Raw genomic sequence first — 57671 nt, 5'->3', positions numbered from 1 at the left:
GGCTACAACAACCCGTCCAGCTGACCGCCGCGTGCCGCGGCCCGGGGGCACCCGCGCCGCGGCACGATCGCGACCCCACACACCTGGACGGACGAGGGAGAACGAGCCATGACCCAGCAGCACACCCACCCGCACCTCCACGCGCCGCTGCCCGCCCCCTCACGCGAGGGCAGCGTGGTCCTGGAGATCGGCGGCACCCTCGGTGCCCTGATCATCCACACCGGCCCAGCCGAAGACGGCCTGGAGATCGAGGTCAGCCCCAGCGGCGACGACACCACCCGCACCCACGCGGCCGTCCGCCCACGCCACCTCACCGGGTACACCACCCACTGCGCCGTCATCTCACCACTGCCCGAAGGCGACTACACGATCTGGCGTATCACCGACACCCCGGACACCACCATCACCATCCATGGCGGCGCCGTCACCGAGCACCACTGGTCGTAACGGCGATGGCTCTCGGGCCGTCGGCGCAGCGCAGTGCATCCCACTGGACGCCTGAGCGAAGGCTCCGTTCAGTGCTCTGCTCGAACAGGATGTCACTGCGGGCGTCGAGACCGGTGACCGCAGACGGGCTTCCGGCCCGGGGCCGAGACGGTGCCACTTCGCCAGGTGGCTACCGGCAACCTGCGCCGTGTGCGCATCCGACAGTCGAGGAGGCTGGGCTGGACGGTCCGGATCGTGCGACGATGACGGTACGTATGAACCGACTCGCGAACGCGACGTCGCCCTCCCTGCTCCAGCACGCTTCCAATCCGGGGGAGTGGTGGCCGTCGGCGCCGGGCCGTCGGGGTGGTCAGCCGCAGATGAGGCCGATGTCGCCGGACGTCTTCCATGGTCGCGTCGGACCTGGGGGCGCTGCGGTCGTGCCCCGAACCACGAATTGGACGGCGCTGACACCGCTCATGTCTGGACGGTCTCGACGGCACCTGCGCAACCCGGACCGGGACCATCCCCACCACGGCCCCCGGGACCGGCAACTTGGGGCCCCTTCGGGCGCGCTGCCCGAGGAGTGGCGGATCGCTGACGCGCGGGCTCCTCACTGGTTCTCTGTACGACCACCCCGCAGGGTTGCTTCTTCCTCGGTGTCAGGGTTGCCGGCCTCGGTGCCCCGGACAACGGCTGGCTCCGTCCGGTTGCCGCCCCGTGGATGCGGACGCCAGAGCGCGCGTCGTCCTTTGGAGGGAACGTTTTTCCTCGTCGGCCCCTGTCTACTGTGAACCCCGAGCGCGGTGAAGCGCGGAAGCTATCCGACCGCGCGATCATCTTGGGCTGTCGGTGACCAGAAGCAAAGGGGTACTGAGATGGCGGAAGTTCCGGGTCGGGCGGACATCCCGCGCAGGACGGCGATCACGGCGCTGGCCGGCGCGGGCGCGGCCGTGGCCGGCACGGGAATGCTGGCGGCGCCCGCGGTTGCGGACACGGCGCCGCGCACCGGGCGGACGCCACGCGCCGACCAGACCATGACCGTGATCGCCCAGCGAGCCTCGAACACCCTGCCCGCCGTGCCGTCGCTGGGTGCCCCGTTCAGCATCGACCTCCGGCTGCAGGACACCAGCGGAAACCTCCTTGGCGACGGATCGGTCATCTCGATGATCGTCCGACTCGTCGCGGGCCCGCCGGCCACGATCGTCACCCACGACAAGACGATCCTGCGCCTGGCCGGCGGGGAAGTGCACGTGAGCACCATGCACGAGCGCACTGTCCCCAACCCCGGAAAGCAGTTCCCGGTGGCGATCGTCGGCGGCACCGGCGCCTACCGGACCATCAGCGGCGACGGCACCCTGGAGTACACCACTGCCGACGACACCACCATCGTCCTGAACTACAGCGTTCAGTAGGGCGACGGGAGTTGAACCGCGAGTCGAGATTGTCGCCCGACCTCGCAGGTCACCGGGCCTGCTGAGCTGCTGACGGGCCGTCGCCCCTGCCGGTCGCCATCGCGCGCAGGGCGTCGACGGCGAGGCGGGCGGTGGTGCCGATGGCGGCGTCGGCGGCGGGGAGGGTGATGGTGGTGGCGGCGGCGCGGGTGAAGATGGCGAGGGCGTAGCGGCCGCCGTCGGGGTATTCGACGACGCCGACCTCGTGGCGCAGCGTCGGGAGGGTGCCGGTCTTTCCGTGGACGCGGACGTCGTCGTAGGGGAAGCCGGAGGCGAGGCGGTGCGGCCAGACCTGGAGGCCGAGCAGGCGGCGGAGGGCGGCGCCGTGTTCGCCGGGGCAGGCGTCGCCGTGCCAGAGGGCGGCGAGCAGGGTGGTCATGTCGCGGGCGGTGCTGCGGTTGGTGAAGGTGGGGTCGAGGACTCTGAGGCGGGCGACGACGGCGGGGTCGACGGGGGAGTCGCGGCCGGTGTCCTCGGCGAGGGCGGCGATGAGGTCGCGGAGCTTGTGGACGGCGACGGTGCGGGTCAGGCCGAGGTCGGCCATGGTGCGGTTGACGGTGTCGAGGCCGATCTCGTCCCAGAGGACGTCCGCGGCGGCGTTGTCGCTGACGGCGACGGTCAGGTAGGCGAGGTCGCGCAGGGAGAGCCGGGCGGCGTCGAGCATGGCGGCCAGGCCGGTGCCGCCGGAGGTGCGGCCGGTGGCGGGGATCTCCATCTGTCGGGTGAGGTCGATCCGGCCGGCGGCGGCCTCGCGGAAGAGCGTGACCAGGAGGCAGAGCTTGTGAACGCTGGAGGTGCTGACCGGGGTGTCGGCGTCGAGGGCGATCTCGGTGCCGGTGTCGAGGTCGCGGACGTGCAGCCGGCCGCTGACGCCGGCGTCGGCGAAGGCGGCGGCGATGCGGGCGCGTGCGGTGCGGACGCCGGCGGGACGGACGTCGGCGGGGCGGTCGCCGGATGCGCGGTTGCCGTGGGCGCGGTCGCTGGTCACAGCGGGAACTCCATTGCGGGCCGGGGGAAGAGCGGGGGGTTGGGCGGCTGGGGCAGCAGGCCGCCGTGTTCGGTCAGCGCCTGGTGGGCGGCCTCGGCGAACAGCCGGACGGCGGGGCCGCCGCTCCCGGTCGGCCAGGCCGTGGAGGTGCGCCAGGCCAGCGGGGTGCCGGTCAGCGGACGCCAGACTGTACCCGGTGGCGGCGTGGTGCGTGGCACCAGGGCGACGGCGCTGCCGGTGAGCACGAGTGCGCCCGCGACGTCCGGGCCGGGCGGGTCGACGACGGCCTCGGGCGTGCAGCCGTGCCGGGTCAGGGTGGTGAGCATCTCGTCGTAGAGCGCGGGGGCGGTGGCGCGGGGGAAGAACACCAGGCGCCGGCCGGTCAGTTCGGCCACGGCCAGCTCCGGGCGGTCGGCGTCCGGGCTCCCGGCGGCGAGCAGGACGCCGAGCGGCTGGTGCAGGACCGGCCCGAACGCCAGCCCGGCGGCGGGGCACGGGTGGCGGACGACGGCGACGTCCACGGTGTGCTGGGCGAGTTCGCGGGCCATGACCGCGACCGGCAGTTCCCGCAGTTCGAGCCGGGTGCCGGGGGAGGCGCTCTCGAAGCCGGTGAGCAGCGCGGCCAGGACGGCCGGCCCCAGTTCGGGCGGCACGGCCGCGCGCAGGGTGCCCGCCCGGCCGGTGCGCAGGTCGGCGGCGGTGGCGAGGAGGCGGGCGGTGCTCTCCAGCACCTCCTTCGCCTCCGCGAGCAGCAGCAGGCCCGCCGGGGTGAGCTCGACTCCGCGCGGTCCGCGGTCGAACAGGGTCACGCCGAGCTCGCGCTCCAGACGTTTGATCCGCTGGGAGAGCGAGGGCTGGGCGATCCGCAGGCGCTCGGCGGCGCGGCCGAAGTGCCGGTCCTCGGCGACGGCGCGGAAGTGGCGTAGGTGCCCCAACAGGTCCATGGCCAGCAATCATAGGCATTCTCTTATCGATCTCTTCACCATAGTGGTCTTGGACTGATGGCCCGACGGCCTGTTTAGCTGAGGGTGACCAACCGAACCACCTGGGAGACCACCGATGACGCCTGCCCTTCGCCGCCCCCGTACCGCGCTGCCCGCCGTGGCCCTGCTCGCGGCCGCCCTGCTGAGCGGGTGCGGCTCCGCGGGACCCAGTAGCCATGCGGCTGCCGGCGCGCCTGCCCCGGTATCCAGCGCGATGCCTGCGGCGGATACGACGAGCGCTTCCTTCAAGGGACTCGAGCAGCAGTTCGGCGCCCGCCTCGGCGTGTACGCGGTGGACACCGGCAGCGGCCGGGAGATCTCCTACCGGGCCGACGAGCGGTTCGCGTACGCGTCCACGATCAAGTCGCTCGCCGCCGGCGCCCTGCTGCGCAAGGCCTCCGACGAGGAACTGGACAAGGTGGTCACGTACCGCCAGGAGGACGTCCTGTCATGGGCGCCGATCACCTCGAAGCACGTCGCCACCGGTATGAAGGTGCGTGATCTGGCCGCCGCCGCGATCCAGTACAGCGACAACACCGCCGCCAACCTCGTCATGGCCGAGCTCGGCGGCCCGGCGGCCGTCCAGCAGTCGCTGCGCGACCTCGGGGACCCGACCACCAGCGTCGACCGCACCGAGCCGACCCTCAACGAGGCGACCCCGGGGGACACCCGCGACACCAGCACCCCCAGCGCCTTCGCCGCCGACCTGCGCCGCTACGCCCTGGGCGACGTCCTCGCGGAGGACCGGCGCCGGCTGCTGACCGACTGGCTCGTCGGCAACACCACGGGTGCCCCCTACATCCGCGCGGGCGTGCCCGCCGACTGGAAGGTCGGCGACAAGACCGGCAACGGCGGCTACGGCACCCGCAACGACGTCGCCGTCGCGTGGCCCTCCGGCGGCCGGAGCCCGGTCGTGATCGTCGTCCTGTCCGACCGCGGCAAGGCCGATGCCACCTCCGACGACGCGCTGATCGCCCAGGCGACGAAGACCGTCGTCGGCGCCCTCGGCTGAACACCTCCGACCACCAAGAGCCCCGACCAGCAAGAGCCCCGACGACCAGGAGCCCCGACCGCCGTGATCCACCCCACCCGCCGGACCGCCACGGACGCCGACTTCACCAGACGGCGCTTCGCCCAGCTCGCCGTCCTGGGTATCGCCGCCGGAGCCGCGCCGATCGCCGCCTCGACCCCGGCCTCCGCCTCCGCCTCGGCCCCGGCCTCCGCCTCGACCCCGGCTCCGGCCTCGGCCTCCGTGAGTACGCCGTCGGCCTCCGCCTCCGCGGGTCCGCCGTCCGCCTCCCGCCCGCACTACGACCGCGCCCGCCGCCTCGCCGGTGACGACCCCGTGCTGCGCGCCCTGGTGACGGCGCTGACCCCCGGCTCCGACCTTCCCGACCTGCCCGCGCCGGCGCCCGTCAAGCTGTTCGACAACCTCGTGCTCCTGAGCGCGGGCTGGGTCTCCGCGATGGCGGTGCTGACGGACGACGGCATCGTGCTGATCGACGCACTCACCTCCCCGGCCGACGCCGACAACATCATCGTTCCCGGGCTGCGCGCGGTCGGAGCCGATCCGGCGGCGATCAAGCACGTCGTCCTCACCCACGGCCACTCGGACCACTTCGGCGGCGCGCAGACCCTCGCCGACCGCTACGGCGCCCGCGTGCACATGTCCCCGGCCGACTGGGACCTCCTCGCCCGCACCCGCCCGGCCGACGCCCCCGCCCGGGACCTCGACATCGCGGACGGCGAGCAGCTGACGCTCGGCGGCACGACGATCGAACTGCACCACACCCCGGGCCACACCCCCGGCACCGTCTCCCCGGTCATCCCCGTCCGGGCCGGCCGCCGGCACCACAGCGCGATGCTGTGGGGCGGCCTCAACCCGCCCTCGACGGTGGAGGAGCTGCGCACCTTCCTCGCTTCCGTCCAGGCCTTCCGGGCCGTCATGCGCCGGTCGAACGTGGAGGTCGAGCTCTCCAACCACCCGAACGATTACGGCCTCGAACGCGTCGAACAGCTGCGCCGGCAGCCGCCCGGTGCGGCGAACCCCTTCCTCCTCGGCGGCCCCCGGACGCAGCGGTACATGGCGGTGATGGACGCGATGCTGCGCGGCCGGATCGCCGACGCCGAGGCGCCGACGGCCCGGGCCGTCGCGGCGCCGCACACCTGCTGCTGACCGTCCGGATCATGCCCGCCCGGGGGCGGAGGGGCTGGGGGAGTGCGGCGCCTTCGGGTCCTGTTCCCCGAGGTGGGTGTCCAAGGCGGTGTTCAGGTCGGCCATGAGCGCTTCGAACTGCTCCAGGAGCCGGGGCGGGTAGTTCGACATCGCGGCGTCGAGGCGGTGGGCGACCGGGTCGAAGAACTCCTCCGCCCGTTCCCGGATGTGCCCTCCGCCGCGCAGGGTGACGATGCGCCGGTCGGTGTGTTCACGGGCGCGGGTGATGTGTCCCGCGGCTTCGAGGCGGTTGAGGAGTGCGGTGGTCGCTCCCGTGGACAGGGAGATCCGTTCGCTGAGCCGTGCCGGTGACAGGGGGGTTCCGCGCTCCTCGGCGGCGGTGATCTGGAGCAGCGCGACGGCGTCGGTGGAGTGCAGGCCGAGCCAGGCGGCGAAGCGTCGGCCGAGCTCCGTGTAGTGGGTGCCGTAGATCCTCAGCGCCTCGGTCAGCCGCTCGCGCTGTTCCGCGACCATGTTGCGTTGTTCCGCGGCCTCGTCGCGCTTGGCCTCTTCCACGGGACCCTCCACCCTTGTCGTCCGCCGCGCGGTCACACCGGCATTCCAGGTTGACAACCTACCTCCACCATTTTACCTTCACTGTGAAATTACTTCACCATGGAGGTATCTGCTCGTGTCCGCCCCCGCCCCCACCCTCGGCACCGCCACCGAGCCCTACCGATGGCGGTGGCTGATCCTGGCGGTCATGATCACGGCCGAGATCATGGACCTCCTGGACGCCTCGATCGTCAACGTCGCCGGCCCAGACCTGGAGGAATCCCTCGGCTCCGGCCCCGTCGGACTGCAATGGGTCATCGGCGGCTACGCCCTCACCCTGGGCGCCGGCCTGGTCCTCGGCGGCCGCCTCGGCGACCGGTACGGCCGGCGCCGGATGTTCCTGGTCGGCCTGGCCGCCTTCACCGCGAGCTCGCTGCTGTGCGCGCTCGCGCCGAACATCGAGTCGTTGATCGCCTTCCGTCTGCTGCAGGGCACCGCCGGGGCGCTGCTGCTGCCCCAGGGCCTGGGCCTGCTGCGGGAGAACTTCTCCGGCCCCGAGCTCACCAAGGTCTTCGCGGTCTTCGGGCCCGTCCTCGGCCTGGGCGGCATCATCGGCCCGGTCCTGGGCGGCTTCCTCATCGAGGGCGACTACTTCGGCCTCGGCTGGCGATCCGTGTTCCTGATCAACCTGCCCATCGGACTCGCGGCCCTGATCGTCGCCGCGAGGTTCGTCCCCGACAAGGCGGGCAGCCGCACGGTACGGGTCGACATCACCGGCGCGGCCCTGATCGTGGCCTCGTGCGCCCTGCTCGTGCTGCCGCTGAACCAGGGCCAGGAGGACGGCTGGCCACTGTGGACCTGGCTGAGCATGGCCGCCTCCGCGATCGGCTTCGCCCTGTTCGCCCTTCAGCAGCGCCGAACGGCCGCCGCGGGCCGCGAACCGCTGGTGACCCCCGCCCTGCTCCGCAAGCCCGCCTTCACCGTCGGGCTCGGCGGCATCGCCCTGTTCTTCGGCGGGATGATCGGCACCCAGCTCGTCCTGACCCTCTACCTCCAGATCGGCAGGCACTTCACCGCGGGTGAGGCGGGACTGGGCAACCTGCCCCTCGCGGTGGGCACCGCGATCGGCGGCGCCGTCAGCGGCGCCTTCCTCGTGAACAGGATCGGCCGCGGCGTGCTCCAGATCGGACCGCTGGTCCAGCTCGCCGGTGCGGCCGTGCTGTGGTTCGAACTCGACGGCCTCGACGCCGCCACCTTCTCCATCTGGGACATCGTTCCCGGCACCGTCGTGGCGGGCGTCGGCGCCGGCATGGTGATCGCCGCCCTGTTCAGCTTCATCCTCGCCGCCGTCGACGACCACGAGATCGGCTCCGCGTCCGGAGTCCTGACCGCGGTCCAGGCGGTCGGCGGCTCCATCGGCGTCGCCGTCTTCGGTTCGGTCTTCTTCGACCAGGTCAAGGCCGGCGACTTCACCACCGGCTTCCACCACGCGCTGATCGTCCAGGCGTGCCTGCTGGTGGCGTTCCTCGCCATCACCTTCCTCCTGCCCAAGGAGGCCCGCCCCGACGAGGAGCAGCACGGCGCCACCCCCGAGGCCGCCACCGGGGCGACCCCTGAGGCTGCCACCGACCCCGGCGCCAGGCACCTCACCGTCTGACGCCGGGGCGGGAGACGGTGAGGTGCCTGGCGGACCCGGTCGGCGCCCTGCCGTCGTCCGGCTCGCCCGGACGGCGCTGATCGCGGCCGCTCCCGCAGGAGGCCGTCATGCCCGTGAATCGAGGCGGTAGACGGTGACGCCGCCGGCGCTCGCGACGGGACGGTAGCCGGCGGCGGGGAGGGCGCGAAGGGCGTCGGCCTCCTGGCCGGCGGGGAAGAGGCCGTCCTTCGGGTGGTCGGGGGCCGCGACCCAGTCGGGCTTCGCGCCCGGGCCTCCGGGGTAGTACGGGAAGAGGAAAACCCGGGTGCGGTCGGTGAGTTGGGGTGCGAGATTGTTGGCGGCAGCCACCTCGGCGCCGTCCGGGATCACCCGCAGCACCCCGCGCACGGCGTCGGCCGTCGCGTCGCGCTGCCAGGTGGCGGGCCGGGCCAGCTCGGCGAGGGGGCGGAAGGGCAGGGCGGCAACCGTCACCGCGAGTCCGACGGCCACGAGGCCGCAGGCCGTCCACCGCCGCAGGCCGTGCCGCGCGCGGAGCCGGGCCAGGGCGTCGGCGAAGGCGATAAAGATGATCGGCATCAGGACGGCGCCGTAGTGGAAGCCCGTCCCCCAGTAGGCGGGGTTGGTGGACCAGAACCGCCAGGCCAGGGTGGGGAGCGCGAGCAGGATCAGCGGAGAACGCAGCGCCAGGAACGCGGTGGGAGCCAGCAGCACGGCGACCGTCCCCCACTTCTGCGCGGGCAGGAGCAGCCTGCTCACGGGGTCCCCGGACGGGCCGTCCACGTTGGACAGGTAGGTGTAGACGCCGTCGGGATTGAGGGCCGGGATGACGACCAGCACCACCAGCGCCACGGTGGCGGTGGCGAGCGCGACGACGCCCACGCCGAGCCGGCGGCGGCCGTGCCAGAACAGGTAGCAGCCGACGGCCACGACCGTCGCCGCCAGGTCCTCCTTCACGAGCAGCAACGGCAGCGCGCACCACGCGGCCGCGCGCCACCTCCGCAGCGTCAGCCGCTCCAGGGCGAAGGCCAACAGCGGTACGGCGAAGGCGACTTCGTGAAAGTCGAAGGCCACCGTCTGCTGCAGGCCGACCGACAGCCCGTACCCGACGCCGATGCCCGCGCCCGCCCACGGACCGGCCGCCCGCGCCGCCACCCTGGTCACCGGGACGGCGGACACGGCGAGCAGCGCTGCCTGGGCGACCAGCAGGGTCAGCGGGGAGGGGAACGCCCGGTAGAGCGGTGCGAGGGTGGCCAGGATCGGGTGGAAGTGGTCCCCGAGCAGGTGGAACCCCGGCCCCTTCAGCTCGGAGACCGGCGCGCGGCCCTCGGCGTAACCGCGCACGGCCTGCTCGAAGATCCCCAGGTCGAAACCGGACGTCCGCAGGTGCAGATGGCGGGAGACGGACAGCGCGCTGTAGGCGGCGAACAGCACGGCGGCGAGCGCCCAGGGCAGCAGGGCCGCCCGGCCCGGCCGCGGCAGCCCGGGCAGCGGCCCGGATCCGGGCCTGGTCCGCAGGGACTGGGGCGCGACCGTGGCACGGGGTGCGCGGGTCAGGGTCAGGGTCACGGGGGCTCACCTCGCGGTAGGGCGGACGTGGGGCGACCCCCGAAGCGTCCGCCCCGCCCTCTGAAGATCCGCTGAAGGAGCCTGAAAGCACCTTCAGGAACCGCGACACCCCCCGTGACATGCTGAGACGCATGCGCGTACTGGTGGTGGAGGACGAGACCCGGATGGCCGACGCCCTCCGGGACGGGCTCGAAGCGGAGGGCTACACCGTGGACGTCGTCCACGACGGCCGCTCCGGCCTCTGGTACGCGCGCACCGGCGACTACCGGGCGATCCTGCTCGACGTCATGCTCCCCGGCCTCAACGGCTACCGGGTCTGCGCCCAGCTGCGCCAGGAAGGCGTCACCACCCCGATCCTGATGCTCACCGCCAAGGACGGCGAGTACGACGAGATCGAGTCCCTGGACACCGGCGCCGACGACTACCTCGCCAAGCCCTTCTCCTACCCGGTCCTGGTCGCCCGGCTGCGCGCCCTGGTCCGCCGCGGCGGCGCCGAACGCCCGCCCGCGCTGACCGTCGGCGACCTGGTCCTCGACCCCGCCGACCGCTCCTGCCACCGCGCCGGCACCCCGGTCGCCCTCACACCCCGCGAGTACGCCGTCCTGGAGTGCCTGGCCGAACGCCCCGGCGAGGTCGTCGCCAAGACCACCATCCTCGACCAGGTCTGGGAGAGCGGCTACGAGGGCGACCCGAACATCGTCGAGGTGTACGTCAGCGCGCTGCGCCGCAAGATCGACGTCCCGTTCGGCCGGAACTCCATCGTCACCGTGCGCGGTACCGGCTACCGGCTGGACTCCCGTGGCTAGGCCGCTGCGGCTGCCCCGGCTGCTGCGCTCACTGCGCTCGCTGCGGGCCCGTTCCGCGGCGGCGGCCGGCCTGGCCGCTGCTGCCGCCTTCACCGCGGGCGCGTTCTGGCTCAGCCACAGCCTCTACGACTCCCAGTTGGACGACGCGAAGACCGCCGCGCAGGCCCGCCTCGACGTGGCGGTCGCGGACATGCGCACCGGTCGCATCCCGGCGAGCGGACTGCTCGGCGGCGACCGCACCTACGCCCTCGTCCTGGACTCCGGCCGGCTCCTGGAGGTCAGCCCCGACCTCGAACCCTTCCGCGCCCAGGTCGCCGCCCAGCTCACACCGCTGCCCCAAGGCGAGCAGGTCTCCCGCACCCTCACGCTCGGCGCCCCGGCCACCGGCACCGCCAGCCGCCTGGCCCACCACGCCCTCCCCCTGTACGGGCAGAGCGCCGGCGGCATCAGCGGCTACTCCATCCAGTCCGGCTTCGGCGAACCCGACCGGGGCGAGCGCACCGTCACCGCCTACCTGGTCGTACCGCCCTGGGACGCCGAACGCGTCCAGGAGTCCGTCCAACGGCTGCTGCTGGTCGCCGGGCCCTTCGCCGTCCTGCTGGTGGCCGCCATCGCCTGGGCGGTCACCGCCCAGGCGATGCGCCGGGTCGAGGCGATCCGCGCCCAGATGGCCTCCATCACCGCCCAGCACCTCGACCGGCGCGTCCCCGTTCCACCCACCGCCGACGAGATCGCCAACCTCGCCACCACCACCAACCAGACCCTCGAAAAGCTCGACCACGCCGTCACCGCCCAGCGCCGCTTCGTCGCCGACGCCTCGCACGAACTGCGCAGTCCCCTCGCCGGACTGCGCACCTCCCTGGAGGTCGCCCTCACCCACCCCGACCGCACCGACTGGCCCACCGTCGTCCGCGCCGCCCGCGCCGACACCGTCCGCCTCCAGCACCTCGCCGACGACCTGCTCCTGCTCGCCCGCCCGCCTGTCGCCGCACCGGCCCACCACACCCGGGTCGAACTCACCGACCTCGCCCGCGACGTCGCCGCCGAACTCCCGCACGGCACCAGCCGGATCACCGTCCACGCCGACCGCCCGCTGGAAGTCCCCGGCAACGCCGCCCAACTCCACCGCCTGCTCCGCAACCTGCTGGAGAACGCGCTGCGCCACGCCGCCGACCGCGTCACCGTCACCCTCACCGAGGACCACGGCCCCGACGGCCACTGGGCCGTCCTCGAAGTCCTGGACGACGGCCCCGGCATCCCCGCCCCCGACCGCGAGCGCGTCTTCGCCCCCTTCACCCGCCTCGACGAGGCCCGCACCCGCGACACCGGCGGCGCGGGGCTCGGCCTCGCCATCGCCCGTGACCTGGCAACCCGCCACCACGGCACCCTCACCCTCGCCGACTCTCCCACCGGCGCCCGCTTCCTCCTGCGCCTCCCCCTGCCGGCCCACCCAGCCCGCACTCCGTGAGCCCCGCCCGGCCCAGCGCTTGACCGGGCCGTCAACCGACTGCTGCGGCTGAGTGACAAAAGGAGGGCTCCCCAGGGAGGCTCACGATGTGACGAGTCGACTCCTCTTAACTTCTCCTGAGACTCGGACGCGTCGCCCAGCGGGCGGTCCAGCGTGTTCGACACCCATGGAGGTCGTTGGATGAATCGCCGTCCCCGGGTCGCAGCGTCGCTGGCGGGCGCGGCCATCGCCCTCGCGTCTCCGTCGGCAGACGTCGCCGCGCAGGCGTCCGCACGTCATGCCTTCGGCTCCCCGTGGATCCAGGACGGGGACGGCGTGGGGGAGGGGCGACACGATGACCACAATCCCCCGCGTGACTGCCACAGCGCCCGCCGTGTCGTCCTCATCGACCAAAGCTTCAGAGTCATCCTGAAGAACGGCCGGCACGGGCCGGAGGCTCTCGTCCTCCAGGGGTCCACGTCAGCCTCGCCCTCGTCGCCGGCAGCACCATGGGACAACTTCGCTCCTTCAACGTATTTGGACGTGAACTACCCCACCCAGACCAGCAACCAGTACGAGTGGCAGATCCGCGACTTCTTCAGGGAGCACCCGCTCTTCGTGGTGAAGGCGTTCGACCGCCACGAACGGGTCTTCTCCTTCCCGGCCACCCACTGCATCGACAGGCACGACGGTGACCACGGTGACCGCGACCGCGGTGACGGCGCCCTCCTGTACCGGGGCGGAGCCGCTGACGGGAGCGACCCGTCCGGCTCCCCGTCGCCCCAGGCAACGGACAGTCCTCAAGACGGCCAGTCCGAGTCGGCGACCCCCAGCTCCGGGGCCACCGTCCCCCCTCCTCCGCGCTCCGCTGCGGCCGAAGGCAGGCACAACCGCCTGCTGAGCGCGAAGCACATCGGGATCGCGATCGGCGGTTTGCTCATGGTCCTGGGAGTACTGGCCACGACGCGGCTCCGACGTCGTTCCGGCACCTGACAGTCGGCCGGAGCTAGCGCCGCCGGTCGGTCGCCGCGGGCGGAGTGAAACCCAGTGCGGCCAGGATCGGCAGGTTCGAGGTCAGCTGGTGCGCCGGCAGCTCCGCGTAGATCTCGTGCGCGGCGTCCGAAGCCTGACGGGAGCGCTCCTCGCACCCCAGTGCCCGGTGGGCGGCGGCCAGTCCCGCGAAGGCGTGGGCCCGCTGGGCGGGATAGCCCGTCAGACGGCTGCTCACGGCGAGGGACCGTTCGTAGTGCCCGACCGCCTCCTCCGGCCGCCCGAGGGCGTGCTGCGCCGCCGCCAGGGTGTTGAGCAGAGAGCAGTCCATCGGCCCGTTCCGCTGGGCCCTGGGCCGGGCGAGCACGCGGCTCGCGTGGTCCGATGCTTCCTGGTAGCGGCCCAGGAGCAGGTAGGTCGGGGCCAGGCTGGTACGGCAGAGGTCGGCCGTCCAGTCGTCGGTCTCCGGGCCGTCGGCCGTCAGCAGGTCGAGGGCCTGCTCGTAGTACTCCCCGGCGTCGGCGTAGCGGCCCGTGAAGTAGTGGTAGGCGCCGAGGTAGGCCAGCGCCCGGCCCTCGGTGCACCGGTCGCCGGCGTCGTGGGCGAGGACCCTGGCCCGCTGGAACGTCCGCCGGGACAGGGTGAGCTCGCCCAGGTTGCCCCAGACGTGGCCCAGGTCGTTGAGGCCGTGCGCTTGGGCGCTCGGGTCGCCCAGGCGGCGGGCGGCGGCCACGGCCGTCCGGCCCAGGGCCACCCCCTCGGTCTGCGGCGAAGTGCGGTGGAGGTAGCTCCACAGCAGCGCGGGCAGTTTCCAGGCCGTTTCGTCGTCCCCGCGTTCGTAGGCGTGGTGGACGGTGGCGAGCAGGTTCGCCTGCTGGTCGTCGCACCAGCGGGTGGCCTGCTCGGGGCCGGTGAAGTCGGCCACCCGCAGGCCCTCGGGCGGCGGGCCGAGGGGGACCTGTCGCCGACCGGGGGTCAGCACCCGGGCAGCGGCGTGCGCGTGGTGCAGGCACCACGCGTACCAGCGCTCGTGCAGCTCCCGCTGTTCCTCCGGGCTCTCCTCGCGGGTGCCCAGCTCGGCCGCGAAGAGCTTCAGCAGGTCGTGGAAGCGGTAGCGGCCCCGTGACGGCTCGGCGAGCAGGTGGGCGGTGGTCAGGCGGCCGAGGAGCCGTTCGCACTCGTCGACGGCGCACGTGGACAGGGTGGCGGCCACGGGGGCGCTGATGTCCACCCCCGGGAACAGGCCGAGGCGGCGGAACAGGCGCCGGGCGGCGGGGTCGAGCGCCCGGTAGGACAGGCCGAAGGCCGACCGCAGGGAGGAGCGGTCGTCACCGTCGGCCTCCAGGGCGCCCAGGCGGTCGGTGGAGGAGGCCAGTTCGTCGGCGAAGGCGACGAGATCACGCTGCGGCCGGTCGCGCAGCTGGGCCGCGGCGATGCCGAGCGCCAGCGGGAGGTGCCCGCAGGCGTCGAGCAGCCGGGCACCGGCCTGCGGCTGCGCCTGGGCGGTGCCGGCGCCCAGGACGCGGGCGAGCAGGGCCTGTCCCTCGGTGGGGGTGAAGGTGTCGATTCCGATCCGGTGGGCGCCCTCGCGGGCGACGAGTCCGGTGAGTCGGTCCCGGCTGGTGATCACGACGGCGCAGCCACTGCCGCCCGGTAGCAGTGGTCTGACGTGCTCCGGGTCGGCGGCGTCGTCGAGGACGACGAGCATCCGCCGTTCCGCCAGCAGTGACCGGTAGAGCGCGGACGCTTCGTCCAGCTGGGTCGGTATGGACTCGGTCGGCACGCCGAGCGCGCGCAGGAATGCCGTCAGTACCCCGTGCGGGGAGCGGGGGCCGGCGGCGGACCAGCCCCGCAGGTCCGCGAACAGCCGTCCGTCGGGGAACCGCTCCCGGGTGAGGTGGGCCCAGTGCAGCGCCAGCACGGACTTCCCGACTCCGGCGGCACCCGTGATCACGGCGCACGGTGCCGCCGTCGGGCGGACGCCGGGCTCTCCGGTGGTCAGCACCCGGTCCAGTACGAGCAGTTCGGGGGCGCGGCCGACGAACACGGAGAGGCCGGAGGGGAGTTGCTCGGGTCGTGGGTCCGCCGGGGGCGCGGCGGGGGCGACACCGGCGGTCGAGGCGGTCCGGTCCGGACGGGCGGTCGCTTCCGGACGGGTGGTCGTCTCCGGACGGGTGGTCGGTGCCGGACAGGGGAGGAGGAGGGCCCGTTGGAGGGCCTGGGCCTCAGGTGTCGGGTCCAGCCCCAGCTCCTCGGAGAGCCGGGAGGCATGGCGCCGGTAGGCCTCCAGCCCGTCGCTGTGTCGGCCGGAGCGGTGCAGGGCGGTCAGCAGCTGCCGCACCAGGCGGTCACGGAGCGGGAAATCGGTGACCAGGCCGGTCAGTTCAGCGGCGACCTCGCGGTGCCGCCCCGCCTCCAGCTCCAGTTCGTAGAGCCGTTCCAGCGCGGCCATCCGCTGCTCCTCCAGGCCGGCCGCGAGGGCGGCGAAGGCCAGGCCTGGCAACCCGTCCAGCGCGGGGCCGCGCCACAGCTCCAGGGCTTCGCGCAACCGTGGGACGGCCTGCGCCGCGTCCAGCTCCTCTGCCGTCGCGACCCGGGAGGCGAACAGGCGGTGGTCCACCCGGGCGTCGTCCGCCACCAGCCGGTAGCCCGCGCCGTCGGTCACGATGGGCGAGGCCGGCTCCGTGCCGAGCGCGCGGCGCAGCAGGCCGACCATGTTGCGGATCTGGCGGTCCGCCGTGGCCGGAGGATCCTGGTCCCAGACCGCGTCGACCAGTCGGGGGACCGGGACGGTCCGGTTCGAGTGCGCCACGAGCATCGCCAGCAGACTCCGCTGACGGCGTCCGCCCAACCGTACGGGAGCGGCCCCGGCCCGTACCTCCAGGGACCCCAGGATCCTGAACTCCATGTCCCCCCGTCGGCGATACCGAGCCAATTACCCGCATATGTGCGGATGTTGACGAAGCGTCACTTCGTGTCCCGAGCGTTTCACCTGAACTGTCACGTGTCGGCACGCGGCAGCGCGCGTCACGATAGAGCAGTGATCAGATCATGCCAGAACCGTGCAGCCGATTGAGAGTGTTGCCGTGCACCGGCCGAAAGGCGCCGGTCCTCGACCCAGGAGTTGATCAACCATGGCACGCTCGCTCAAGCGCATCGGAGCCGTCCTCGCGGCGTCGGCGGTCGCACTGTCCCTGTCCGGCGCGGCCACGGCCGTCGCTCGACCCGCGACGGCCGGAGACGCGAACCGGCACTGCGTGGTGAACGCGCAGGGCGGCCAGGCGCAGTGCTTCGGCACCTACCGGGAGGCCATCAACTACGCCACCGGCGGGCGGGTCGCCGACGCTCCGCCGACCGCCGCCGAGGCCGCCCGCGACAGCGCGTTCGCCGAGGAGTTGAACAGCCCGGCGGCCCTCTCCGACCTGGTGGTCCTGGGGACGATCTACCAGGACTTCTTCTTCGGCGGACAATCGGTGACCTTCACCGGCCCGCACGCCTGCTACAACGGGAACGCCGCCGACTACTCCTTCGACATCCCCGCCCCGCTCCAGGACCACGTCTACTCGGTGCGCCCGTACGCCAACTGCTGGTTCAACCTGTTCACCGGATTCCAGGCCACCGGCTACGAGAGCCCCAGCTACAAGGGCGAGACCGTCTCGGTGGACGAGGCCTGGCGGACCCACGCCAAGTCGTTGACGCTCGGCTGAGCCACGCTCCCGGCACCCCCACGCCGCCCCACTCTGCGGGCCCCTCCCCGGCAACTTCGGTAGCCGCGGGGGCGCGGCCGGGGCAGGGGCGGATGACCCGCCATCGGTACCTGTCCCGCCTCGCCACCGGCGATGGCGGGACAGTGCCGTTGGTGCAGACGCCGGGCACGAGGGTCTGGTGGATCGACGGGTCCCGGTAGGGGACGTGTTCGTGAATGGTCACCAGGTGATCAGGCCGTAGCCGTCGCCCCTTCGGCATCCGGAGGCGTCCCGGGCGTCGGCGCCGGCGGCGCAGGAACTGTCGTCGGGGCCGGGCGGGTTCCGGCCGCCGTCGCCGGCGAGGTGGGGCCGTTGCCCGGGGTCGGAGTCCGGCGAAGGAGAGCGCCGGAACATCCGGGCAGGCCGGAACGGGCCTGGCCGGTTCCGGCCTGCCCAAGGGCCTTTCGAGGCTCCTGACCTGTGGTGAGACTGGTGACCGCCGCCAGGGAGCACCTGCCCGGGGCAGCACACCGGACCAGGTGTCACCGACCGCCGCTCCTGGAGGGCAGCCGTCACGGCCCGGTGTGTGCCGAGCACCACGCACGGCCGATCCCACCCCTCTCTCCCCGCTGGAGCACCGTCATGCCTTCGAAGACGTCCAAGCTGCTGCGCGTCACGCTCGCCGCCGCCATCGCCGCCTCCGGTGCCGTGGTCGTCACGGCCGTCACCGCCGGGAGCTCGTACGCGGCGACGACCTCCTCGGTCGGCGGCCAGATCACCCGCTCGGAGATCCTCGCCCGCGCCCAGTTCTGGTACGGCAAGAACATCAACTACGACCAGGGCGGCTCGTACCCGGACTCCTCCGGCCGCTCCTACCGTACGGACTGCTCGGGCTACGTCTCGATGGCCTGGCACCTCGGCACCAGCGCCAACACACAGGGCCTCGCGGACAGTTTCACCTACCAGATCAGCCGCAACGACCTGATGCCGGGCGACATCCTGAACTCGTACTACGACCACGTCATCCTCTTCGAGAAGTGGGACGACGCCGCCCACACCACCTTCTCGTACTACTCCTTCGGCAGCACACCGGTGAAGCACCGGACCGGTATCTCGATCAACGCCGCGACGCTCGACTCGCACCCGAACGGCGACTACAAGGCGCTGCGCTACAAGAACGTCGTCAACGACCCGGCGCCGGGTTCGGCGTGGGTGCCGGCGTTGGGTGACGGTAGTTCGGTGAGTGGTGCCGATGGTACGGCTTACACCTTCACCCGTAGCGTCGACGGTCATCTCCAGGGGACTGCCAGGTATCCGACCGACAAGTGGGCGGCAGTCGACCTCACCAATGTCGTCGGCACCCCGAACTCCGCCGGCGGCGTACCCAGCGCCTTCGCCATGAAGAACGGTGTCACCGGTGTGGCCAGTGCCAACGCCGCCAACGGGCACCTGCAGATCACGTATCGCGATGCCAATGACAAGTGGGCCACCAGTGACCTCACCAATCAGGTCGGTACTCCGGTCACCGGCGGTGCGATCCGCGCCGCCACCGATCCTGATGGCACGCTTGCGATCTATTCCCGTGGTTCGACGGACGGTGGGCATCTGAGTCTCACTGCTCTTCAGCCGAACGGAAGTTGGGCGACTGTCGACTTGACGAACGTCGTCGGTACCCCGGTCTCGGCGGGTGGGGCGCCCGCGACGTTCACCCAGAAGAACGGGACCGTCGGTGTGGCCAGTGCGAATGCCGGCAACGGCCATTTGCAGATCACCTACAAGGACGCCGCCGGACAGTGGGCCACCACCGACCTCACCAACCAGGCCGGCACACCTGCCACTGACGGCGCGGTCAGTGCCACGACCGACTCCGACGGCACCCTCATGATCTACTCCCGGAGCACGGACGGCCATCTCCAGGGGACGGCCAGGTATGCGAACGGCACCTGGGCGACGGTCGACCTCACGAACGTCGTCGGCACCCCGAACTCCGCGGGCGGCGCGCCCAGCGCTTTCACCATGAAGAACGGTGTCACCGGCGTGGTCAGTGCGAACGCGGCCAATGGCCACCTCCAGATCACCTACAAGGACACCGCCGACAAGTGGGCGACCACAGACCTCACCACCAAGGTCGGCACTCCGGTGACGGACGGGGCCGTCAGTGCCACCACCGACTCCGATGGCACCCTCGCTCTCTACTCCCGCGGCTCGACCGACGGCGGCCACATCAACCTCACCGCCCTCCAGCCGAACGGCCAGTGGGCCACCGTCGACCTCACCAACATCGTCGGCACCCCCACCAGCTGACCCACCAACCAGGCCGACGCGAGAATGTCGCGCCGGCTCAGGTGCAGGCGGATGGCGCGGGAAGAGCAGGCCCGGTCGGCGACTACGACATCGGGCCGGGGTGGCGGCGCTCGGCGGCGGCCGCGTCCGGACCCGAGCAGGTCCGGACGCGGCCGTGCGGGTTACGACAGGGTGCCGGTCGGGAGGTCGGGGCAGGACCCGGGCCGAGGCCTGCCTCGTCTCCTGTGCCCGATCAGTCGACCGTAGCGGTCAGTGGCAGGACGAGCAGGCCCCCGACGGCGATCGTCCCGTCGTCGTAGGTGCCGGGCTGTGCATCGGGCAGGGCGCGGATGCCGATGGTGTAGATCAGCACGTTCCGGTCCGTGCTCCCGGTGTTGACGTGCGGGTTGAAGAGGGCGACGAGGGTCCTGCCGTCGTCTTCGAGGTGGGTGTCGAGGGTTCCGGCGGCGGCGGGCCGGACGTAGTGGTAGCCGTAGGAGGCGGTGCCGGTGAAGGCGAAGCCGGTGGGGGCGGTGAAGCGCTGCTCGATGGTGCCGGGGTTGACCGGCTGGTTGCTCAGGGAGTGGATCTCCAGGTTGAAGACGGTGGGCTGGTCGGGGAAGGCCCGGGGCACGTTCGTCTGGGTGACGCGCAGGGGGGTGTCCTGCCACGCGGAGCCGGTGGTGGCGGCGGACGTCACCCCGCGGATGCGAGCGTTGTCGGTATCCGCGATGTAGAGGTTGCCCGTCCTGTCCAGGACGACCCCGCCCGGCGAGTAGAGCCGGGCCGCCGTCGCGGGCCCGCCGTCGCCCGCGTACCCGGCGATGCCGTCGCCCGCGACGGTGGTGATGACGCCGTCCGGGGCGACCTTGCGGACGCGGTGTCCGGCGTACTCCGCGATGTACACGTTTCCGCCGCCGTCCACGGCCACACCGATGGGACTGTTGATCCTTGCGGCGGTGGCGGGTCCACCGTCGCCCGCGAATCCGGCCTGCCCGTTGCCCGCGATGGTGGTGACGACGCCCTTGGCATCGACTTTGCTGATGCGGTGGCCGCCGTACTCGGCGATGTAGAGGCTGCCGTCGGCGTCCACCGCCACGTCGGCCGGCACCCTGATCTGGGGGGCGTCGACCCTGGAGATGACGCCCGCCGTACTCACCTTGCGTACCATGTGGTTGAGCTGATCGGCGATGTAGACGTTGCCGGCGTCGTCAACCGCCACGCCTTCGGGAAAGTTGAGCTTCGCGGCGGCGGCGGGGCCACCGTCGGGCGTGTACCCGGCGGCGCCGGTGCCGGCGACCGTGGTGACGGCGCCCTGGGGGGTCACCTTGCAGACCCAGTGCCGGAGCTGGTCGGGGTAGTACAGGTTCCCGTCCTTGTCCACCGCCGGGCGCGACGCATGGCCGAGCATGACCTGGGCGGCGAGCCTGTCGGCCGGGATGTCCACGTGATTCCCGCCGCCCACCACCGTGGCGATGACGCCCTGCGCGAGGCCCGCGGGCTGCGGACCGGTTCCGGAAGTGCTCGCGTTTGCCATGGCTGCTGCTCCTTGTCGTGATGGGAGACCGGAGGTCACAGGACTGGCCGCTCCGCGGAGGCGGCCGGTGGACGGGTGGGCGCGCGGATTCACCGTCCAATGCGACGGTATACGCCAAACCCGTTGACGGGCAGGGCAATTGGCGAACCTGGAGCGAGCCGGTGCTCGCCGGCCGGGGCCGTGCGGCGCGGCCCCGCGTGCGGCTCCTGCGGGCGGGCGGCTGCGGAGGCTGCCCGGAGCACGACGGTCCGCACCGGACGCAGCTGCCGCTGGGCCGGTCAGGCGCCGACCGCAGGGCCCCGAGAGCCGGGCCCTGTTGCGGTGCGGGGTGGCCGGCGCGTAGGCGTTCGATCTCCAGGTGCTGGGCGGCGAGCCGGGACAGAGCGAGCTGCCGGAACGCGAGGGTTCGACGTCACCGTGAGCACAACCGGTTCAATGCCGACCGGCTCTCATCGTCCGCGGCGCGGCAGATCATCAACCGCTGGTCCGGATCTTGGAGCGGCACAAGCACTTCGAAGTTCACGGCGATCACACCTGCGTCCGGATGCCGCAACACCTTGGCTCCGCGGCCGTTGACCTTCACGTCCCGCTCGGCCCACAAGCGCGCGAATTCCTCGTTACGGGTGGTGCATTCGGTGATGAGGTCGATCAACGCCCGGTCCTCCGGGTGCGCGGCCCACGCTGCGCGCAGGTGGGCGATTCCCTCCCGCACGACGCGCTCGCGGTCGACGTAGAACGCGCGTATTTCCGGGTGTACCAGGCACAGCCACATGGCATTGCGTTGCGACGGCGGCAGGGTGTCGAAATCCAGCAGCAGCCTCGCCATTTCGCCGTTCCAGGCCAGGATGTCGTAGCGGTGGTTCATCAGCATGGCCGGCAGCGGCGACAGGTCGGCGACCAGCCGGGCCAGCGGGGGCGCTGCAGTGGTGGCGGGCTTGTCGGCGTTGCGGGGGCGCTGTTGGGCCAGGTTGAAGAGGTAGGCGCGTTCGTCGGGGGCCAGGCGCAGCGCACGGGCCAACGCCTCCACCACGTTCGCTGAGGGCCGCAGTCCCCGGGCCTGTTCCAGCCGCACGATGTAGTCGATGCTGACCCCGGCCAGTTCGGCGACCTCTTCACGACGCAGTCCCGGGGTCCGCCGGGCCTGCTGACGCGACGGCAGGCCGAAGTCCTTCGGGTCCAGGCGCTCGCGCCGGGTCCGCAGGAACGCGGCCAGCTCCTTCGTCGTGTCCACGGTGCGGGTCGTCATGCTCGGTCCAACAGCCAGGGTAGGACTGGTGTTCCCAGGAAACTCCTTCCCTTACTGACTTCGGCGTTTCAGGGTGATGGTGGTGGCAGGTCCAGGGAGAGGCCGGTCCCGGCGAGGAAGCCGTCGAGGATGTCGGGGCGGTACTGGAGCCGTTTGAGCCGGTTGCGGACGAGGGCTTCGAGACGGTCCACGGCGACCGAGGAGAGGTTGGCCAGGCTGTGCTTGACGTGCGCCCAGAGCCACTCCACGGGGTTCAGGTCCGGCGCGTAGGCGGGCAGGATGTATACGGTCAGCCAGTTCCTGGCGGCGACCAACTCGCGCATCACGTGGGAGACATGGGTGTTCAGCCGATCCCAGACCAGCACGATCGGCGCCTTCACCAGATGGTGGATTCCGTCGATCAGGCCGATGTAGTCGCGCTCGGACAGGCTCCGCCGCTCGCCCTTGCGACCGGTGTGCCGCCGGATGCGGTGGGACAGCCTGGTCCGGGAACCCGGCCGCACGGCGATCAGCCCAGCGACCGAGACACGTCCGGAGCGGCTGCCGGAGACCTTCACGACAGGGGTGATGCCCCGCCGTCCCCAGGTGCGTCCACGGGGCGGCCTGCGCGTGAAGCCGGCCTCGTCTTCGAAGCAGACCCACCCGTCGCAGTCCGCCCGGGCTCTTTTACCTCCGCCCAGGTCACCTCCGTCCACGCGGTCACGGCCTGCTCGTCACGTTCCGCGGCCCGTCTCGCGGGCATCTGCGGAGTGAAGCCGAGTCTGTGCATCAGCCGTGTAGCGCCCGAGACGCTGTACGAGACGTGAAACGTCCGCCCGATCAGCGTGGCCACCCGCGAAGCAGTCCACACCTGGTCCTCCACCCAGCCGTGTGCGGCCGGGCCCTGGTCCAGATACGCGGCGAGCTTCTCCAGGCATCGCGGGGACAGGCGGCACCGTGACCCACCCGGGCCGCGTGATGCCAGCGCCTCGACCCCGCCGTCGCGCCACAACTGGTGCCACTGGTAGGCCGACTTCACACTCACCCGTAGGCGCCGGGCCACCTCTGCCGGCTTGACCTCCTGCTCGAACAGCTCGGCCGCCTGCATCCGCACCGTCTCCCGGCGCAGCCGTCCTGAGGCGGTCAGCCCGCCCCCATCCGCGTATCTCACACACCATCGGATACAGCCACCACACCGAACTCGTCAGGCAAACCAGGACAGTTCACCCTGGCGCGCCGAAGTCAGTATCCCCGGCTCGCGGCGGTCACAGACTTGTTCTCGACAACGGATGACAAGCACAGGAGGACACGATGTCGCTCACCCTCGACAGCTACCGGCTGCTGGGCCGCTCAGGGCTGCGGGTCTCGCCGCTGGCGCTGGGCGCGGCGACCTTCGGCACCGAGTGGGGCTGGGGTACCGAGCAGGACGAGGCGCGTAAGCTGCTCGACCTCTACGTCGAGCGCGGCGGCAACTTCGTCGACACCGCCAACACCTACACCAATGGCAGCTCCGAGCGTCTGCTGGGTGAATTCACCCGCGACAACCGCGAAAGCCTGGTGCTGGCAACGAAATACACCACGCTGCGCCGGCCCGGCGACCCGAATTCCGGGGGTCCTCACCGCAAGAGCCTGTTCGCGTCGGTGGAATCCAGTCTGCGACGGCTGAACACGGACTACATCGATCTGCTCTACCTGCACGTGTGGGACTTCACGACACCGGTCGAGGAGATCCTGCGTGGCATGGATGATCTGGTCCGGCAGGGCAAGGTCTTGTACGTGGCGATCTCCAACGCCCCGGCCTGGCAGGTGTCGCGCATGCAGGCGATCGCGGACCTGCGCGGCTGGTCGCCGCTGGTCGCCCTGCAGATCGAGTACAACCTGATCGAGCGTACCGGGCAACGTGACCTGATCCCGATGGCACGCGAGATGGGGTTGGGCGTGGTGCCGTACTCGCCGCTTGCCGGCGGGGTACTCACCGGCAAGTACAGCCGCGACGACCTGACCGCGACGAACACTGCGGTCGACGACGGCACCCGTAGGAATTTCACTATCGCCAACGGTGGGCTCACCGAACGCAACTTGGACATCGCTGATGTCGTGAAGGAGGTCGCCGCGGAGCTGGGCCGCACAACCGCGCAGGTCGGGCTGGCCTGGACCCTGCAGAACCCGGATGTGACGGCATCGCTCATCGGTGCCCGCACCCTCGCACAGCTGGAGGACAATCTGGGTGCCTTGGAGGTCGACTTCACGGCCGCCCAACTGGCCCGCCTCGACGAGGCCAGCGCGATCGAACTCGGCTTCCCGCACGACCTGCTCGCCAGCGACAGGATGCGCGCGGTGACCCACGGCGACCTGAAGGTCGAGACCCGCCGCTGATCCCCGATCGAGCCCCGGGGCGGCACTACCGCCGCCCTCGGGGTGATCATCAGTCGTTCTGGTTCCACGTCGACGCCGCGAACCGCGTCTCCAGTCGGTCCGCTCCGCAGGGACGGTCGTGCTGTCGGCGCTGTAGGTGTGGGTGCCGTCGTCAGTCCGTGGCCGGCAGCGCGTTGTCCAGAAGGATCTCCGCCGCCCGCGCGTGCCGGCCGTAGTCAGCCTCGCCCAGCGCCATGGCGCGGCTGCGGCCCGACGGGGGCCATCAGAAGGAGCTGCTGCTTCCGGCGGAGGGGCTGGGCTCCGCCGAGGGGCTGAGCTCGCCCGGAGCACTGGGTGCGGCCGGGGAAGCGGGCGTGGCCGGGAGACTGGGCACGGCCGAGGGGCTGAGCTCGGCCGACGGGCTGGGTACGGCCGGGGAAGCGGGTGTGGCCGAGGGGCTCAGCTCGTCCGAGCGGTTCGGCGTGGCGGAGGGGCTGAGCTCGTCCAAGCGGCTCGGGGATGGCTGAGGGGCCGGCAGTGGCCGAGCGCTGCTGGGCGTGGCGGAGGGGCTGGGTGAGGCTGAGGAACTGGGCTTGGCCGAGGGGCTGGGCTTGGCCGAGGCGCTCGGTGTGGCGGAGGGACTGGCCGCGGCCGACGGGCTCGGGCGGGGGTCGTGGGGGCAGAGCACGTCAGGGTCCTTGAAGCCGTAGCTCAGGCCCCAGTCCCTGTCGCAGCCGCCCCAGTAGGCTCGCACCCAGCCGCAGTAGGGGCCGCCGTAGCTGAAGCAGCGGGGCACCAAATCGTCCGAGTCCGGACCGGTGGAGGGTGACCAGGATGATTCGGCTTCGCTCTGCGAGGCGCCGAGGGCGTTGACCGTGCGGACCTGCGTGGCATCGGAACTCTGGGACGTCCCGCCCGTGAAGAGCAGGGCCAGGCCGAAGGCCGAGACGGAGGCCGCCGCGATGGAAGCGGCGAGAGCGCGGCGGGTGGTGCGCATGGCTGTTCCTCTTGGCTTCGTGGTCTGTGGCACGTGGGAATTGCACTCCGGGCACGGGCACCGCCGCTGTGAGCGCCGGAGTTAAACATATGGTCGGAAGAGCGTTCAATAGTCGGCGAAGCGCCGCTCAGGCGACCTTGCTCCGGTTTTTCACTCGAAGAGTCCCGCCTCGACCCAGGTGCCGCGACCGCGCGCAGATCTTCGCCGAGCCCGACGGGGGCCTCGGCCGGGCCCGGTGACCGGCGGACGACCGGCGATCGTCACGGTCAGCGCAGGGAGCGGATCGCCGGGCTCGTGGCGACCAGGCCGGCGCACGCCAGGACGGCGCTGCCGCAGACCAGGAACAGTGTCGTCGTGCCGAAGGGGAGCAGGGCGCCGGCGATCACGTAGGAGAACGGGTCGAACGCCACCGTGGCCAGCACGACGAGGCTGAGCACTCGGCCCAGCAGTTGCTCGGGCACCCGCTCCTGCAGAGTGGCCACGACCACCACTCCGAGGAACCCGGATCCGAGGCCGATCAGCGAGACGACCGCCGTCGCGGTGACGACATGGGTGACGGCGGCGAGTCCGGCCATGCCGGCGCCGATCGCCGCGACACCGCCGACCACGGTCCGGCCGCGTCGGACGGGCGGCCGCCAGCCGGCCATCAGTGAGCCGGCCAGTGAGCCGGCACCGAAACCGGAGAGCACGACGCCCAGAGATCCCGCGCCGCCGAGGCGTTGATCGGCGAGCACCGCGCCGCCCACGAGCACGGGGCCCACGACCGCGATGTTGATCAGGGCGATGGCTGCGAGCATCCCCCGCACCAGTGGTTCGTGCCAGGTGTACCGCAGGCCCACGCCGAGGGCACGCGCACTGCTGAACTGCTCGCCGTCGACGGCGGCCGGTCCGGCGTCGTCCCCGGGACCTTCGCCGCGTCGCACCACGCGGATCAGCGTGCTGAGGACGACGGCGGCCACCGCGGCCATCGCCGCGATCCCGCCGAGCGTCGCGGCGAAGCCGACCGCGGCGATGCATCCGGCGGCCACCGCCGGGCCGACCAGGTCGCCCCCCGACTCCGCGCCCTGCACCAGCCCGTTGACCCGGGAGAGCTTGTCGGTCGGCACGACGGCGGGGAGCAGCGCCAGGGCCGCCGGGAAGTAGGCGGCGTCGGCGGCGCCGAGCAGTCCGCCGAGCAGCGCGACCGTCGTCAACGACGGTGAGGTGAAGGTGACCAGGGCGCCGAGGGCGAGCAGGACGGCGACCCGCAGCCAGGCGGCACTGGCCACGACACGGGCGGGGCCGAGGCGGTCGACCAGTACTCCCGCAGGAGGCAGGAGCACCGCTCGCGGCAGCGCCACGGCCACGAGGACCAGTCCCGTGGCGATTCCGGGTTCCGACAGGTCGAGCACGAAGAGCGTGAGCCAGACGATGAACAGCGCATCGACCACGGCCGCCAGCCCTTGACCCACGATCAGGCGGCGTAGGTGCGAATCGCCGAGCGGTTCGCGCGGAAGGGGCGGGGCGGTCGGCTCCGTCGTCATCGGTGGCTCTCCGGGGCTCGGGTGCGGGGCGTCGGCCATGGCGTGGCGGCGGCCCACCGGCAGCGCCGACGGGTCCGGGCGCTGGGTGTCACTATGCGATGTGGGTGCCCCCGTCGACCGTCAGGGTGGTGCCGGTGATGTAGGACGCCGCGTCGGAGACGAGGAAGACCAGGGCCGCGGCGAGCTCCTCGGGCCGCCCGATGCGGCCTGAGAGCACCCGCGGCATCACCGCCTCCAGGTAGCCCTCGGCGTAGCCGTCGGTCATCGGGGAGGTGAAGAGGCCCGGCGCGAGGGCGTTCACGCGGATGCCCCTGCCGGGGGTCCACTGCTGGGCGAGATCGCGGGTGAGCCCGAGGATCCCGGCCTTCGACGCCGAGTAGGCGGCCTGCGGCAGCCCGCCCGTGACCAGGGCGAGGATGCTCGAGACGTTGACGATGGAGCTGCCGGGCAGCATCACCGCGCCCGCGGCCTGGGCCATCCAGTAGGCGCCGTTGAGATTGGTGTCGATGACCTCGCGGAACTGCTCCGGGGTCTCCTCCGTCGCGGGTCGCTCACTGCTGATCCCGGCGTTGTTGACGAGGATGTCCACCCGTCCGAAGGCCTGCACGGCCGCGTCGACCAGCCTGCGGCAGTCCTGCGGCTCGGTGACGTCGGTGCGTACGGCGACGGCCCGGCGGCCGAGCTTCTCGACGGCCGCGCGCACGGTCTCCAGCCGCTCGGTGCGCCGCGCCCCGAGGACGATGTCGGCGCCGGCCTCCGCCACCGCGGTGGCGAAGGCGACGCCCAGCCCGGAGGAGGCGCCGGTGATCACGGCGACGCGGCCGTCGAGCCGGAAAAGATCGAGGACGCTCATCGCCGCCCGACCTCCAGGCGAGCCGCGTGGGGAGGAGCCGTCCCGGCGGCGGTCACCGGTGCGCGGCGACGTAGTTCACCGCGTCGCCGACGGTCCTCAACCCCGAGACCCGGTCGTCCGGGATCTTCACCTCGAACCTGTCCTCGACCGCCACGGCGATCTCCATCATGGCCAGGGAGTCGACGTCGAGGTCGTCGGTGAACGAGGTCTCGGCGCTCACCTCGGCGGAGTCGATGCCGAGGACCTCCTCGACGATCTCGGCAATGGCGTTGAGGATGTCGTTGTTGTCCACCACGGGTTCCTCCCTCTGGGGATGGGGATGGGGTCGGCGTTGATCATCGGTCGGTGGGGCGAGCGCGGATGGGGACGTCAGAGCCCGAGGCGGCGCCGGTAGGCGACGAGGGTGCGCAGGAAGCCGTCCATCTGCTCCTCGGTGTGGCCCGCGTGCGGGAACAGGCGCAGGAGCGCCTGGTTCCGTGAGACGGCAGGGTAGGAGAAGACGGGGACGAGGTAGCCGTCCTCGACGAACCACTCCCGTATCTGCAGGGCGGCGGCGTCGCTCCCGATCGGCACCGAGAGCATGTACGACTCGGTCGGCGTCGTCGCCGTGCCGGCCTCGTGCATCTGCCGGCGAAGGCGGGCGGCATGCGCCAGGTAGTCGTCGACGATCCCCGGAGTGCCGGCGAGGACGCCGATCGTGCGGTCGGCGGCGTAGGCGGTCGGCGGCTGGATGGCGGCCGTGAACATCGAGGTGCCGGAGAGCAGTTCGAAGGCGTCGATGGCCGCCGCCGGCCCGGCGATCGCGCCGCCCTCCAGACCGATGGCCTTCGACAGCGACACCATGACGAAGTCGGCCCGCTCCCGGATCGCGGCCGCCTCCCGGGCGTAGGGGCGGTTCTCGGGCCCGTAGACCATGAAGCCGTTCGCGTCGTCGATCATGCTGACGGCGCCGTGCCGGTCGCACTCGTCGAGGATCTCCACGATCGGCCCCATGGTGCCGTCGGCCGAGTAGATGCTCTCGGCGATCACCACGGTCTTGTGGGTGCGGACCCGCTCCAGGACGCGGGCCAGGTCGGAGACGTCGTTGTGCCGGAACGCGTGGACGTTGCGGCCGTAGCCGAGCCCCTGGAGGCCCTTCCAGATGCTCCAGTGGACGTCGCGGTCGACGACGAACACGGTGTCGTGGTTGCGCACCTCGATCCCGGCGTCGAAGTGCGCGGAACTGCTCATGGCGTGGACGAACCCGATGTTGGCCAGGAGCCCCGTGGCGAAGCTGATGGCTCGTTCCTTGCCGGTGTGACGGGCGATCGTCTCCTCCAGCACCTGGTGCGGGCGGCAGATTCCCTGGGTCATCCTGGATCCGCTGGTGCTCAGGCCGTGGGCGAGCGCCCCCTCCGCGAAATGACGCCGTACCGGGACGTGGCGTTCCAGGTCGAGGAAGCTGATGCTGGCGAAGTTCACCAGCTCGCGGCCGTTGCGGACGATGGTCGGCCCGACGGGGCCGTCCACCACCGGCGGGCGGTACGCCGTGTCGTGGGTGTTCGCCTCGACGAAGGCGGCGAAGGCCCACGGGGCCAGGCGGTCCGCGGACGGGCCGGCGGTGCGGGACGCGGTCATCGGATGCCTCCGTGGATACCCCTGGCGTTGGCCGGGGGAGGAAATGGATCGCTCGTGATGGGGGTACCGCCTGTCGAGGGCTGGGGGAGGGCCAGGGGTGGGCGGTGTGCCGTCGAGGCGGTGTGCGGTCCTGGTAGGTGATGATCCGTCACGTGGTCGCACGCGGTGGCGCTAGTGTGTGCTCTGTGGCGGTCACCCATGTGAAGCGGGCGTTCAAGTACCGCTTCTATCCCACCGATGCGCAGGCGGCTGAGCTGTCGCGCACGTTCGGGTGTGTGCGGAAGGTCTACAACATGGCGTTGCAGGCCCGCACGGAGGCGTGGACGCTGTGTCAGGAGCGGGTCGGCTACAACGCCACCTCGGCGATGCTGACGGCGTGGAAGAAGGTCGAGGAGCTGGCCTACCTCTGCGAGGTGTCCAGCGTCCCGTTGCAGCAGGCGCTCAGGCACTTGCAGGGGGCGTTCGCCAACTTCTGGCAGAAGCGGGCCGGGTACCCGACGTTCAAGTCGCGGAAGAAGTCCCGCAAGTGCGCCGAGTACACCAGCTCGGCGTTCCGGTACCGGGACGGTCGGCTCACGCTGGCGAAGATGCGTCAGCCGCTTGACATCGTGTGGTCCCGTCCTCTGCCGGACGGGGTGGTGCCGACCACGGTCACCGTGTCGCTGGACGCGGCGGGGCGCTGGTTCGTCTCCTTGCTGTGCGTCGACGGGCCCGCCATGCCCGAGCCGGTCAACAGGGCCGTGGGCATCGACGCCGGTATCACCGCGCTGGTGACGCTCTCCACCGGAGAGAGGATCACCAACCCGAGGCACGAGCGCAAGGACCGCGAACGCCTCGCCAGGGCCCAGCGCAACCTTGCCCGCAAGGCCAGGGGCGACGGGGCGAACCGGGCCAAGGCCCGGTTGAAGGTCGGCAGGGCTTATGCCCGGATCGCCGACCGGCGCAGGGACTTCCTGCACAAGCTCACCACCCGACTCGTTCGTGAGAACCAAACGATCGTGATCGAGGATCTGGCCGTCCGGAACATGCTCAAGAACCGGACGCTCGCCCGCGTCATCAGTGACGCGGGCTGGAGTGAGATGCGGTCCATGCTGGAGTACAAGGCCGACTGGTACGGGCGGGATCTGGTGGTCGTGGACCGCTGGTTCCCCTCGTCCAAGCTGTGTTCGGCGTGTGGCACCTTGCGGGGCAGGATGCCGCTCGACGTTCGCGAGTGGACGTGTGACTGCGGGACGACCCATGACCGGGACGTCAACGCGGCGATCAACATTCTGGCCGCCGGACTGGCGGTTGCAGCCTGTGGAGACGGTGTAAGACCTCAACGGAGCACTCCGGGCGGGCGGTCGTCGATGAAGCAGGAAGTGGTCCCACCGCCGCGCTCACGCGCAGCGGCTCAGCCGCGAGGCTGAGGGGAATCCCCGTCCTTCAGGGCGGGGAGGATGTCAAGGCGCGGTTTCTCCTCCGCGATGGGCGCGGGGCGGTGAGGGCTCCAGGGCGGTGGCGAGGTGGCCGAGCGAGGCCGTTCCGGCGAGCTCGTCCGGCGCTATCCCGGTGAAGCCGAACCGGTGGAGCAGCGACAGGAGGCGAGGGACGGCGACCAGGGTGACGCCGTGGTCGGCGAGGCAACGGTTCATGTCCACCGCGTCAGGGCCGTCGGAGGAGCCGCCCGGCGGACCGTCGGGTGCGACAGCGGCCACGGCGGCGGCCAGCGCCCGTTCGGCGCCCGTCACGGGCCGGCGCGACGGGATGCGTGGCGTTCCCGTGCCGGTGGTGCTGGTGGCGTCGGTGGTGGCGGTGCGGGACAGCACGTAGCGGCCCGGGGCCGCGATGCCGGGCACTTCGTCGAGGTGGTCCAGGACGTGGCGGTGCAACTCGCCGGGGGTGACACCGGGGGCGGTGCGGGCGCGTGCGACGAGGTGCGGTTCGCCTTCCCCCACGGCATCCCCGCTGGGCGACACCGTCACGTTGAGTACTCCGGGATGGCCGCGCAACACGTCCTCGACCCTGGCCGGGCACACCCAGCCCTGCGGGGCGCGCCACCACCCGGAGGCGGCCGGCGAGAGCGGGCGCGCCGGAACCGGGCAGTCGGCACCGTCGGCGAGCGCGCGCAGGAAGGCGCACAGACGGACGGGCAACGCCACGGCCTGCCCGGCGTCGAGCAGGTGGTCCCCGACGGTGACGTCGAGGGTGACGACCCCCGCGTCGAGGGCGAGGTCGACGTAGAGCGTGTCGCAGGGCTCGTCGGGCGCGCTGCGGATCCAGGTCGCGGACGCGTCCGGCGCAGTGTCGTGCGCGGGGGCCAGGTACCCGGGGACCAGGTAGTCGCGCGGCCACGAGTAGCAGTTGTACTCGATGGTCGGTACGGTCACGACACCGCGGTGGCGGTCCATGCGCGCCTGGGCGGCGACCAGGTCCGCGGGGCGCCACTGGCCGTGCCGGTAGGCGGCGGCGGAGGCGGCGGCGACCGAGGCGACCACCTCGCCGAACGCCGCGCCGGGGCGGAGGTCGATCTGGACCGGAACCGTCAGGGCCCGGACGTCGACGCTGTTCCGCAGCGCGGCCCGGGCCCGGTTGGAGACCACCACCGACGCGAGGAAGCGGAGTTCGCCGGTGCGGGTGGCGACGTCGTGGGCCAGCGCCGCGAGCACCACGACCTCCGGACTGACCCGATGACGCCGGGCCACGCGTGCGAGGTCGGCGTACGCGCCCGCCGAGCGGTGCTGGAGGCGGTGGCGCCCGGCGCCGTTGTCCGTCCCGCCGAACGGGGCCAGCACACCGGTCGGGTTGCCCGCGAGCCGCGTGAGCCACTCGCGCTCCGCCGCGCGGGCGCGTTCCGGCCGCTGGGCGGCGACCGCGTCGAGCGGGTGCACGGATGCCTCCGCCGGTGCGTTGACGCCGTGCAGCTGGTCGTGCAGCTGGTTGATCAGCACCGCCAGCCCCCACCCGTCGATCAGGACGTGGTGGGCGGCCAGCAGGACCGCACGCGGCCTCCCTGCCTCGATCAGCACCCTGGCGCGCCAGGGCGGATTCCGCTCGGGATCGATCGGACGGGCGGCCAGCGCCGCGGTGGCGGCCTCCAGGGTGCCGGCATCGACGGCGCGGACGTCGAGGTGGTCGACCGGCAGCGGGGCCCAGTCCGCGCGGTGGACGTGCTGGACCGGGCGGAGCGGGTCGACCGTGGTGCGCAGCGCCTCGTGACGGGCGGTCAGGGCCGCGAGTGCCGCGTGGACGTCGGCGACGGTGGCCGGGGGCGGGACGTGGCAGTGGTCGGCGAGCGGCGTCGGGTTCACCCGCCGTCGTGCGGGGACGGTGCGCTCGAACCAGTGCCACTGCTGGACCCAGGTCAGCGGCCCGCTGCGGCTGACGGCGGCGGCGCTCGGGGTCGGCTCCGGGAGGCGGTTCACGGCCGGGCCCTCACACGGCTCGGACCACGAGAGCGGCATTGTGGCCGCCGAAGCCGAACGAGTTGCTGAGCGCGATCCGCATCCGCTCGTGGTGCTGCGCCCGGTGCGGCACGAAGTTGATGTCGGGGTCGATCGGCTCGTCGCAGTTGATGGTCGGCGGGACGTCACCCGTGCGCAGGACCTGGATCGACGCCACGAGCTCGACCGCTCCGGCGGCACCGATCATGTGCCCGGTCATCGACTTGGTGGAGCTGACCGGGATCCGGGTGACCCGGTCACCCAGCACCGTGCGCAGGACGGCCGTCTCGGTGGCGTCGTTCAGCAGCGTTCCGGTGCCGTGCGCGTTGACGTAGTCCACGTCCGCCCCCGTGATCCCCGCGTCCCGCAGCGCCGCCTCGACGGCGAGGCACGCGCCGCGTCCCTGCGGATGCGGGGCGGTCCAGTGATGGGCGTCGGAACTCGCTCCGTAACCCGCGAGTTCGGCCAGAGCCGTCGCCCCTCGCCGGTCGGCCACCTCGGCGGCCTCCAGCACCACCACGGCGGCTCCCTCGCTCATCACGAACCCGTCGCGGTGCGCGTCGAACGGCCGGCACGCCGCCGTCGGGTCGTCGTTGCGCGTGGACAGCGCGCGGGCGTTGCCGCTGCCCGCGAGGTCGACGGTGGTGACGCAGGCGTCGGCGCCGCCGACCAGGACGACGTCCGCCTCCCCGCTGCCGATCATGCGCATCCCCGCGCCCACCGCGTCCGCGCCGCTGGCGCACGCCGTGCTCTGGGCCCGGCTGGGCCCCTGCGTGCCGAGACGCATGCTGATCTCGCAGGCGGCGCTGTCCATGGCGGTGGTGACCTGGGTGAACGGGCTGATGCCCCGCGGCCCCTTGTCGCGCAGGATGTTCGCGGCACGGTAGATCGACCCGACCGGGCCGTAGCCGCTGCCGATGACCACGGCGACCCGCGGCGCCAGGCGCTCGTCGACGACGAGCCCGGCGTGCTCGCACGCCTCCAGCGCCGCGGCGAGGGCGTACTGCGCGTACGGGTCGGCGCGGCGGCTGACCGCCAGCGGCATGTAGCGCCCGGGTGTGAAGTCGCGCACCTGGCCGCCGATCCGGACTCCGAGACCGGTCACGTCGATCGCGTCCACGGTGGCGATGCCGCTGCGCCCGGCGAGCATCGCCGACCATGTCTCGCCGACACTGTGGCCGAGCGGCGTCACCGCCCCGTACCCGGTGACCACCACCCGGCGCCGGGACGGGCTGCGCCCGGCGTCGCCCCGCTCTCCTGCGTTCGTCACTGGGGAACCACCTCGGCGTCGCGGATGCAGGGGAGGATGTCGTCGGGTGCGACGGGCACCATGAGTACGGCGGTGCCTCCCCGGGAGCAGAACCGCCGCGCGGCAAGGATCTCCTCGGTCAGCGCGGCCTTGTCGCGCAGCACTCGGCACTGGATGTCAGGCCCGTCCACCGCGGGCGGCGGCGCGCCCGGGCGGGTGAAGGGATGGCGTTCGGCGTCGAGACCGAGGCGGGCTCGTTGGGCGTCCAGCCAGCCGTAGCCGCCGTTGCACAGCACCACGTACAGCACGCCGCCGTGGGCCGGAGCGGTGACGGCGATGTCCGCGCGGGCCGCGAGGAACGCTCCGTCCCCGATGAACGCGGTGACCTCGTGGTCGGGGGCGGCCCGTTTGACCCCGATGGCCGCGGCGGCTCCGAAGCCCAAGGGGGTCTGCTCCGACGGCACGATGGACCCGCCACCGACGTGGAAGGGGAAGCCGTAGGACCACATGTCCTGCAGCCCGTTCTCCTGGACCAGCACGCGGCGCTCGCCGGCGGTGGCATCGAGCGCGGCGAGCAGCTCGGCGATGCGGATCCCCGGCAGTGTCGCCGCGCGGGCCAGTTCCTCCTCCACCTCGAGCGACATGGCCTTACGGGCGACGGCGATCCTGCCCGCCCACGCCTCGGTCGCGGCCGCGCGCTCGGCCTCGCCGCCCTCCTCCAGCGCCCGCGACCAGCCGAGCACGGCGTACCGGGCGTCCCCGAGCACCCGCGGGCCCGCGAACTCGGCCGACAGGCCGCCCGGATCCACGTTGACCTGCACCACCGCGACCGGGGGCCACGGTGTCCCGCCTTCGGTGACCGTCTCCTCCAGCCGCCCGGCGAGCGAGACCACCAGGTCGCAGGAGGACCACAGTTCGCGGGCGGGGGCCGCGGCGTAGAGGCCCGCCACGCCGCAGAACAGCGGGTGGTGCTCGTCGACGGCACCGCGGCCGGACGCGGTGGTGAACAGTGCCGCGCCGAGGCGTTCGGCGAAGCGCTCGACCACGCCACCGCTGTTGCGGTGCCGCATTCCGCCGCCCACCAGCACCACCGGGCGCCGGCTCTCGCGGATCGCCGCCAGGGCCGGTCCCGGCGTCACGGGAACGGAGTCGAGGAGCAGTGGTTCGGGCAGCGTCGGCCACGGCCCGGTGACGAGGAGCTCCGCCGTGCGGACGTCATCGGGCACCTCCAGGTACACCGGCCCGGGCGGCGGCCCCAGAGCCCGGGTCAGCGCCGTCACCGTCGCGGGGACGACCCGGTCCGGATGCCCCACCCGGTGCGCCCACCGCACGAGCGGCGCTGTCACGGCGACCTGGTCGAGCTCCTGGAACCCGCCGCTGCCCCGGCGGTGTTCGGGCACGCCGGCGGCGAGCACGAGGACGGGCGCACCGGACTCCCGCGCCTCCAGCAGCCCCGTGGCCGCGTGTGTGACGGCCGGGCCCTTGCCCAGCGCGCATACGGCGAGCCGGCCGGACTGCAGGGCGTAACCGGTCGCCATGTACATCGCGTTGCGCTGGTCACGGCACGGTACGAGGTCCAGGCCGGCGGCGTCGAGGGCGCGGAGCAACGCCAGGTCGTCGCCGGGCAATCCGAAGCACGTGTCCACCCCGTTCGCCACCAGCAGGTCGACGATCGCGGACCACGCGTCGGCGTACCGTTTGCTCACCTGGCTCACCTGGCTCAGCCTGCTCACCTGATTCACCTGGCTCACTCCCCGCTCGCCGTGACGGGGGCAGCCGCGGGGAGGGTCTGCGCCACGGCCTGCGACATGAGCAGCGGTTCGGCGTGCCGCTCGCCGCCGTAGGAGATGTAGTTCGCCCGCATCCCGAATCCGCCGAACGGGCGGTTGCCGTCCTCGGCGTCGAGCAGCGTGTGGTCGACACAGGTCTGGTGACGCTTGGCCAGGACATCCACCGTCTGCGGATCGCTCCCGTAGACCATCGCTCCCAGCGCACGCTCGCTGAAGTAGGGGTTCGACAGCCGTTCGCGCAGCAGCCTCGCGCTGGGGTAGGCCACGACGTTGAACACCGGGGCGAACATCTCCTCCAGGGGGATCTTGTCGTCGAAGCCCCAGAGCAGCACGGTCGGCTCGATCTTGCGGGACGGCAGGTCGATGCGCCCGCCGTGCCGGATGCGGCGCGCATGGTGCACCAGGTAGCCCGAGCAGTTCACCAGCGCCGAGTCGTAGAAGATCGGACCGTAGTCGGCGGCGGGGTCGCCGTTCCGTCCGAAACGCAGCGAAGCCAGTTCGGCGGACAGCAGGTCGACGAATTCCTCGGTGCGGCCCTTCGGCGTGAACACGACGTCAGGACCGAAGCAGTCCTGGCCCGAGTTGTAGAGCCGGAGCCTCGTGACGTCGTGCACGGCTCGGGTGAGATCGGCGTCGGGTGCGATCACGAAAGGGTTGATGCCGTTACCGAAGAAGAGGAGGAGCTGGTCTTCCGCCAGCCCCTCGCGGACGGTCTCTGCATTGGCGTAATTGCCGGTGAAGACGACGAGGTCCGCTTCGCGTACCGGGCCCGTCACGAACTTGCGCTGACTGAGCTCGGAAAGGCTGATGGGCAGGCCGTGAACCGGTGCCAGCAGGTCGTGCAAGCGCTGCATCTGGCTTTTGATCTCGGAGGAGGGCCGAAAGGTGATTCTTTCGCTGTAGAGGGATGCTATGAGCATGTAGAGCGCGTAGGAATGGAGCGGCATGTTGGAGGGCATGAACACCGCGACCCGAGGCACGTAGCCGGGCCGGACGCGACGGATCTCCTCCTCCGCCCCGTCCAGGGTGGCGAGGAACGAGCGGATCTCCGCGCCGGCGGTGTGGTGGGGCGAGATCTCGGTGAGGATTCCCATCACCGCGTCCTCGTTGTCGGCCACGTACCGGCGCACCGCGCGCAGCGCATCGACCCGGTCGGCGAAGGGGATGCGGTAGCCGCTCCCACCGACGGCTGAGTCGACGGTCGGGTCGGACGCGGTGACGTCGGTGGTCGTCCTGGGCGATGCGGACAGCGAGCTCATGGCGATCTTCTCCAGAACGGCCCGGTCGGGCTTTCCCGTGTTCGTGAGGGGCAGCGAGGGAAGCACGACGATGTGGTCGGGCTGCTCGTAGCGCGCGAGGACAGGGCGCAGCAGCCGTTTCCAGTGCGCGGGCTCGTGAGCGTCCGGGTCCGTGATCACGAACACCAGGCGACAGCCCAGACGCGCGTCGGGGACCGCGACGACCTCCGTCTGCGCGCCGGCCGACTCGGCCAGCTTGGCCAGGTGGTCGGGATAGAGCGTGTGACCGTCACGGTGTGCGGCGTGCTTGCGTCCGACCGGGAAGACGCGGCCGGCGTCGTCGACCAGGCCGATGTCACCGGTGCGGTGAACGGGACCCGCAACCGGAACGACCTCGCCGTCGGGGCCGAGGTGGCCGGTCATCAGGCCGCTACTGCGGACGACGAGCTCGCCGAGCCGGCCGTGCGGAAGCGGCCTGCCGTGGTCGTCGTGGACTTCGACGACCACACCGGGCAGCGGCGTGCCGCACCCGACCGGATCGGCAGGGGGCGCCAGCGCGATGTTTCCGGCCTCGGTCGCTCCGTAGCCGTCGAGCAGGTGCCGGCCCGTGCGGGCGTGGAACCGGGCCGCCAGGCTGCTCCCCAGCGGCGCGCCGCCCACGCACCAGGCCCGTACCGTCTCCAGCGCGTTCACGAGGGCGGGGCGACGGTCGAGCAGGTTGAGCAGGCTGTAGTAGGTCGACGGGGCCCCGTCGACGACGGAGAGGCCGTGGTCCACGCCGACCGCGAGCGCATGGTCCAGGCGCGTGGTCGGCCCGTAGACCACGAGCGTGCCTCCGCCCAGCCACCAGCAGAGGACCAGTGACAGACCGTACTGGTGGGAGTACGGCAGGACGGGCAGGAAGACGTCGTCAGGCCGGTACCCCATGCGTTCCGCACTGAGCGCGAGGTTGTCCAGGATCGAACGGCCGGAGCGGACGATGCCTTTGGGGCTGCCCGTCGTACCCGACGACCAGGAGATTGCGGCGTCCTGACGCCGTGCCCAGCTCGCGACGTCGGGCACGGCAGAGGTGTTCGAAGCGGGGCGCGGCGCCGCGGTGCCGCCCCTACCGTCGCCGATTTCGAGCACCACGCGCGCCTGGGCGCGGATCTTCGATCGCTGCGACGGGGTGGCGCGATGATCGGCCAGGACCACCGAAGCGTCGAGGTGAATGAGCGCGAGCAGCGTGACGACCCATTCCGGGGAATTGGACCCGCTCATCATCACCCGCGAACCGGGTTCGACGCCACGGCGTGCGAGGAATTCGGTGGCGGCGATTACGCGGGCCGTGATTTCGTCGGTTTCCCAGATGTTTCCATCGGGCGAGATCAATTTCCTGGAAACGGGCAACTTGTGCTCCTCAAAACCAGGTGGTTCAAATTGACTGTCCCACACCCGAAGAACGGTGTCGAGTGGTTCGGCGAAATTCCGCTACCTGTACGGGGTGATTGGGAGCGCAGTGACGAAAGGGGCATATGAGGAGTGAGGTATTCTCAATAGAAATCATTTCATATGCCTATTGAGGGTGGCTCTGCATGCGCCGTGCGCCGACCGATACCGGACCGTGCCGCGGGTGGACTCACGCGGTTCATCCGGCTGGAGCGGAAATCGCGCCCACCCAGAAGCGGAGGACGCCATCACCGCGCTGAAACAGTTCCTCGAACAGCCCGCCCTGAACCCGTGGTATGCCTGCGAGGAGCCGAAGTACAGCATCCACTCCGCGCCCGAGAGCGTGGACATCGGCGAACTCGGGAAGATGACGCTCGCGGAGGCGTACCTGCTGGACCTCCTCGGCAAGGCGAAGCACCAGGGCGACCGTGAGGCGACGGCCCCGAAGGCGGTGCCCGCGATGTCGTAGCCATGGCCGTACCTGACCGAACGCCCCGACTCGGAAGGTGGACCGAGGCGTTCGGCCGGGTACGGCCATGGTCACGACGTCAGTAGTCCGTCTGGGACGGGGGGAGCAGTCCGTGCCTGCGGAAATCCTCGTACCTGCGGGTTGCTGTCGCGCACGGTGTCCGGGTTGAACTCCTGGGCGCAGGAGAGCACCGGATCCCCTGCGGCGTGAGATTCGTGGTGTTGCTGCTGCGGCCATCGCGCCCCCGGCCCCGGGCCACACGATCCGGCGGTACCCGGCTGCCACCGGCCGGCGCCCTGCCGGATCCCGTGGTCCTCAGGGGGTCTGGGCGATCTGAGAGTTGACCGCGCACCACTGGCCCTGCGTCATGTCTCCGGTCGTGTTGTCCCGGACGTCGAAGGCGGATACGGCACCTGGTTGGAAGACCAGCACCATACTGGAACCGCCGTAGCTGAAGTACCCCAACTCGTCGCCCTTGTCGACGTGCTGCCCCTGCGTGACCCCGATGGTGAGCGAGGAGATCTCGGTGATGCCGACGGGCATCACGCAGACGACGCCGACGGGGTCGGGGCTCTTGATGAAGATCAGGGCGCGGGCGTTGACCGAGGCCTCGTAGATCTGGGACTGAACTCCGGCATCCTTGTCGTAGCCCGCCGATTCGAGTTCGGTGAACGTGAGCCCCTCGACCACCCGGGCGCTGATGACCGTACCGCTGACCGGGGTGTGCCAGCGGTGGTAGTCACCACCGGAGAGGAACGACTGGTAGACGGCGCCTCCGACGAAGCCGTCCGTCAGATCGCTGCCGTCCAGCATGTCGTAGAGGGAGTAGCGCTGGCCCTTGACCCAGAACTCGTCGGTGCGCTGCACGTTCCCCTGGATCTTGACCACCTTGCCGTCGTTGGGGGCGACGATGACCTTGGGATTCGTGCTGCCAGCGACCGGGCGTTTGCCGGGCCTGACCTCCCGGTGGAAGAAGTCGTTGAACGAGGCCAGCCCACCGTAGGGCTGGGTGAAATCGACTTCGAAGTCGTCGAGCTTGAGCTTCTGCCGAGCATCCGGTGACAGCCACTGGTCGGTGGTCAGCACCTCACGGCTGGCCGGGCTGTCCAGGTACGTGCACCACTCCCGCAGGATCCCCAGAAGCGCCCTGTTGAGGTCCCTGTTGCGGAACGCCGCTTCGCCGGCGGGCGTGTACATCATGTCGACGAACAGGGCGGACATCGGAAAGTGGACCTCGTCGGTGTAGCGCGGGGCCCAGGTGACGATGGTGTCGAGGTGGTCGAGCAGGTCGGGAATGTCGCGCACCTTGCCCTTCCAACTCTCCGCAGCCTGCTCGATCATCAGGCTCACGTACATCCGCACCACGGGATCCCGGTCGATCAGCCTCGCCAGCTCGGCCACCGAGTTGTGCCGGACGATCGCGCCCTGCGCCTGCTGCCGCTCGACGTACCCGCCGAGTTCGTCCAGCCAGGCGTGGACGACGGCCCGGTCCGCCGGAAGGTACCCGGCGGCCCGGCCGAACGAGTTCTGGTAGCGGGCCTCAACGGCCTGCTCGGTGTACTGATTGCCGTTACTGTGCGTCACTGGTTTTCCTTCGCCCTGGCTGGTGAACTGAACGCCCATGGAGGGCCTGACTCCGCGTCCACGTTCGGCAGCGCGACCTCGATCCGTGGCGCGCGGTGCTGCACGGCCCGAACGAGGTGCTTTCGGAGCGACCTTGAACCCACCCACTCCCCGATAGCATTATCTGCACACGACCTATCCGGCGTCCACTCGAACAGTTGCGCAGAGTCACATTTGCCCAGTCTCCTGGCGCGCAGGCCGCGCTCCGGCCCGCCTCGGCTCAGCCCAGGGCGTCCACCAAGGCGGTGACGTAGGCGTCCAGCCGCTGCTCCACGGCGCGCGTCGTCAGCTCCGTCCTCCCGGCCTCCCGCCAGGGCCGCGCCACCGACCGCACTTCCTCCGAGCACGCCAGTCCGTCCCGCACCCGCCAGTACAGCCGCTCGCTCGCGGTCGCGGCCGGCACCCCGCCGGCCTCCTCGTACGCCTCGGCGAACCGCTGACCCCACGCCGGGCCGTGCAGCAGCGCGAGATTGGTGGAGCAGTGCGCCACGTCGAGGTCCGCCGGGCCCCAGGAGGCCGCCGCCCAGTCGACGACGCCGGTGATCCGCACACCTGCCTGCCCTGGGGGCGGCACGTCGAACAGTACGTTGCCGGGTTGGAAGTCCCGGTGCAGGAACCGTCCTTCACCGGGCGGCGGGGGCCTGCGGATCACGTCGATCGCCGCGGCCCATGCCGCCGCGTCGGCGCCCTTCGGCACCACGACGGTGTCGGCGGTCGTCAACGTCACATAGTCCCGGGGCCGTTCGGTCGGCCGCAGCGCGTGGATCGCGACGAGCTGGCGGGCCAGCAGGGGGACACGTTCCTCCACCCCCTCATCGTCGAGGACCGACCGGCCCGCCAGATGCGTCATGAGGAGCGACGGATACTCGCACTGTGCGGCGGTCGGATCAACCGCGACCAGCGCAGGAGCCGGCACGCCGGTCCCCGCCAGCAGGGTCAGGGCGCCGGCCTCCCTGCCCAGCCAGTCGTCGGCGTGCTACACGGAGAACGGGTCGACGAAACTCCGCAGCACCAGGTCACGGGTGCCTCCGTCCCGCGCGCCGATGGTCAGCCTCCGCATTTCGGCGGTGATGCCGCCGTGCAGTACCTCGATCCCGACGATCCGCTCGCCGGCCCCCAGGTGCCGGCCCACCCAAGCCAGGGTCAACGGTCGAACAGTTGACGTTCCGTCATGGTTGATCACCGTGCCACTTCACCATCCGGGCGGCAGCACGCGCAAAGGCCTTCACCGTCCGGTGGCATCGCAGCTGCCACCGCCAACGCTTACCGCCTGCTGGTCTGGACAGCAGTCGGCGAGCTCGCGTGTCCAACTGTCGCGAGGTGGCTCGCCCGGCCTCGGAACCACTCCTGGGTGTGACGGGCCCGGGTCGAGAATCCGGGTGTCAGAGGCATCCGGTTGGATGAGCACGTGACTGTCCAAGACGTAGCTCGCCAGTTCCCCTCCATCGCCGACCTGCGGAACCTTTGCCGCTCACTGGCGATGCTCGATGCGATCCTGAGCCCGGACTGGGAGGGCCGGTGCTACTCCTTCAATGCCGGCTGGGCCGACGGCGAGGAGATGGCCTCGATGCGGAACGGGTCGGGGGACGAGTACTCCGTCGTCTTCTCGGCGGCCGGGGCGTATGTCCGCGGCTTCGACCACGAAGCGCCGATGAGCCCGTACGGCAACGAGGGCGAGCCCTGGCCGGGGGTGATCGACGATGTCCCGGAGGTCTTCAGGGCCTTTGTCGAGGAGCCGGCGTTCACCGACGAGGACGACGTGCCCGTCGTCACGGCCTGCCTGTGGCGGGGGGTGACGGACGATCGGTGGCAGCACGGCGTGATCGACTTCCCCGCCGGTTCTTCCGACCCCGACGGGGCCACGGGCCTGTTCGAGCTCCTGGTCGACCGTTCGCCGGCAGCGTTCCAGCGCTTCGCCGAGGACTACTACGAGGTCCCCGTGGACCTGGACGCGGTGCGCGATGTGTATGCCCTGCGACCGCTGAGCCAGGAAGTCGTGTCGTCGCTCAACGCGGAGGTCACCCTCGCGGACCTGGCCGAGGACATCGCCGAGATCGGCTACCCGCAGCCGGTCCGGGACGCGACCTGAGCTCCAACGGCCGGTGACTGTCTGATCTGCCGGGTGTTCGTCATCCAGGATCGGACACCGTCTCTCCGAGACCGCAGCGAACCCTGCACGCGGCACAGACGCCGATCGGCATCCCGTACCGGACCCGGCCGAGCGCGACGACGGACACCGCCGGCCCCGACGGCTCCTCCTGGGGTGCTCGTCGATCGGTGAACACGCGCGCTCGGGCTGCCACCACTGTAAAGATCGGTGGCATGAAGGTACTTGTGATCGGGGCGACCGGAACGGTCGGCAGTGCTGTCGTCAGTGCGTTGGAGGCCGCTCATCAGGTGGTGGAGGCGTCGCGTGGAGGCCCGGTGACGGTGGATCTGGAGGATCCCTCCTCTCTGGACGCGCTCTTCGACGAAGTGTCGGGCCTCGACGCCGTGGTGTGCTGTGCCGCCAGCGGACCGTTGGTGGACCTGGTGTCGGCCACGGACGGCGAGTTCGCCGAGGGAATGCGGGCCAAGCTCCTGGGGCAGGTCGCCCTGGCCCGGCGGGCCGTGAGACATCTGCGGGACGGCGGCTCCATCACGTTGACCGGAGGCACGTTCGCCGCTCCGATGGCCGGCGGGTCGCTGGGGGCGCTCATCAACGCCGGCCTGGAGGGCTTCGTCCGCAACGCGGCCGGTGAGGTGCCGCGGAACCTGCGGATCAACCTCGTCAGTCCGGGCTGGATCAAGGAGACCTTGGAGAGCCTGGGCATGGACCCGGCCGACGGCACTCCCGTCTCCGAGGTGGCCCGCGCCTACGTGGAAGCCGTGGAGGGCAGTGCGCAGGGCCGGACCATACGGCCGTGGTTCTCCGGGCGGGGATCCTGTCGCGGGACTTCTCCGACCCGCGACCCGCGGGATCGTGCGTCTGGTAGCCGAGATGCCCGGTCATCTCCGCTTCCAGGGCCCGCCCCGATACGGGTCCGGGTCGGGGACCGGTGGGTCAGCGGTGGGTGAAGCGGGTGGTGAGGGTGACGGTGGTGAGGCCCTTGATCATTCCGGCCCTGTTCCAGTTCATGCCGAAGTCGTTGCGGTCGACGGTGATCTCGCCGCTGAGGGTCACCTCGTGCGGGCCGGCGGCGGTGGCGCGGGCGGTGAAGGTGAGCGGCCGGGTGGTGCCGAGCACGGTGAGGCTGCCGGTGACCTTGGCGGTTCCGGCGCTGTCGGCGACGACGCGGGTGGCGGTGAAGGTGAACGTCGGATACCTGTCGACGTCGAAGAAGTCCGCGGAGCGCAGGTGGGTGTCGAGTTTGGCCTGCTTGCTGAGGATCGATGCGGCCTCGACGGTCAGTGTGCCGCGCGCGGAGCCGTCGGGGCTGATCTCGCCTTCGCCGCTGAGCTTGGTGAAGGCGGCCCTGATCGTGGCCAGCCCCCACATCGACTTGTGCTTGATCTCCACTGACGACGTGGCCGGGTCCAGGACCCAGGGGCCGGTGCTGAGGTCGGACAGCCCGGTGGAGGGCTGGGTGGGGTCGGTGATGTGGCGGGTCATGGCGACCGTCTTTCGCGGTGGGGCAGGCAGTGGGGTTCGGGCGGGGTACGGCGTCGCGGGCTGGTGAGTCGCGCGCCTGCTTCCGCCCGGTGGTGGTGTGGTGGGGCCCGAATCCGGGGGCCTTCGTCGTCGCGGAAGCGGCGCGAGGGCGGGGCGGGGGCGGCCCCGCGACGCCCTCGCGACGACATCAGTGGCGGTGGCGCGGGCCGGGTTCGGTCCGCGCCGTGCCGATGTGCGGCCCGCAGGTGCCGGTCAGGTGCCGGTCAGGCGGAGAGGTCGGCGGCGAGGGCCTTGGCCTTGGCGGCGGCCTGCTCGTGGGCCTGGGCGCGGGAGGCGTCCGACAGGTCGACCAGGTCGGCCATCGCGGGGACGGTGCGGGCCAGGGTCAGTTCGGGCGTGATGACGTCGACCTTGAGGCCGAGCAGGCCGGTCAGCGCCTTCTCCAGGTACTTGGCCGCGAACTCGAAGTCCTCGCGCGGGGTGCCGGGCGCGTAGGAGCCGCCGCGGCTGGCGACGACGGTGACGGGCTTGCCCGCCACGGAGGAGTTCTCACCGCCGGTGCGGCCCATGATGATCACGTGGTCCAGCCATGCCTTGAGGCTGGAGGGGATCGTGAAGTTGTACATGGGGGCGCCGATGAGCACCGCGTCCGCGTTCTCCAGCTCCGCGGCCAGCTCGGTGCGCAGGGCGAAAGCGGCCTTCTGCTCGTCCGTGTGGTCGGCCGGGTCGGCGAAGGCGGCCGTGATGCCGGCAGCGGTGAGGTGCGGCAGCGGCTCGGCCGCGAGGTCGCGGTAGACGACCGTGCCCTCGGGGTGCTGCTCCTCCCATGCCTTGCGGAAGGTGGCCGTGACCTCGCGGGAGGCGGAGCCGTGGGGCAGGGCGGAGGAGTCGAGGTGCAGCAGGGTGGCCATGGAGGGCTCCGGAGCTAGAGGGGGGAAGTTTCTTGCGTAGCTAGTAATAACATAGCTACTTACTTTTCTAAAGTCACATACGGCGCGGGCTACCCTGGTGGCATGGCGAATCACGGCGAGCAGGCATGCAGGAAGGCCGACGAGGGCATTGCGCGCGTCTTCCAGCTCTTCGGCAAGCGGTGGACGGGCCTGATCGTCGCCACCCTGATGCCGGGGCCCGTGTACTTCGCCGATCTTCGGCGGGCCATCCCGGGCATCAGCGAGCGCATGCTCTCGGAGCGGCTCACCGAACTCGGCGAGGCCGGCTTGATCCTGCGGGAGGTGGACGCCGGCCCTCCGCTGCGGGTCTCCTACCGGCTGACCGAAGCGGGCAACGCGTTGGAGCCCTCGTTGGCCGAGCTGGGGCGGTGGGCGGCCACGCATCTGAACGACGGTGCGCCCTGCTCCGGCGGGCCTGGCCGGCTCCCGCTCGACGCGGCCGACGCGACCGGCGGTGCGTCGGCGGGGTGACCGCCGGGCCGGTCGCGGGGCTGACGCTGGATCGGTGCCACCGCGTGCCGCACCGAGGACTGCGAGTCCCGCAGCGGCGTGCACGCCGGGCGGCTCCACCGGCGCTTTCCGTCCGGCCTGTGCGAGGTCGGGAGGCCCAATCCACCTGGGCCGGGGTGGTGCTCGACCTGCGTTTCGCGGCGCCCGTGTGGTGGGCGGGCGTGCGGGGTGGTGCCTGTGGTCACGCCCGGCCGGTCTGCGGGGCGGCGTAGAGGATGCCGCGCGGCTGCACGGTCAGGTGCTGGAGCGTGGCGCCCAGGTCGTGCGCGGCGGCGATCCGGAAGCGGACGCTCGTGTCGCCGTCGGCGAGGACGCGGCCGGTGAGCGGGATGCGGGTGTAGAGGGTGCCGGTCTGCGAGCCCAGGTCCACGGGCTCCCACTGTCGGGTCGCGGTGTCGAACCGTTCCAGGCGGACGTCGCCGGTCTGGAGGTAGGGGCCGTGTTCGGGGGAGACGACGAGGATCTGCAGGGCCTGCGGAAGCCTGGTGCTGTCGGTGTAGCGGACGGTGAACTCCTGCGGGCGCTGGTCCGCGTCGATGCGGTGCGCGGGCAGCGACACGATGCTCAGATCGCCGCCCTGCGTCGCCGCGTCGGACGACGAGGAGTGTGCGGGGTCATCGGTGCGAACGAGCGCAGACTCTTCCAGTCGCTGCTTCAGGCGCGCGGTGGCGCCAGGGCGCGCTGGCAGGCCGGACACCGGGGGAGGCCGCTCGTGTTTCTACGTGGCGGCTTCCCGGCCTTCGACGAGGGAAGCCAGGCCGTCGAGGAGTGTCTTGAGGCCGAATTCGAAGAGCGCGTCGAGACGCAGGTCGTAGCCGTCCTCGAAGGCTCCGACCACCTTGGTGAAGGCCGGGAAGCGGCCGGATTCCACCAGTTCCTGGAGGGCGGGGGTGCGGCTGTCCATCCACTGGTCTTCCGACTGGCCCGTGGTGGCTTCGGCGTGCGCCTCCATCTCCAGGTGCACCGCGAGGCCCTGGACGTGGTTGTAGAGCAGGACGTGGATGTCGAACAGTGCTGTGGGGTCGAGTCCGTGGCCGTCGAGGGCGCTCAGCACCCACTCGCCGTGGACCATCAGATTGGGCACGATCAGCGGGCGTGTGAGGGAGCCGAGTTGGGCCAGCCACGGGTGCCGCCGGTACAGGCTCCACAGGGTCCGGGCGCCCAGCTCGATGCGGGTGCGCCAATCCTCGGGGGCTTCTGCGGGGTAGGACTTCTCGCCGAACGCGGCGTCGGCCATGCGCAGGACGAGGTCTTCCTTGCTCGGGACGTACCGGTAGGTCGACATCGCCGCGACGCCGAGGCGGGCCGCGACGCCGCGCATGGAGAGCGCCGAGAGCCCTTCGGTGTCGGCGATCTCGATGGCGGTACGGACGATCCGGTCGAGGCTCAGCTCCTGCTCCTGCGCCTGCGCGGAGTCCGGGGCGGGTGACGGGCGCCTGCGGGCCGGCGCGGCGGGGGCGGCGGGGGTGGTTCCGGCGACGACCGTGCCGATCCGGGGCCGGGCCTCGACAAGTCCCTCCAGGCGCAGGGTGGTCAGGGCTTTGGTGGCGGTGGCGAGCGCGACGCCCCATTCCGTCGCGATCTGCCGGGTCGAGGGAACCCGGTCCCCGGGGGCCAGTTCACCGTGCGCGATGCGTCGTCGGATCGCGGCGACGATACGCAGATAGGGCGGATCACCAGCTGTCCCTGTGGTCTTCGTCACGACCTGCCGCCTTCCTATTGTGTACTAGTACAGAAGGTAGCAGCGGCAACGCCGAATGGACGGGATTCTGATCTAGTACACGGCCGCAGATGGCTAGTTGAAGGGTCTGCGCGTACGACGTACGTTCAGGGCGCGTACACCGTACAGAGCACTGGAGGAGCTCCTCATGCAGACCGTACTCATCTCCGGCGGCGGAATCGCCGGGCCCGTCCTCGCCTACTGGCTGCGTCGCCACGGATTCGCGCCCACCGTCGTCGAACGCGCTCCATGCCGGCGCCCCGGCGGCCAGGCCGTGGACATCCGCGGTGTCGCACTGGAAGTCGTGGAGCGGATGGGCCTGTTGGAGCAGGCAAGTAGCGCACGGACCCGGATGCGCGGCATGTCGATCCTCGACCCCGACGGCCGCGAGGTCGGCCGCTCCACCGAGGCGACCTTCAGCAGCGGACGGCTCGACAGCGAAGACATCGAGGTGCTGCGCGAGGACCTGGTCAGGATGGTGCACGAGCACACACGCGCGGGCGTCGAGTACCTCTTCGGCGACAGCATCACCGTGCTCGACGAGGACGAGACCGGCGTGCGCGTCGACTTCGCGCACGGACCGTCCCGCACCTTCGACCTCGTGGTCGGGGCTGACGGCCTGCACTCCACCGTACGGCGCCTGGCCTTCGGCCCGGAGGAGCGCTTCGCCCACCACCTGGGCAGCTGCCTCTCGGTGTTCAGCGCGGACAACTTCCTCGCCCTGGACGACTGGCAGGTGTGGCTGCGGGACGGCGACGCGGGCTTCGGCATCATGCCCGTACGCGACAACACCGAACTCAGGATCGCCTTCGGCTTCGAGTCCGCCCCCCTCGCCGAGGACCTCCGCGGCGGCGACGCCCTCCGGCAGCTCGTCGTGGACAAGCTCGCGTCGATGCGATGGGAAGGGAACCGCTTGGCCGAGGCCGCCCGAACGGCCCCCGACTTCTACTGCGACGCCATGGCCCAGATCCGCATCGACCAGTGGTCACGGGGCCGGGTGACCCTGCTCGGGGACGCCGGCTACTGCCCTTCCCCCCTCTCGGGGCAGGGCACCAGCCTGGCCCTCGTGGGCGCCCACGTGCTGGCCGACTGCCTTGCCCGGGCCGACGGCGACCACCGCGCCGCGTACGCCCGCTACGAGCGGCGGATGCGCCCGTTCGTCACCCTCAACCAGGCCCTGGCCACCGAGAACCCCGGCGGACCCGCCTCGGAGGAATCCGTCGCGCACGCCAAGAACGCACTCTCACTGGACGGCTGAGCCCTGTCCCGAGCGGACACCGCAGCCGGCAGGGGGGCTTGAAGCGGCGGCGAGGCCTGCCCGGGGCAGGCGTCGGCCCCCTCTACCAGGAGGGGGCCTCTCCTGCTCCTGCGACTTACACTCTCGTTCTTGACGCCTGCAATGCTTTCGTTGGTGCCGTCCGTGCTCACTGGCCGGACGGAGCGTCGCGTACGACGCGGCTAGATGCTGTTCCGAGAGCGGCCCCCCGCTGGGGGCCTCCGTCCGTGCGCAGTCGGCGGACGGTTCGTTTCGTTTCACCCGGGTGTGCTCGGGACGGGGACCGCTCCTCCGGATAGGCGGTGACGCTCCCGAACTCCCTGCTTTCCGTGGGGCTCTCGCCCTACACGGCTTCCAGGGGACACCTCCAGCCTGCGCCTCGTCGGCCGCGGAGGCAACCCCGGCAGGGCCTTCACCGGAGGTGACGGCGGAGGAGCGCGGTGTCGCCGGGTCGCGCGTAGGCGGGCAGTCGACCGGGCTCGTGCTTTCAGCCGGTGGGGGTGCCGACCTGGTCGCGTTCGAGCGCGGAGCGCAGGCGGCGGAGGGCCTGGGCGGTGGCTGCCGTCGTGGACTGGTCGAGGGTGCCTTCGACCAGCTCGCTCAGGCCCGCGGTGAAGGTTGCCTCGGCGGCGTCGAGGAGCTGTGAACCGTCGTCGGTCAGGGCCAGCAGCGAGGACCGGCGGTCCGCCGGGTTGGCCTGGCGGACGACCCAGCCCTGCTTCTCCAGGCGGTCGACGCCCTTGCTGGTCGCGCCGGCTCCGATGGCGAACTCCGCGGCGAGGTCGGCCACCCGGGCCCCCGGGTGCTCGCGCAGGAACCGCAGGAACTCGAACTGCGAGGTCACGATCCCGTGCCGCTCGCGCAGGCGGTCGTTCAGCGCGTTGTACAGGCGCGTCTCGCAGCGGACGAGATCCGCGAAGAATCCCTGGAGGTCGGCGAGGCGGTCCGATGTATATTCCACGGCATATAGTGTAGAGGAAGCCATTCCACGGGAGGAACGCAGATGAGCAAGGAACAGCTCGCCACGATCGACGCGATGCTCCGCCGGCCCCGGCCGGAGGGCAAGCGCTCCGTCGAGGAGCTGCGCGCCGGGTTCAGGGCGCTGATGGACACGATGATCGTGCCGGACGACGTCCGCACCACTCGGGCCGCGCTCGGCGGCCGGCCCGCCCTGCACGTCACCCCGGACAGCGGCGCGCGCCCGGGCACGATCCTGTACTTCCACGGTGGCGGCTTCGTCTTCGGCTCTCCCGAGACCGCGCTGTCGCTGACCGCGCAGCTCGTCTCGAAGACCGGGCTCGACGCGTACTCGGTGGACTACCGGCTGGCCCCCGAGCACCCGTTCCCGGCCGGCCTGGAAGACAACCTGAGCGCCTACCGCGCCCTCCTCGACAGCGGCCTGGACGCGTCCGCCATCGCGTTCGCCGGGGACTCCGCCGGCGGCGGTTACGCGGTCACCACCGCCCTCGCCGCCCGCGACGCGGGCCTGCCGCTGCCCGCCGCGATCGTGGCCTTCTCCCCGGGCCTGGACGCCACCCGCAGCGGGGAGAGCATGACGACCAAGGAGGACATCGACCCGATCTTCACCCGCGAGGACGTGATGCACACCGGGGCCATGTACCTCGCCGGCCAGGACCCCGAGCAGCCCCTCCTCAGCCCGGCCCTCTTCGCCGACCTGACCGGCTTCCCCCCGCTCCTTCTCCAGGTGGGCGCCAACGAGATCCTCCTCGACGACTCCACCCGCCTCGCCGCCCGCGCACGCGACGCCGGGGTCGACGTCATCCTCGACATCACCGCCGACGCCCCCCACGTCTTCCAGGCCTTCGCCGGCGGCACCCTCGACGAAGCCGACCAGGCACTCGACCGCGCCGCCCTCTTCCTCGCCCAGCGCATCCCCGCGCCCTGACGTCCCGACCGCACCGGTGTGACGGGGCATCACTCCGAGACCGCGGCTGTGCGGACCTGCGGCCGGATAGTGTTCGGATGCAAAGGATCAAGCGATTCCGCCGGGCCGCGCCACGGCCCGCGGACATGGGGAGGTCAACGTGATCGTGGGTACCGGCCGCAGGCTCGTCCTGATCCGTCATGCGCAGGCCGAACGGGAGACGGCGGTCGACGAGGAACGGCGCCTCGACGAGCGGGGCCAGGAGGAGGCGTCCCGGGCCGGACGATGGCTCGCGGGTTCGGGCATCACGCCCGATCTCGCGCGGGTGTCCGGCGCCCGCCGGACCAGGGAGACCTGGGAACGCGTGGGCGCCGCGTTGCCGCGGCTCCCCGAGACGGTCCACGAGCAGGGGCTCTACGACCTCAGTGTGGAGATCCATCGGGGGGAGGCGGGGATCGGCGAGCTGGTCGCGATGGTGCGGGGGAGTTCGGACGACGTGGGCGACCTGGTCGTCGTCGGACACAATCCGAGCCTGCCCGAGCTGGTCCGGCTCCTCGTCGGAACGGCCGACGGCGACCACTCGCGGCGGGTGGAGGAGTCCGGGTTCCCGACCGCCTCCGTGGTCGTCCTCGAGTTCGACGGTTCCTGGCAGGGGATCGGGCCCGGAGTCGCGAGGATCACCGCGTTCTGGACGCCGTCGCAGGGTTGAGACGGTGCGCCTCGGGGCGTCGGTGCGTCCGGTGTCCCGTGAGGTGTTCAGCCGCCGCCGTCACAGGCTCAGCAGCAGGTCCCGGACCGCCGCCGGCTGGGACAGGAACGGGTGGTGGCCGGCGTCGAGCTCGACGACGTGGCCGGCCCGGCGGGCGAACTCGCGCTGCAACTGCGGCGGGGTGCCCCGGTCCTGAGCACAGACCAGGTAGGTCGAGGGCACCTGCCGCCATGCGGCAGCCCGGACCGGCTGCCCGGTCACCCGCACGCTCTGCCGGGCGAGGTGGCCCGCCGCCTGCGCCTGGACCTCGGGGTCGCAGTCCTGCAGGAACGTGTCCACGAGCAGCTCGGAGCGGACCCCGAACGTGCCGGCGTCGGGGTCGACGTCGAGGAACGGGGCGGGGCGGCCGTCCCCGAACTCCGACAGGCTCTGCCCGACCTCGGGCAGGTAGCTGGAGACCAGCAGCAGGTGGCGCACCGACCCGACTCCCGCGGCGGCCTCCGCGGTGACGACACCGCCGTAACTGTGGGCGACCACGACGCTCGGCTCGTCGCCGGCCTGCAGCACCCGCCGCACCGCGGCGACGTCCTCGGGCAGCCCCGGACCGCCGACGCCGCCGGGCGGGCCCGCCTCGCCGCAGCTCGGCAGCGCCGGGGCGACGCTCGGAACCCCTCGCTCCTGAAGCAGGTCGGCGGCGCGGTGCCACCACCACGAACCGTCCCGCACGCACGCCCCGTGCACGAACACGACCCTCATCGCCACCTCCGCGTCGACCTCGACCATGCCGTCGGTGGTCGCTGTGATTCGTGGCCGCGTGCGGGCTGCGCGAGACTCCGCATGCCTGGATCCCGTCAGGCCCGCCCCGGACCGCTGATCCTGGCCCCCTGGAGCACCCGCTACAGCGACCTCGACGCCCTGCTGCGCCTCACCGTCCACGATGACACGGCCGCCTCCGGGCTGTTCCCGGAAGCGGTACGGAGGGCGAGCCTGCGGCCTGCGGGAGCCGCAGCGGAAAGGGCCCTTCCGGTGGCGACCGACGGGGCCCTTCTCGTAGCTGGGCAGCGCTCCGTTCCAGCACGGGCGAAGATCAGCCCGGACCGAAGCGCGGGCGTATCACTCGGTGTCGGTGGTCACCGGAACCTCGTCCTCCCGAATGATGATGTGATCCTCGCCCTCGATCTTGATTTCAGTGCCTGCGTACTTGCCGGACGGAGTCTTGCCCTCGGCGGACGCCGTCGCCTTGCTGTCCTCGGTCATGTCTCCTCCTTCTTTCGGCCGACACGGTGTCGACCCGCACTGATCCTGTCATGACCAACCGTCACCGGGCTATCACTCTCGACAGATCGGAGGATCCACTTCGGCTGCCAACTTGGCGTGACCATCGGCTACCTGACGTGGCATGAGAAAGTCGAGAAGTCCAAGGTGCGATCGGCCCGGCAGGCGCCTGAGGGCGGCCGGTCGACCGGCAGGACGGCACCCCTGAAGATCCGCCGTGTTCACTGAGAACGGGCGAAACGGTGGCCGAGCCGGGACGGTCGCCCGAGGCCCTGAGGGTGTTCAACCTGGCACGCCTCGCCGAAGTCCGGCCGTTCCCAAGGAAGTTGACCGGCATCTCGGTGGAGCCGGGTCGAAATGCGCATGCGCTTCCGCAGGGCGTCTGCCATCCTCGGGCGCATGCCAGCCCGTAACCGCCGTCTGCCGCGCGGCCTGTCGTGGCCGCTCACCCCGACGGACATCCGCACCGTCCTCGGCGCGCAGGAGACGGATGCCGTCGACCTGGATTTCGGCGACCGACTCTGGGGGGACGGGACCGCGTTGCACGCCGAGTGGATGCCACCCATCTCCGCCAACTACGGCGGCGGCATCCATCCCGGATGGTGGTGCACCGTGCGGGTTCGTCTTGCTCCGCTCCCGGCCGCCGAACGGGCGGCGGCTCGACACGTCCTGCGGCAGATCGCCCTTCCCGAACTCGCGGCCTGGATCAGTGCCGCTCGGCACGCGCCGGAAGGCTGGACCCTGTCCCGGCACAGTCGTTCCTGGCGGCCTGAAGGCAGCACCACCGCTCACCGCGACGACCTGCGACCGTACCTGTGAACCCTCGATCGACGGCCGCGAACCACGGTGCGGTCAAGCGATGACGGACGCAACCGACAGCGTCCCGGGCACCGCCGTCCGCCTCCCCCGGGCGAGCCGATCGCGGCTGGTCACCCAAGAGGAGGCGGACGGATCACGCCAGGTCAGACCGGGTCAGGCCGGTCCTCACACGCCCCGGTCAGCAGGTCACGACGGTCGACACGGTCGCGGTCGACGGCGACCAGCCGGGCTGCTCCACACTGAACGTGGCGCTCACCGTCGTGCCGCAGGGCACGGTGCCCGTGATGCCGCCGACCTCGGCCCCTCCGGCCGGGATCAGGACGGTCGGGGTGACGGTGGCGAACGGCGGGCTGGTGATGCCGGTGCTGGTCAGCCGGAAGGAGACCTGCTGGTCCTGCCAGGTCGGGCTGGTCGGCGTGGCGCGCCCGGACGCGTGCACCTGGTTGCCGTTGACGGTGATACAGGCCCTGATGGTGACGTAGTTCGGCGCGCCCGGGCTGCCGCAGACGGTGGTGCCTACCGGTCCGGCCAGGGAGCCGGTCGCGGCGGTGGCGGCGTAGGCGGTGGCGGCCTGGACGCCGGTCAGCGCCGCCAGGGCGGCGGTACCGGCGAGCACGGCGGAGAAGCGTTTCAAGGGGTCCCTCCCTCATTCGGTGCTCCCGACGGACGCCGAGAGCACTGTGACATGTCACATCGCTCTTGTCGGGCAGTGTGGCAGGCCATCACGAACGGAGTACCGGATTCCCCCAGGAGGGCCGCTCCCTGTCCACAACCGGTCGCCGAATGGCCTGGATGGCCTGTCATGGGCCGAACGAACCGCCACTGGCCTCACAACTCCACGGGAGAAAAGGCAAGTTGGCGAGCACCTCGGGAACCGGCACCTCGGGAACCGCCCCGTCAGTCCAGGAAGAGTGCCGCGAGTCGGGGAAGGTGGCGCCGCATCGCGTCGTCGTCCTCCGGATCCCAGGTGCCACCACCCGGCCGGTCGGGACGCGTCATACCGTTGATCGCGGTCTCCACCGCCGCCCCGAGCGTGTCGGTCTCGCCCCGGACCTTCCGGTACGCGTCCGTGATCGGGAGGCTCAGCGCCTCGAAGCCGATCCAGCCGCCCTCGTCGCGGCTCATCCTGACGACCGCCGGCAGATCGGCCAGGGAGTCGGGATCGGCCACCGCGCGGCTGAACGTCTCCCGTCCGAGCAAGGGCAGCCCGTCACGGAAGTCCATGAAACCGTCGTCCGAGACGCTGCCCTCGATCAGGAAGGCGGCCCACTTCAGCGGATACCGCTCCGCGGCGTCGGTCACCTCGATGTGCTTCACATAGAAGTCGATGATGTCGGCCGGCTCCAGCGCCGCGAGTACGTCGACCAGCGCTCCGGGCAACGGGTCATCGGGCGGATCCCGGTCGTCGGCCCGGTCCCCGACCACGGCGCGCGCCTGCCCGATAATGCCCCACCATGCGTCGATGTCCATGCCCGGGATCGTAGAAGCCCCCTCCGACAGGTCCCGCCCACGGGCCGCAGACCCCCGGACCACGGCCACCTGCCGAGCACCGGGGCTGTGACCTCGGCTCTACACCAACTCCCCCAGGGAGAAGGCGGGTCCGGTCTCCATGGATCGCCATCCCCGACCGAGCGCCGCGCGGACTCCCGCCTCGACGACGGACGGCACGACCGGAAACGCCGACGTGCCGGCCAGGAGCACCGCGCTCCTCCGGCCGACCCGTTGGACCGCGAAATCCGAAACGCCGTTGCTGCACGGGACGCAGCAGCGGACGCTGCCGATCACCCGCCACCGGTACACCACACCGTCGACGGTGATCAGACGCGAACCCTTCTTCACCAGCGACAACTTGTCCCCCTCGTCGGGAACCACAGTATCGACCGCAGTCCGCCACTGGCCCGGACCGTCCCAACTGATCCGGTCCACGGACGAGGCTGCGCCCGGCCGCCTCACCAAGGGCAGGGCGGGTACCGGCCCTTGGCGAGGGGTAGTGAGGAGTCGCGTCAGTCGGTCTACTCGGCGGCCGGCCAGTTCGGGGTGATGTCGTAGGCGTACTCAACCTCCCCGAGCGTCTTGCCGTCGTCGTCCACGAAGGTCGACTTGGCGGTGTAGCTGCCCCGGGACAGCATCCCGCTCGGGGCCTCCTCCCAGCCCAGGCGCAAACACTCCGGCCGTCCGCGTTATGGCAGCCTGTTTCAACAGCGGAGCTCCCGTGGTGAGGACGTCTTGGAGGACAGCGGACCTTGATGTTCACGGCGTCCACGAACAGGAACGGGTAGACGGGGTCGAGCGGGCGACTTCGCCATTCGGCCATGCCGTCCAGGACCCGGTCGGTGATCGTGGAGAAGGTCTCCTTGCTGGTCGTCATGCCGTAGACCTCGGCGAGGTGCGCGACGATCTCGCTCGAGGTCAGGCCCTTGGCGGTCAGCGATACGACGAGATTGTCCAGTCCCTCGGTACGGCGTGAATGCCTGGGCAGGACCTTCGGCTCGAACGTCCCGGCCCGGTCCCGCGGGACCTCGACCGTGACCGGCCCGGCCTCGGTCATCACCGTCTTCGAGCGGTAGCCGTTGCGGGCGTTGCCACCCTTGCGGACACTGCGACCGCGCCCACCGCCGCACCTGAACCACGCGTCCACGGGAACGCTCGAACCGGCACGCCCGGAGAGGCACCGAGCGTCAGGGGAGCTACGCCGCGGGGCGCCGCCGTTGAACCGTGTGTCGAACCGTGTGTCGGATCGCCGTCGGTGCCAGCCCCACCCCCACGCTCAGGACGACCGCCGCCGCGGCCAGCAGGGTGGACCGCCAGGGCCAGGATGCGCCGGTCAGCTCCAGGTGGGCCGAGGGGTACTCGGAGAACTTCGCGGTGGCCAGCGCCGTGCGACGGTCGCTGCTCTCGGCAAGGTCCCGCAGCACCGGATCGAAGCCGAACTCCCCGGACCGCCGTCCTCCGCCGGGCAGTTCGGCGGCGAGCCCGTTGCGGCGGGCCCAGCCCTCCAGTGCACCGCCGAGGTCGGAGGTGTTCCTGACGCCGGGCACCACGAAGCGATCCGCCCCGTGGGCGCCCCCCTTCGCCGGCCGGGTGACGAGGACCAGGCCGTGGCGGGTGGTGACGGTGTCACCGGCTCCGATCACCAGCGTCCGGGTGGCGAAGGAGACTCCGCCGTACCCCTCGAAGGCGGCGGCCGCGTCGATCTCCTCGACTCCGTCGACCAGTCCGATGGCCGTGGTGGGGCGCAGCCACGGGAATGCGGCGTTGAAGGCGTACGGGAGGTCGCCGAGGGCGAGATGGTTGGCCGGTATCGCGGTCGGTCCGTCCGGAGTCCAGCCGGGGTAGGACAGGCCGGTGCCGATGCGGGTCGCCTCCGCTGGGCCGGCCAGTTCCTCGACCAACCGCAGCGCGCCCATGGTGCCGGAGGTGACGCCCGCGGTGGTGGTCACCCGCCCGTCCTCGACGTAGCGCAGCCCTCGCTTCCACGCGACCTTCGGGTAACTGCTTTCCAGGGAAGTGATGTTGGACCAGAACGAGGTGGCGTCGCGGCCGTCGAGCAGGCCGGAGGCGGCCAGCAGTTCGGAGCCCGCGCACACCCCGAGGATCCGGGCGCCCTTGTGGTGGCGTTCGACGATCCACCGGCGCAGGCGTTCCTCGCCCGCGCCGGTGGGGTCGGTCACGGCGGGCACGACCACCACGTCGGGTTCCGGCAGGGTGCCGTCCGCCACCTCGGCCAGCGTGTGGTCGGGCAGCAGGTGGGCGCCGCCGGACAGCGGGGAGACGCGGCGTTCGGCCGCCACCGTGTAGACGAACATGTCCGGCGACTCGGCGAACACCTGGTAGGGCGCGAGTACATCGGTGGCCACGGAGCCCTCGTTGCCGACCGCGACCGCCACCGTGATCCTGCCCTCCGGTACCGGCCGGGCGGCAGGCCAGACCCCGGCATCGGATCCGGGAGGGGCAACGGCGAAGCTGTCGGCCATCGACGCGCTCACTCCCGCGAAGGCGATCCCCGCGAAGGACGCGGTCGCCAGAGCTGTGCCCAGCAGTACCCAGCCGGTGCGGCGCAGCGCCCGGTGCCCCTTGCGCGCCTCGGAACTCATCTTGAGCAAGACATACCTCAACAATCCGGGCACGTTTTTGGCAGCACGGTGCCGTCGGCCCTCGTGGAAGTGGGAAACGGGAAAGGGGAACAGGAGAGAGAGGAAGGGAGAGAAGCGGGCGAAAGCGGCCGGGAAGAAGGCCCCTTCGCCGAGGAGGCCAGTCCGTCAGGCAGGCGGCCGCGCTGGTACGCGCAGCAGCGAGGGCGGCGCTCCGAAGGCTTCAGCGACCACCCGGCGCAGCTGCCGGGCGTCACGGTATCCGCACCGGAGCGCGACCGCCTCCACCGTCAGGTCGGTACCGGACAGCAGGGCGCGGGCCCGCTCCAGCCGCAGTTGCCGCTGGTAGGCGAACGGGGTGATGCCGGCAGCCGTGGTGAAGGCCCGCGTCAGACCGCGCGGGGACAGCCCGGCGATGCCTGCGAGTTCACGCAGGGTGAAGGCGACGTCCAGATGCTGCGCCAGATGGTCCTGCACCCGGTGCACCGCGGGCTGGACGTGGTCGCGGTGCCGCAGGAACGG

The 57671-nt window shown here is 71.5% G+C and carries 51 protein-coding genes and 4 pseudogenes (2 of these 55 only partly in view); 21 read left to right on the top strand and 34 right to left on the bottom strand.

What is annotated here, in order from left to right; translation table 11 throughout:
- The 3 genes from OG556_RS35175 to OG556_RS35165 all read left to right on the top strand — a co-directional run.
- Positions 1-24, top strand: partial view of a DUF4331 domain-containing protein gene (locus OG556_RS35175; RefSeq protein ID WP_331743435.1) — the end only. Its footprint begins 1353 nt before the window's first position; the window shows 24 of its 1377 coding nt (coding positions 1354-1377); its start codon lies beyond the left edge, outside the window; the stop codon is at positions 22-24.
- 84 nt (positions 25-108) lie between these two features.
- Complete coding sequence (locus OG556_RS35170; protein WP_331743432.1) at positions 109-447, top strand: hypothetical protein; 339 nt, start codon at positions 109-111, stop codon at positions 445-447.
- 857 nt (positions 448-1304) lie between these two features.
- Complete coding sequence (locus tag OG556_RS35165; RefSeq protein ID WP_331743430.1) at positions 1305-1841, top strand: hypothetical protein; 537 nt, start codon at positions 1305-1307, stop codon at positions 1839-1841.
- Between the two features lie 49 nt (positions 1842-1890).
- Here OG556_RS35165 and OG556_RS35160 read toward each other — a convergent pair whose 3' ends face one another.
- Together OG556_RS35160 and OG556_RS35155 are read right to left on the bottom strand one after the other, a co-directional pair.
- Positions 1891-2778, bottom strand: coding sequence for a serine hydrolase (locus tag OG556_RS35160; protein ID WP_331745385.1), 888 nt, complete (start codon positions 2776-2778; stop codon positions 1891-1893).
- Between the two features lie 86 nt (positions 2779-2864).
- Positions 2865-3812: a LysR substrate-binding domain-containing protein gene (locus tag OG556_RS35155; RefSeq protein ID WP_331743427.1), complete on the bottom strand. Its 948-nt coding sequence runs from the start codon at positions 3810-3812 to the stop codon at positions 2865-2867.
- A 115-nt stretch (positions 3813-3927) separates the two neighbouring features.
- Here OG556_RS35155 and bla point away from each other — a divergent pair, with 115 nt between their 5' ends.
- Together bla and OG556_RS35145 are read left to right on the top strand one after the other, a co-directional pair.
- Positions 3928-4863 (top strand): class A beta-lactamase, encoded by a 936-nt coding sequence (bla, locus tag OG556_RS35150; protein ID WP_331743424.1) that lies wholly within the window; start codon positions 3928-3930, stop codon positions 4861-4863.
- 63 nt (positions 4864-4926) lie between these two features.
- Positions 4927-6027: an MBL fold metallo-hydrolase gene (locus tag OG556_RS35145; RefSeq protein ID WP_331743421.1), complete on the top strand. Its 1101-nt coding sequence runs from the start codon at positions 4927-4929 to the stop codon at positions 6025-6027.
- Positions 6028-6036: 9 nt separating this feature from the next.
- On the opposite strand, the gene OG556_RS35140 is transcribed toward OG556_RS35145, so the two are convergent.
- The gene (locus OG556_RS35140; RefSeq protein WP_331745383.1) at positions 6037-6540 is read right to left on the bottom strand and encodes a MarR family transcriptional regulator; all 504 of its coding nucleotides are present in this window, start codon (positions 6538-6540) and stop codon (positions 6037-6039) included.
- Between the two features lie 157 nt (positions 6541-6697).
- Here OG556_RS35140 and OG556_RS35135 point away from each other — a divergent pair, with 157 nt between their 5' ends.
- Positions 6698-8218, top strand: a complete 1521-nt coding sequence (locus OG556_RS35135; protein WP_371523081.1) for an MFS transporter — start codon at positions 6698-6700, stop codon at positions 8216-8218.
- Between the two features lie 105 nt (positions 8219-8323).
- Here OG556_RS35135 and OG556_RS35130 read toward each other — a convergent pair whose 3' ends face one another.
- Entirely contained in the window at positions 8324-9784 is a 1461-nt protein-coding gene (locus OG556_RS35130; protein WP_331743419.1) for a DUF2079 domain-containing protein, read from the bottom strand.
- A gap of 131 nt (positions 9785-9915) precedes the next feature.
- On the opposite strand from OG556_RS35130, the gene OG556_RS35125 reads away from it, so the two are divergent.
- The 3 genes from OG556_RS35125 (at position 9916) to OG556_RS35115 (ending at position 13030) form a co-directional block, all read left to right on the top strand.
- Positions 9916-10590, top strand: a complete 675-nt coding sequence (locus OG556_RS35125; RefSeq protein ID WP_331743415.1) for a response regulator transcription factor — start codon at positions 9916-9918, stop codon at positions 10588-10590.
- Positions 10583-12058 carry a HAMP domain-containing sensor histidine kinase gene (locus OG556_RS35120; protein ID WP_331743412.1) on the top strand — a complete coding sequence of 492 codons (1476 nt, stop codon included), beginning with the start codon at positions 10583-10585 and terminating at the stop codon, positions 12056-12058. The genes OG556_RS35125 and OG556_RS35120 overlap by 8 nt, the downstream gene beginning before the upstream one ends.
- A 522-nt stretch (positions 12059-12580) precedes the next feature.
- Complete coding sequence (locus tag OG556_RS35115; RefSeq protein ID WP_331743410.1) at positions 12581-13030, top strand: hypothetical protein; 450 nt, start codon at positions 12581-12583, stop codon at positions 13028-13030.
- A gap of 13 nt (positions 13031-13043) precedes the next feature.
- Here OG556_RS35115 and OG556_RS35110 read toward each other — a convergent pair whose 3' ends face one another.
- On the bottom strand, positions 13044-15935 hold the full coding sequence (locus OG556_RS35110; RefSeq protein WP_331743408.1) for a BTAD domain-containing putative transcriptional regulator: 2892 nt from the start codon (positions 15933-15935) through the stop codon (positions 13044-13046).
- Positions 15936-16161: 226 nt separating this feature from the next.
- Between OG556_RS35110 and OG556_RS35105 the strand changes: the two genes are divergently transcribed.
- Both OG556_RS35105 and OG556_RS35100 read left to right on the top strand, forming a co-directional pair.
- A complete protein-coding gene (locus tag OG556_RS35105) occupies positions 16162-16734 on the top strand; it encodes a hypothetical protein (RefSeq protein ID WP_331743405.1) in 573 nt (190 codons plus the stop codon).
- Positions 16735-17355: 621 nt separating this feature from the next.
- Entirely contained in the window at positions 17356-19017 is a 1662-nt protein-coding gene (locus OG556_RS35100; protein WP_331743403.1) for a hypothetical protein, read from the top strand.
- A gap of 232 nt (positions 19018-19249) precedes the next feature.
- Here the strand turns inward: OG556_RS35100 and OG556_RS35095 are convergent, their stop codons facing one another.
- The 4 genes and pseudogenes from OG556_RS35095 to OG556_RS35080 form a co-directional block, all read right to left on the bottom strand.
- Positions 19250-20533, bottom strand: a complete 1284-nt coding sequence (locus OG556_RS35095) for a hypothetical protein (protein WP_331743400.1) — start codon at positions 20531-20533, stop codon at positions 19250-19252.
- 412 nt (positions 20534-20945) lie between these two features.
- The gene (locus tag OG556_RS35090) at positions 20946-21779 is read right to left on the bottom strand and encodes a helix-turn-helix transcriptional regulator (protein WP_331743397.1); all 834 of its coding nucleotides are present in this window, start codon (positions 21777-21779) and stop codon (positions 20946-20948) included.
- 68 nt (positions 21780-21847) lie between these two features.
- On the bottom strand, positions 21848-22459 hold the full coding sequence (locus OG556_RS35085) for a transposase (protein ID WP_371522728.1): 612 nt from the start codon (positions 22457-22459) through the stop codon (positions 21848-21850).
- Positions 22354-22905 (bottom strand): annotated as a pseudogene (locus tag OG556_RS35080) (winged helix-turn-helix domain-containing protein); the annotation flags it as partial. The gene OG556_RS35085 and the pseudogene OG556_RS35080, both read right to left, overlap by 106 nt.
- A 164-nt stretch (positions 22906-23069) precedes the next feature.
- On the opposite strand from OG556_RS35080, the gene OG556_RS35075 reads away from it, so the two are divergent.
- Complete coding sequence (locus tag OG556_RS35075) at positions 23070-24134, top strand: aldo/keto reductase (RefSeq protein WP_331743394.1); 1065 nt, start codon at positions 23070-23072, stop codon at positions 24132-24134.
- A 262-nt stretch (positions 24135-24396) separates the two neighbouring features.
- Here OG556_RS35075 and OG556_RS35070 read toward each other — a convergent pair whose 3' ends face one another.
- From OG556_RS35070 to OG556_RS35050, 5 genes are all read right to left on the bottom strand, one after another.
- On the bottom strand, positions 24397-25110 hold the full coding sequence (locus OG556_RS35070; RefSeq protein ID WP_331743392.1) for a hypothetical protein: 714 nt from the start codon (positions 25108-25110) through the stop codon (positions 24397-24399).
- A gap of 266 nt (positions 25111-25376) precedes the next feature.
- Complete coding sequence (locus tag OG556_RS35065) at positions 25377-26633, bottom strand: MFS transporter (protein WP_331743389.1); 1257 nt, start codon at positions 26631-26633, stop codon at positions 25377-25379.
- A 91-nt stretch (positions 26634-26724) separates the two neighbouring features.
- Entirely contained in the window at positions 26725-27486 is a 762-nt protein-coding gene (locus tag OG556_RS35060) for a glucose 1-dehydrogenase (RefSeq protein WP_331743386.1), read from the bottom strand.
- 52 nt (positions 27487-27538) lie between these two features.
- Positions 27539-27781 carry an acyl carrier protein gene (locus OG556_RS35055; protein WP_331743383.1) on the bottom strand — a complete coding sequence of 81 codons (243 nt, stop codon included), beginning with the start codon at positions 27779-27781 and terminating at the stop codon, positions 27539-27541.
- 74 nt (positions 27782-27855) lie between these two features.
- Positions 27856-29103, bottom strand: coding sequence for an aminotransferase class I/II-fold pyridoxal phosphate-dependent enzyme (locus tag OG556_RS35050; protein WP_331743381.1), 1248 nt, complete (start codon positions 29101-29103; stop codon positions 27856-27858).
- 185 nt (positions 29104-29288) lie between these two features.
- On the opposite strand from OG556_RS35050, the gene OG556_RS35045 reads away from it, so the two are divergent.
- Positions 29289-30512: an RNA-guided endonuclease TnpB family protein gene (locus OG556_RS35045; protein WP_331743378.1), complete on the top strand. Its 1224-nt coding sequence runs from the start codon at positions 29289-29291 to the stop codon at positions 30510-30512.
- A gap of 33 nt (positions 30513-30545) precedes the next feature.
- Here OG556_RS35045 and OG556_RS35040 read toward each other — a convergent pair whose 3' ends face one another.
- Genes OG556_RS35040 through OG556_RS35025 form a run of 4 tightly spaced genes read right to left on the bottom strand, consistent with a single transcriptional unit; the run spans position 30546 to position 38191 of the window.
- Positions 30546-32507 carry a condensation domain-containing protein gene (locus OG556_RS35040; RefSeq protein WP_331743375.1) on the bottom strand — a complete coding sequence of 654 codons (1962 nt, stop codon included), beginning with the start codon at positions 32505-32507 and terminating at the stop codon, positions 30546-30548.
- Between the two features lie 10 nt (positions 32508-32517).
- Complete coding sequence (gene fabF, locus OG556_RS35035; protein WP_331743372.1) at positions 32518-33795, bottom strand: beta-ketoacyl-ACP synthase II; 1278 nt, start codon at positions 33793-33795, stop codon at positions 32518-32520.
- The gene (locus OG556_RS35030) at positions 33792-35507 is read right to left on the bottom strand and encodes a thiamine pyrophosphate-binding protein (protein ID WP_331743369.1); all 1716 of its coding nucleotides are present in this window, start codon (positions 35505-35507) and stop codon (positions 33792-33794) included. Before OG556_RS35030 ends, fabF begins: the two co-directional genes overlap by 4 nt.
- Positions 35508-35521: 14 nt before the next feature.
- Entirely contained in the window at positions 35522-38191 is a 2670-nt protein-coding gene (locus OG556_RS35025; protein WP_371523080.1) for an aldehyde dehydrogenase family protein, read from the bottom strand.
- A gap of 223 nt (positions 38192-38414) precedes the next feature.
- Here OG556_RS35025 and OG556_RS35020 point away from each other — a divergent pair, with 223 nt between their 5' ends.
- A complete protein-coding gene (locus tag OG556_RS35020) occupies positions 38415-38699 on the top strand; it encodes a hypothetical protein (protein ID WP_331743363.1) in 285 nt (94 codons plus the stop codon).
- A gap of 315 nt (positions 38700-39014) precedes the next feature.
- Here the strand turns inward: OG556_RS35020 and OG556_RS35015 are convergent, their stop codons facing one another.
- Together OG556_RS35015 and OG556_RS35010 are read right to left on the bottom strand one after the other, a co-directional pair.
- On the bottom strand, positions 39015-40283 hold the full coding sequence (locus OG556_RS35015; RefSeq protein WP_331743360.1) for a phosphatidylserine decarboxylase family protein: 1269 nt from the start codon (positions 40281-40283) through the stop codon (positions 39015-39017).
- Between the two features lie 259 nt (positions 40284-40542).
- Positions 40543-41502 (bottom strand): annotated as a pseudogene (locus OG556_RS35010) (phosphotransferase family protein).
- Positions 41503-41730: 228 nt separating this feature from the next.
- Between OG556_RS35010 and OG556_RS35005 the strand changes: the two are divergent.
- The gene (locus OG556_RS35005) at positions 41731-42411 is read left to right on the top strand and encodes a hypothetical protein (RefSeq protein WP_331743357.1); all 681 of its coding nucleotides are present in this window, start codon (positions 41731-41733) and stop codon (positions 42409-42411) included.
- Between the two features lie 233 nt (positions 42412-42644).
- Positions 42645-43226: pseudogene (locus tag OG556_RS35000) on the top strand (short chain dehydrogenase); the annotation flags it as partial.
- 139 nt (positions 43227-43365) lie between these two features.
- Here OG556_RS35000 and OG556_RS34995 read toward each other — a convergent pair.
- Positions 43366-43914: a YceI family protein gene (locus tag OG556_RS34995; protein ID WP_331743355.1), complete on the bottom strand. Its 549-nt coding sequence runs from the start codon at positions 43912-43914 to the stop codon at positions 43366-43368.
- A 263-nt stretch (positions 43915-44177) separates the two neighbouring features.
- Positions 44178-44825, bottom strand: a complete 648-nt coding sequence (locus OG556_RS34990) for an NAD(P)H-dependent oxidoreductase (RefSeq protein ID WP_331743353.1) — start codon at positions 44823-44825, stop codon at positions 44178-44180.
- A 102-nt stretch (positions 44826-44927) separates the two neighbouring features.
- On the opposite strand from OG556_RS34990, the gene OG556_RS34985 reads away from it, so the two are divergent.
- Positions 44928-45335 (top strand): helix-turn-helix domain-containing protein, encoded by a 408-nt coding sequence (locus OG556_RS34985; protein ID WP_331743351.1) that lies wholly within the window; start codon positions 44928-44930, stop codon positions 45333-45335.
- A gap of 220 nt (positions 45336-45555) precedes the next feature.
- Here the strand turns inward: OG556_RS34985 and OG556_RS34980 are convergent, their stop codons facing one another.
- On the bottom strand, positions 45556-45933 hold the full coding sequence (locus tag OG556_RS34980) for a hypothetical protein (RefSeq protein WP_331743349.1): 378 nt from the start codon (positions 45931-45933) through the stop codon (positions 45556-45558).
- Positions 45934-46092: 159 nt separating this feature from the next.
- A complete protein-coding gene (locus OG556_RS34975) occupies positions 46093-47076 on the bottom strand; it encodes a TetR/AcrR family transcriptional regulator C-terminal domain-containing protein (protein ID WP_331743347.1) in 984 nt (327 codons plus the stop codon).
- A 166-nt stretch (positions 47077-47242) separates the two neighbouring features.
- Here OG556_RS34975 and OG556_RS34970 point away from each other — a divergent pair, with 166 nt between their 5' ends.
- Positions 47243-48352: an FAD-dependent monooxygenase gene (locus tag OG556_RS34970; RefSeq protein WP_331743345.1), complete on the top strand. Its 1110-nt coding sequence runs from the start codon at positions 47243-47245 to the stop codon at positions 48350-48352.
- 505 nt (positions 48353-48857) lie between these two features.
- Here OG556_RS34970 and OG556_RS34965 read toward each other — a convergent pair.
- Positions 48858-49355 carry a MarR family transcriptional regulator gene (locus tag OG556_RS34965; protein WP_331743343.1) on the bottom strand — a complete coding sequence of 166 codons (498 nt, stop codon included), beginning with the start codon at positions 49353-49355 and terminating at the stop codon, positions 48858-48860.
- Positions 49356-49373: 18 nt separating this feature from the next.
- Between OG556_RS34965 and OG556_RS34960 the strand changes: the two genes are divergently transcribed.
- Together OG556_RS34960 and OG556_RS34955 are read left to right on the top strand one after the other, a co-directional pair.
- On the top strand, positions 49374-50276 hold the full coding sequence (locus tag OG556_RS34960) for an alpha/beta hydrolase (protein WP_331743341.1): 903 nt from the start codon (positions 49374-49376) through the stop codon (positions 50274-50276).
- Positions 50277-50415: 139 nt separating this feature from the next.
- A complete protein-coding gene (locus tag OG556_RS34955) occupies positions 50416-50964 on the top strand; it encodes a histidine phosphatase family protein (protein ID WP_331743339.1) in 549 nt (182 codons plus the stop codon).
- Between the two features lie 60 nt (positions 50965-51024).
- Here OG556_RS34955 and OG556_RS34950 read toward each other — a convergent pair whose 3' ends face one another.
- Both OG556_RS34950 and OG556_RS34945 read right to left on the bottom strand, forming a co-directional pair.
- On the bottom strand, positions 51025-51720 hold the full coding sequence (locus OG556_RS34950) for an alpha/beta hydrolase (RefSeq protein ID WP_331743337.1): 696 nt from the start codon (positions 51718-51720) through the stop codon (positions 51025-51027).
- Positions 51721-52077: 357 nt separating this feature from the next.
- Positions 52078-52221 carry a hypothetical protein gene (locus tag OG556_RS34945; protein WP_331743335.1) on the bottom strand — a complete coding sequence of 48 codons (144 nt, stop codon included), beginning with the start codon at positions 52219-52221 and terminating at the stop codon, positions 52078-52080.
- A gap of 375 nt (positions 52222-52596) precedes the next feature.
- Between OG556_RS34945 and OG556_RS34940 the strand changes: the two genes are divergently transcribed.
- On the top strand, positions 52597-53058 hold the full coding sequence (locus OG556_RS34940) for a hypothetical protein (RefSeq protein ID WP_371523079.1): 462 nt from the start codon (positions 52597-52599) through the stop codon (positions 53056-53058).
- A 178-nt stretch (positions 53059-53236) separates the two neighbouring features.
- Here the strand turns inward: OG556_RS34940 and OG556_RS34935 are convergent, their stop codons facing one another.
- The 7 genes and pseudogenes from OG556_RS34935 to OG556_RS34905 form a co-directional block, all read right to left on the bottom strand.
- The gene (locus OG556_RS34935) at positions 53237-53692 is read right to left on the bottom strand and encodes a hypothetical protein (protein WP_331743332.1); all 456 of its coding nucleotides are present in this window, start codon (positions 53690-53692) and stop codon (positions 53237-53239) included.
- A gap of 263 nt (positions 53693-53955) precedes the next feature.
- The gene (locus OG556_RS34930; RefSeq protein WP_331743330.1) at positions 53956-54528 is read right to left on the bottom strand and encodes a DUF4240 domain-containing protein; all 573 of its coding nucleotides are present in this window, start codon (positions 54526-54528) and stop codon (positions 53956-53958) included.
- Between the two features lie 99 nt (positions 54529-54627).
- Positions 54628-54930, bottom strand: a complete 303-nt coding sequence (locus OG556_RS34925; protein ID WP_371523078.1) for a hypothetical protein — start codon at positions 54928-54930, stop codon at positions 54628-54630.
- 140 nt (positions 54931-55070) lie between these two features.
- A complete protein-coding gene (locus OG556_RS34920; RefSeq protein ID WP_331743328.1) occupies positions 55071-55220 on the bottom strand; it encodes a hypothetical protein in 150 nt (49 codons plus the stop codon).
- Positions 55221-55306: 86 nt separating this feature from the next.
- Positions 55307-55696: pseudogene (locus OG556_RS34915) on the bottom strand (transposase); the annotation flags it as partial.
- 49 nt (positions 55697-55745) lie between these two features.
- Positions 55746-57152, bottom strand: coding sequence for a DJ-1/PfpI family protein (locus tag OG556_RS34910; RefSeq protein ID WP_331743326.1), 1407 nt, complete (start codon positions 57150-57152; stop codon positions 55746-55748).
- Positions 57153-57317: 165 nt separating this feature from the next.
- Positions 57318-57671, bottom strand: the final stretch of a protein-coding gene (locus OG556_RS34905; RefSeq protein WP_371523077.1) for a GlxA family transcriptional regulator. The gene runs 627 nt beyond the window's last position; only the last 354 of its 981 coding nucleotides appear in the window; the start codon falls outside the window, past its right edge; it ends in the stop codon at positions 57318-57320.

This window comes from Kitasatospora sp. NBC_01300, assembly GCF_041435235.1.
GTDB lineage: Bacteria > Actinomycetota > Actinomycetes > Streptomycetales > Streptomycetaceae > Kitasatospora.
Note: the sequence above shows the minus strand (reverse complement) of the source record. Positions and strands in the feature narration are given on the sequence as shown.

Coding starts and splice junctions, on each gene's coding strand:
- OG556_RS35125 (WP_331743415.1), top strand. CDS start 9,916: ATGCGCGTACTGGTGGTGGAGGACGAGACCCGGATGGCCGACGCCCTC.
- OG556_RS35090 (WP_331743397.1), bottom strand. CDS start 21,779: ATGACGACCCGCACCGTGGACACGACGAAGGAGCTGGCCGCGTTCCTG.
- OG556_RS35095 (WP_331743400.1), bottom strand. CDS start 20,533: ATGGCAAACGCGAGCACTTCCGGAACCGGTCCGCAGCCCGCGGGCCTC.
- OG556_RS35170 (WP_331743432.1), top strand. CDS start 109: ATGACCCAGCAGCACACCCACCCGCACCTCCACGCGCCGCTGCCCGCC.
- OG556_RS35110 (WP_331743408.1), bottom strand. CDS start 15,935: ATGGAGTTCAGGATCCTGGGGTCCCTGGAGGTACGGGCCGGGGCCGCT.
- OG556_RS35165 (WP_331743430.1), top strand. CDS start 1,305: ATGGCGGAAGTTCCGGGTCGGGCGGACATCCCGCGCAGGACGGCGATC.
- OG556_RS34985 (WP_331743351.1), top strand. CDS start 44,928: ATGGCGAATCACGGCGAGCAGGCATGCAGGAAGGCCGACGAGGGCATT.
- OG556_RS34960 (WP_331743341.1), top strand. CDS start 49,374: ATGAGCAAGGAACAGCTCGCCACGATCGACGCGATGCTCCGCCGGCCC.
- OG556_RS35050 (WP_331743381.1), bottom strand. CDS start 29,103: ATGACCGCGTCCCGCACCGCCGGCCCGTCCGCGGACCGCCTGGCCCCG.
- OG556_RS35070 (WP_331743392.1), bottom strand. CDS start 25,110: ATGCGCACCACCCGCCGCGCTCTCGCCGCTTCCATCGCGGCGGCCTCC.
- OG556_RS35075 (WP_331743394.1), top strand. CDS start 23,070: ATGTCGCTCACCCTCGACAGCTACCGGCTGCTGGGCCGCTCAGGGCTG.
- OG556_RS34910 (WP_331743326.1), bottom strand. CDS start 57,152: ATGAGTTCCGAGGCGCGCAAGGGGCACCGGGCGCTGCGCCGCACCGGC.
- OG556_RS34970 (WP_331743345.1), top strand. CDS start 47,243: ATGCAGACCGTACTCATCTCCGGCGGCGGAATCGCCGGGCCCGTCCTC.
- bla (WP_331743424.1), top strand. CDS start 3,928: ATGACGCCTGCCCTTCGCCGCCCCCGTACCGCGCTGCCCGCCGTGGCC.
- OG556_RS35065 (WP_331743389.1), bottom strand. CDS start 26,633: ATGACGACGGAGCCGACCGCCCCGCCCCTTCCGCGCGAACCGCTCGGC.
- OG556_RS35155 (WP_331743427.1), bottom strand. CDS start 3,812: ATGGACCTGTTGGGGCACCTACGCCACTTCCGCGCCGTCGCCGAGGAC.
- OG556_RS35100 (WP_331743403.1), top strand. CDS start 17,356: ATGCCTTCGAAGACGTCCAAGCTGCTGCGCGTCACGCTCGCCGCCGCC.
- OG556_RS35140 (WP_331745383.1), bottom strand. CDS start 6,540: ATGGTCGCGGAACAGCGCGAGCGGCTGACCGAGGCGCTGAGGATCTAC.
- OG556_RS34965 (WP_331743343.1), bottom strand. CDS start 49,355: ATGGCTTCCTCTACACTATATGCCGTGGAATATACATCGGACCGCCTC.
- OG556_RS34950 (WP_331743337.1), bottom strand. CDS start 51,720: ATGAGGGTCGTGTTCGTGCACGGGGCGTGCGTGCGGGACGGTTCGTGG.
- OG556_RS34930 (WP_331743330.1), bottom strand. CDS start 54,528: ATGGACATCGACGCATGGTGGGGCATTATCGGGCAGGCGCGCGCCGTG.
- OG556_RS34995 (WP_331743355.1), bottom strand. CDS start 43,914: ATGACCCGCCACATCACCGACCCCACCCAGCCCTCCACCGGGCTGTCC.
- OG556_RS34940 (WP_371523079.1), top strand. CDS start 52,597: ATGCGCATGCGCTTCCGCAGGGCGTCTGCCATCCTCGGGCGCATGCCA.
- OG556_RS35060 (WP_331743386.1), bottom strand. CDS start 27,486: ATGAGCGTCCTCGATCTTTTCCGGCTCGACGGCCGCGTCGCCGTGATC.
- OG556_RS35105 (WP_331743405.1), top strand. CDS start 16,162: ATGGCACGCTCGCTCAAGCGCATCGGAGCCGTCCTCGCGGCGTCGGCG.
- OG556_RS34990 (WP_331743353.1), bottom strand. CDS start 44,825: ATGGCCACCCTGCTGCACCTCGACTCCTCCGCCCTGCCCCACGGCTCC.
- OG556_RS34945 (WP_331743335.1), bottom strand. CDS start 52,221: ATGACCGAGGACAGCAAGGCGACGGCGTCCGCCGAGGGCAAGACTCCG.